Annotated in this window: 54 protein-coding genes, 1 rRNA gene and 1 other RNA gene (1 of these 56 cut by a window edge); 11 read left to right on the top strand and 45 right to left on the bottom strand. The window is 58.0% G+C overall.

The features are described from left to right. The 3 genes from VJ956_RS02200 to VJ956_RS02190 form a co-directional block, all read right to left on the bottom strand. On the bottom strand, positions 1-225 hold the start of the coding sequence (locus tag VJ956_RS02200) for an LON peptidase substrate-binding domain-containing protein (RefSeq protein WP_324081140.1). 357 nt of this gene lie to the left of the window's left edge; the window shows 225 of its 582 coding nt (coding positions 1-225); its start codon is at positions 223-225; its stop codon lies off the left edge, out of view. A gap of 55 nt (positions 226-280) precedes the next feature. Beyond that, positions 281-1537, bottom strand: coding sequence for an HDOD domain-containing protein (locus VJ956_RS02195; protein ID WP_324081138.1), 1257 nt, complete (start codon positions 1535-1537; stop codon positions 281-283). Positions 1538-1741: 204 nt separating this feature from the next. Beyond that, on the bottom strand, positions 1742-2857 hold the full coding sequence (locus VJ956_RS02190) for an AI-2E family transporter (RefSeq protein WP_324081136.1): 1116 nt from the start codon (positions 2855-2857) through the stop codon (positions 1742-1744). Positions 2858-3035: 178 nt separating this feature from the next. Between VJ956_RS02190 and VJ956_RS02185 the strand changes: the two genes are divergently transcribed. Together VJ956_RS02185 and VJ956_RS02180 are read left to right on the top strand one after the other, a co-directional pair. Beyond that, positions 3036-3380: a hypothetical protein gene (locus tag VJ956_RS02185; RefSeq protein ID WP_324081134.1), complete on the top strand. Its 345-nt coding sequence runs from the start codon at positions 3036-3038 to the stop codon at positions 3378-3380. Positions 3381-3501: 121 nt separating this feature from the next. Continuing rightward, a complete protein-coding gene (locus VJ956_RS02180; RefSeq protein WP_324081132.1) occupies positions 3502-4401 on the top strand; it encodes a haloalkane dehalogenase in 900 nt (299 codons plus the stop codon). A gap of 38 nt (positions 4402-4439) precedes the next feature. On the opposite strand, the gene VJ956_RS02175 is transcribed toward VJ956_RS02180, so the two are convergent. Beyond that, a complete protein-coding gene (locus VJ956_RS02175) occupies positions 4440-5228 on the bottom strand; it encodes a thioesterase family protein (RefSeq protein ID WP_324081130.1) in 789 nt (262 codons plus the stop codon). Positions 5229-5736: 508 nt separating this feature from the next. Here VJ956_RS02175 and VJ956_RS02170 point away from each other — a divergent pair. Beyond that, a complete protein-coding gene (locus tag VJ956_RS02170; RefSeq protein ID WP_324081129.1) occupies positions 5737-7245 on the top strand; it encodes a DEAD/DEAH box helicase in 1509 nt (502 codons plus the stop codon). Here the strand turns inward: VJ956_RS02170 and VJ956_RS02165 are convergent. From VJ956_RS02165 to VJ956_RS02150, 4 genes are all read right to left on the bottom strand, one after another. Next, entirely contained in the window at positions 7242-7751 is a 510-nt protein-coding gene (locus VJ956_RS02165) for a dihydrofolate reductase (RefSeq protein WP_324081127.1), read from the bottom strand. The genes VJ956_RS02170 and VJ956_RS02165 overlap by 4 nt on opposite strands. 443 nt (positions 7752-8194) lie before the next feature. Then, positions 8195-9034 (bottom strand): thymidylate synthase, encoded by an 840-nt coding sequence (locus VJ956_RS02160; protein WP_324081124.1) that lies wholly within the window; start codon positions 9032-9034, stop codon positions 8195-8197. After that, positions 9031-9819, bottom strand: a complete 789-nt coding sequence (gene lgt, locus VJ956_RS02155) for a prolipoprotein diacylglyceryl transferase (RefSeq protein ID WP_324081122.1) — start codon at positions 9817-9819, stop codon at positions 9031-9033. Before lgt ends, VJ956_RS02160 begins: the two co-directional genes overlap by 4 nt. Before the next feature lie 28 nt (positions 9820-9847). Then, a complete protein-coding gene (locus tag VJ956_RS02150; RefSeq protein ID WP_324081120.1) occupies positions 9848-10642 on the bottom strand; it encodes a sulfite exporter TauE/SafE family protein in 795 nt (264 codons plus the stop codon). A gap of 110 nt (positions 10643-10752) precedes the next feature. On the opposite strand from VJ956_RS02150, the gene VJ956_RS02145 reads away from it, so the two are divergent. The 4 genes from VJ956_RS02145 (at position 10753) to dxs (ending at position 14797) form a co-directional block, all read left to right on the top strand. Then, positions 10753-11538: an NRDE family protein gene (locus VJ956_RS02145; RefSeq protein WP_324081118.1), complete on the top strand. Its 786-nt coding sequence runs from the start codon at positions 10753-10755 to the stop codon at positions 11536-11538. Positions 11539-11585: 47 nt separating this feature from the next. Continuing rightward, positions 11586-11840: an exodeoxyribonuclease VII small subunit gene (locus VJ956_RS02140; protein ID WP_324081116.1), complete on the top strand. Its 255-nt coding sequence runs from the start codon at positions 11586-11588 to the stop codon at positions 11838-11840. Then, on the top strand, positions 11840-12727 hold the full coding sequence (gene ispA / locus VJ956_RS02135; RefSeq protein WP_324081114.1) for a (2E,6E)-farnesyl diphosphate synthase: 888 nt from the start codon (positions 11840-11842) through the stop codon (positions 12725-12727). Before VJ956_RS02140 ends, ispA begins: the two co-directional genes overlap by 1 nt. A gap of 135 nt (positions 12728-12862) precedes the next feature. Next, the gene (dxs, locus tag VJ956_RS02130) at positions 12863-14797 is read left to right on the top strand and encodes a 1-deoxy-D-xylulose-5-phosphate synthase (protein WP_324081112.1); all 1935 of its coding nucleotides are present in this window, start codon (positions 12863-12865) and stop codon (positions 14795-14797) included. A 42-nt stretch (positions 14798-14839) separates the two neighbouring features. Here dxs and ribA read toward each other — a convergent pair whose 3' ends face one another. From ribA to VJ956_RS02100, 6 genes are all read right to left on the bottom strand, one after another. Then, positions 14840-15454 carry a GTP cyclohydrolase II gene (gene ribA / locus VJ956_RS02125; protein WP_324081110.1) on the bottom strand — a complete coding sequence of 205 codons (615 nt, stop codon included), beginning with the start codon at positions 15452-15454 and terminating at the stop codon, positions 14840-14842. Between the two features lie 108 nt (positions 15455-15562). Continuing rightward, positions 15563-16051 (bottom strand): cyclic pyranopterin monophosphate synthase MoaC, encoded by a 489-nt coding sequence (moaC, locus tag VJ956_RS02120; RefSeq protein ID WP_324081108.1) that lies wholly within the window; start codon positions 16049-16051, stop codon positions 15563-15565. A 15-nt stretch (positions 16052-16066) separates the two neighbouring features. Continuing rightward, positions 16067-17041, bottom strand: coding sequence for a Nudix family hydrolase (locus VJ956_RS02115; RefSeq protein WP_324081106.1), 975 nt, complete (start codon positions 17039-17041; stop codon positions 16067-16069). Between the two features lie 2 nt (positions 17042-17043). Then, positions 17044-18261 carry a bifunctional glutamate N-acetyltransferase/amino-acid acetyltransferase ArgJ gene (gene argJ, locus VJ956_RS02110; RefSeq protein WP_324081104.1) on the bottom strand — a complete coding sequence of 406 codons (1218 nt, stop codon included), beginning with the start codon at positions 18259-18261 and terminating at the stop codon, positions 17044-17046. 122 nt (positions 18262-18383) lie between these two features. Next, positions 18384-21137, bottom strand: coding sequence for a preprotein translocase subunit SecA (secA, locus tag VJ956_RS02105; protein ID WP_324081102.1), 2754 nt, complete (start codon positions 21135-21137; stop codon positions 18384-18386). A 154-nt stretch (positions 21138-21291) separates the two neighbouring features. Continuing rightward, positions 21292-22227: a M23 family metallopeptidase gene (locus VJ956_RS02100; protein ID WP_324081100.1), complete on the bottom strand. Its 936-nt coding sequence runs from the start codon at positions 22225-22227 to the stop codon at positions 21292-21294. Positions 22228-22540: 313 nt separating this feature from the next. Here VJ956_RS02100 and VJ956_RS02095 point away from each other — a divergent pair, with 313 nt between their 5' ends. Then, the gene (locus tag VJ956_RS02095; RefSeq protein ID WP_324081098.1) at positions 22541-22987 is read left to right on the top strand and encodes a DciA family protein; all 447 of its coding nucleotides are present in this window, start codon (positions 22541-22543) and stop codon (positions 22985-22987) included. A gap of 11 nt (positions 22988-22998) precedes the next feature. Here the strand turns inward: VJ956_RS02095 and lpxC are convergent, their stop codons facing one another. The 18 genes from lpxC to rsmI form a co-directional block, all read right to left on the bottom strand. Beyond that, complete coding sequence (gene lpxC, locus VJ956_RS02090; RefSeq protein WP_324081096.1) at positions 22999-23913, bottom strand: UDP-3-O-acyl-N-acetylglucosamine deacetylase; 915 nt, start codon at positions 23911-23913, stop codon at positions 22999-23001. A 196-nt stretch (positions 23914-24109) separates the two neighbouring features. Then, entirely contained in the window at positions 24110-25267 is a 1158-nt protein-coding gene (gene ftsZ, locus VJ956_RS02085; RefSeq protein ID WP_324081094.1) for a cell division protein FtsZ, read from the bottom strand. Between the two features lie 98 nt (positions 25268-25365). Further along, entirely contained in the window at positions 25366-26601 is a 1236-nt protein-coding gene (gene ftsA, locus VJ956_RS02080) for a cell division protein FtsA (protein WP_324081092.1), read from the bottom strand. A 36-nt stretch (positions 26602-26637) separates the two neighbouring features. Then, positions 26638-27483: a cell division protein FtsQ/DivIB gene (locus VJ956_RS02075; RefSeq protein WP_324081090.1), complete on the bottom strand. Its 846-nt coding sequence runs from the start codon at positions 27481-27483 to the stop codon at positions 26638-26640. Continuing rightward, entirely contained in the window at positions 27476-28468 is a 993-nt protein-coding gene (locus VJ956_RS02070) for a D-alanine--D-alanine ligase (RefSeq protein ID WP_324081088.1), read from the bottom strand. Before VJ956_RS02070 ends, VJ956_RS02075 begins: the two co-directional genes overlap by 8 nt. Further along, positions 28461-29906 (bottom strand): UDP-N-acetylmuramate--L-alanine ligase, encoded by a 1446-nt coding sequence (gene murC / locus VJ956_RS02065; RefSeq protein ID WP_324081085.1) that lies wholly within the window; start codon positions 29904-29906, stop codon positions 28461-28463. The genes VJ956_RS02070 and murC overlap by 8 nt, the downstream gene beginning before the upstream one ends. Further along, positions 29899-30984, bottom strand: coding sequence for an undecaprenyldiphospho-muramoylpentapeptide beta-N-acetylglucosaminyltransferase (gene murG / locus VJ956_RS02060; protein WP_324081084.1), 1086 nt, complete (start codon positions 30982-30984; stop codon positions 29899-29901). The genes murC and murG overlap by 8 nt, the downstream gene beginning before the upstream one ends. Continuing rightward, entirely contained in the window at positions 30977-32179 is a 1203-nt protein-coding gene (gene ftsW, locus VJ956_RS02055; RefSeq protein ID WP_324081081.1) for a putative lipid II flippase FtsW, read from the bottom strand. The genes murG and ftsW overlap by 8 nt, the downstream gene beginning before the upstream one ends. Further along, positions 32176-33534 (bottom strand): UDP-N-acetylmuramoyl-L-alanine--D-glutamate ligase, encoded by a 1359-nt coding sequence (murD, locus tag VJ956_RS02050; protein ID WP_324081079.1) that lies wholly within the window; start codon positions 33532-33534, stop codon positions 32176-32178. Before murD ends, ftsW begins: the two co-directional genes overlap by 4 nt. Before the next feature lie 15 nt (positions 33535-33549). Then, positions 33550-34635, bottom strand: a complete 1086-nt coding sequence (gene mraY, locus VJ956_RS02045) for a phospho-N-acetylmuramoyl-pentapeptide-transferase (protein ID WP_324081077.1) — start codon at positions 34633-34635, stop codon at positions 33550-33552. Next, a complete protein-coding gene (locus VJ956_RS02040; protein WP_324081075.1) occupies positions 34620-36011 on the bottom strand; it encodes a UDP-N-acetylmuramoyl-tripeptide--D-alanyl-D-alanine ligase in 1392 nt (463 codons plus the stop codon). The genes mraY and VJ956_RS02040 overlap by 16 nt, the downstream gene beginning before the upstream one ends. Next, entirely contained in the window at positions 36008-37495 is a 1488-nt protein-coding gene (locus VJ956_RS02035; RefSeq protein WP_324081073.1) for a UDP-N-acetylmuramoyl-L-alanyl-D-glutamate--2,6-diaminopimelate ligase, read from the bottom strand. Before VJ956_RS02035 ends, VJ956_RS02040 begins: the two co-directional genes overlap by 4 nt. A gap of 4 nt (positions 37496-37499) precedes the next feature. Continuing rightward, positions 37500-39212, bottom strand: a complete 1713-nt coding sequence (locus VJ956_RS02030) for a penicillin-binding protein 2 (RefSeq protein ID WP_324081072.1) — start codon at positions 39210-39212, stop codon at positions 37500-37502. 52 nt (positions 39213-39264) lie between these two features. Continuing rightward, positions 39265-39678 carry a cell division protein FtsL gene (ftsL, locus tag VJ956_RS02025; protein WP_324081071.1) on the bottom strand — a complete coding sequence of 138 codons (414 nt, stop codon included), beginning with the start codon at positions 39676-39678 and terminating at the stop codon, positions 39265-39267. A 1-nt stretch (position 39679) separates the two neighbouring features. Next, positions 39680-40663, bottom strand: coding sequence for a 16S rRNA (cytosine(1402)-N(4))-methyltransferase RsmH (gene rsmH / locus VJ956_RS02020; RefSeq protein WP_324081070.1), 984 nt, complete (start codon positions 40661-40663; stop codon positions 39680-39682). Next, a complete protein-coding gene (gene mraZ, locus VJ956_RS02015; protein ID WP_324081069.1) occupies positions 40660-41112 on the bottom strand; it encodes a division/cell wall cluster transcriptional repressor MraZ in 453 nt (150 codons plus the stop codon). Before mraZ ends, rsmH begins: the two co-directional genes overlap by 4 nt. 302 nt (positions 41113-41414) lie before the next feature. Next, positions 41415-41776: RNase P RNA component class A (gene rnpB, locus VJ956_RS02010), an RNA gene on the bottom strand. A gap of 80 nt (positions 41777-41856) precedes the next feature. Beyond that, the gene (rsmI, locus tag VJ956_RS02005; protein WP_414674360.1) at positions 41857-42723 is read right to left on the bottom strand and encodes a 16S rRNA (cytidine(1402)-2'-O)-methyltransferase; all 867 of its coding nucleotides are present in this window, start codon (positions 42721-42723) and stop codon (positions 41857-41859) included. Between the two features lie 145 nt (positions 42724-42868). On the opposite strand from rsmI, the gene VJ956_RS02000 reads away from it, so the two are divergent. The 3 genes from VJ956_RS02000 (at position 42869) to VJ956_RS01990 (ending at position 45796) form a co-directional block, all read left to right on the top strand. Then, positions 42869-44749, top strand: a complete 1881-nt coding sequence (locus VJ956_RS02000; protein ID WP_324081067.1) for a penicillin-binding protein activator — start codon at positions 42869-42871, stop codon at positions 44747-44749. A gap of 14 nt (positions 44750-44763) precedes the next feature. Then, on the top strand, positions 44764-45138 hold the full coding sequence (locus VJ956_RS01995) for a YraN family protein (RefSeq protein WP_324081065.1): 375 nt from the start codon (positions 44764-44766) through the stop codon (positions 45136-45138). Between the two features lie 67 nt (positions 45139-45205). After that, positions 45206-45796: an SIS domain-containing protein gene (locus VJ956_RS01990; RefSeq protein ID WP_324081063.1), complete on the top strand. Its 591-nt coding sequence runs from the start codon at positions 45206-45208 to the stop codon at positions 45794-45796. A gap of 78 nt (positions 45797-45874) precedes the next feature. Here VJ956_RS01990 and VJ956_RS01985 read toward each other — a convergent pair whose 3' ends face one another. The 13 genes from VJ956_RS01985 to rrf all read right to left on the bottom strand — a co-directional run bounded on the left by VJ956_RS01985 (position 45875) and on the right by rrf (position 56897). Continuing rightward, on the bottom strand, positions 45875-46294 hold the full coding sequence (locus VJ956_RS01985) for a ClpXP protease specificity-enhancing factor (protein ID WP_324081176.1): 420 nt from the start codon (positions 46292-46294) through the stop codon (positions 45875-45877). Positions 46295-46348: 54 nt separating this feature from the next. Next, a complete protein-coding gene (locus VJ956_RS01980; RefSeq protein ID WP_324081061.1) occupies positions 46349-46978 on the bottom strand; it encodes a glutathione S-transferase N-terminal domain-containing protein in 630 nt (209 codons plus the stop codon). A gap of 107 nt (positions 46979-47085) precedes the next feature. Further along, positions 47086-47841 carry a cytochrome c1 gene (locus VJ956_RS01975; RefSeq protein WP_324081059.1) on the bottom strand — a complete coding sequence of 252 codons (756 nt, stop codon included), beginning with the start codon at positions 47839-47841 and terminating at the stop codon, positions 47086-47088. Continuing rightward, entirely contained in the window at positions 47841-49073 is a 1233-nt protein-coding gene (locus VJ956_RS01970) for a cytochrome bc complex cytochrome b subunit (RefSeq protein ID WP_324081057.1), read from the bottom strand. Before VJ956_RS01970 ends, VJ956_RS01975 begins: the two co-directional genes overlap by 1 nt. After that, a complete protein-coding gene (gene petA / locus VJ956_RS01965; RefSeq protein ID WP_324081055.1) occupies positions 49073-49669 on the bottom strand; it encodes a ubiquinol-cytochrome c reductase iron-sulfur subunit in 597 nt (198 codons plus the stop codon). The genes VJ956_RS01970 and petA overlap by 1 nt, the downstream gene beginning before the upstream one ends. 241 nt (positions 49670-49910) lie before the next feature. Continuing rightward, a complete protein-coding gene (rpsI, locus tag VJ956_RS01960; RefSeq protein ID WP_114613350.1) occupies positions 49911-50303 on the bottom strand; it encodes a 30S ribosomal protein S9 in 393 nt (130 codons plus the stop codon). 12 nt (positions 50304-50315) lie between these two features. After that, positions 50316-50744 (bottom strand): 50S ribosomal protein L13, encoded by a 429-nt coding sequence (rplM, locus tag VJ956_RS01955; protein WP_324081051.1) that lies wholly within the window; start codon positions 50742-50744, stop codon positions 50316-50318. Between the two features lie 240 nt (positions 50745-50984). After that, the gene (locus VJ956_RS01950) at positions 50985-51773 is read right to left on the bottom strand and encodes a TatD family hydrolase (RefSeq protein ID WP_324081049.1); all 789 of its coding nucleotides are present in this window, start codon (positions 51771-51773) and stop codon (positions 50985-50987) included. A 16-nt stretch (positions 51774-51789) separates the two neighbouring features. Then, positions 51790-53370, bottom strand: a complete 1581-nt coding sequence (prfC, locus tag VJ956_RS01945) for a peptide chain release factor 3 (RefSeq protein ID WP_324081047.1) — start codon at positions 53368-53370, stop codon at positions 51790-51792. A 111-nt stretch (positions 53371-53481) separates the two neighbouring features. Further along, positions 53482-53970 (bottom strand): ribosomal protein S18-alanine N-acetyltransferase, encoded by a 489-nt coding sequence (gene rimI / locus VJ956_RS01940; protein WP_324081045.1) that lies wholly within the window; start codon positions 53968-53970, stop codon positions 53482-53484. 6 nt (positions 53971-53976) lie between these two features. Further along, complete coding sequence (locus tag VJ956_RS01935) at positions 53977-54795, bottom strand: hypothetical protein (RefSeq protein ID WP_324081043.1); 819 nt, start codon at positions 54793-54795, stop codon at positions 53977-53979. Then, the gene (locus VJ956_RS01930; RefSeq protein WP_324081041.1) at positions 54795-56345 is read right to left on the bottom strand and encodes a 2-isopropylmalate synthase; all 1551 of its coding nucleotides are present in this window, start codon (positions 56343-56345) and stop codon (positions 54795-54797) included. The genes VJ956_RS01935 and VJ956_RS01930 overlap by 1 nt, the downstream gene beginning before the upstream one ends. Before the next feature lie 436 nt (positions 56346-56781). Further along, positions 56782-56897: ribosomal RNA gene (gene rrf, locus VJ956_RS01925) — 5S ribosomal RNA — on the bottom strand. Between the last annotated feature and the right edge of the window lie 23 nt (positions 56898-56920).

The following is a 56920-nucleotide window of genomic DNA, read 5'->3' as shown; positions in this document are numbered from 1 at the left end:
ATTGTCGAGCTGTTTGAAGTCAATGATGCGGACGTAGGTGCCAATATCGTAAAACGCCGCAACTTTACCGGTTTCCACGCCCTCGCGCAGAAGCACCACGACAAAGCCCCGATCGTCTTTCAGACACCGGGTCAACATGTCCAGATAACGGGGCTCAAAGAGCTGCAGGGGAATCCTGCCCCCGGGCAACACCACAGAGTTCAGCGGGAAAAGCGGTACATTCATGATCGGGCTTGTCATCGGGTATCAAATTGAGAAAGATCGGCCACCATGCACATCCTCAGTGAATTGACAGCAAACGGTGCACCTCGTCTACCCGGGCCCGTGCTTCCGTGAGCAACTGCAGACTTCTGGATGCATTGAGCTTGAGTTCACCCAGTTTGCGATAGGACGGAACCTGTTCAAACAGGGGCAGGTCCGCGCTCCTATTCGCCCCGATCATCGCGTGAAGCTGCGCCACAATGACCACATCCGCCAGCTGGGGGGAGGATTCAGGGCTATCCCAGGCCCAGTCTTCAGCGTGTCTTACTGCATCCAGAAACCGGGATGGGAATGCCCAGTTTTCAAGCACGGCGGCTCCCATATCACCACGCAATTCCTCAATGGCATGGTCAAGATTGGCCTGATTCGAAAACAGCTTTTCGTGATGTTCGGCCTGAACCAGAACCGGAACCACACCGATGTCGTGCAGCAAGCCAGCCAACAGAGCCTCTTCCGGGTCAAGAGAGGTAACACTGTCAGCCAGAACCCAACACAGTGCGGCCACCTCCCGTGAATGCTTCCACAAACGATCCATTTCTTTCTGGAGCGCGGGGCGGTTTGAGCGGAAAATTTCCCGCATGCAGAACACTGTAACCAGTTGCCGGGTGGTGCGCATGCCGAGCCGGATTACCGCTTCCCGCACATTGCGGACATCGGAAAATCCCCGATAAAGCGCACTGTTGCAGGCCCGGACCAGCTTTGCCGCCAACGCAGGGTCGGCCGCGACCGCACTGGCCACCTGTTCCGCCGCGGTATCCTCACGATCAACAAGCCGGCGCACTTTGCGGGCAACGTCAGGAACGCTGGGAAGCGCAAGCTGATTGGTGCGGAGCTCGGCATAGAACTCCATCAGCAACTGGTGCTCTTCGCTTTCTGGCTCGCCCGAGACCTCTCCGGACTGCATCTCGACCTGATGCACCGGCGCCGAACGCAGGAGCTGGGTCAACATGTCCTGCCGGATAACCAGGAATTCCGATGGTTTTACTGCAGTCACGGTATACATTCGCGGCTGAAGACGGGCGATGGGGTTCACCGCCTGGTCTGATCCCGCGTCAATCCGGAACTTGCGGCCATCACCGGATTCAAGCTCAACCTGACCTGAAACCAGGAAAAAGTCCATGCCGTCGCGGACACCGCGCTCAATGACACGCTGGCCCCGGCCATGAAGCCGCCGCTCAGCTCTGTTTGCCAACAGCACGAGTTGGTCATCCGATAACCGGCCAAGAGGTTGAAACTCTTTCAGGCGACGTAAAGACAGGCTTTCCTGGCCAACCATGACTCTCTCCAATGCAGTGAATTACGCAGCTTGCTGATCATTGTAAGCCGGGATTATCAAACCAACCATACAGAAATAATCTGATCCGGCTCACTATCATGGAGAAAGTGTAGTTAGCGCCCGGCTCTATTACGAACGGCGATGTCTGAAGCCGAACACGCCGCCGTCAGCTTCTTTAAGTTCTGGCTCTGGCTCTGGCACATCTCAGCCCGGGTCGGACCGCTCCGCCGGTGATGATTCTTTGACTGAATCGGGGGCCGCCGCCTCTGCGGTCTGCTGATCTTCGGCAAACTCCCTGATAAAGATGCCCCAGAAAGCCATAAAAAGTGCGGCTACCAATGGCCCCATCACGAAGCCGTTAATGCCGAACATAACGAGACCACCCAGCGTGGAGAGCAAAACGATGTAATCTGGCAATTTGGTATCGCGCCCCACCAGAATCGGACGCAACAGATTATCCGACAGGCCGATCACGATGGAACCAAACGCGGTCAGTATCGCGGCGGAAACAAACTCACCGGTTGCCGCCAGATAGACCGCCGCAGGAATCCACACCAGGGCAGCGCCTACAGCCGGCAACAGTGACACGATTGCCATGACCACACCCCAGAGCAGTGCCCCACTGATATTCAGAATCCAGAAAATGGAGCCCCCAAGTGCGCCCTGGATAACGGCGATCAGCAGGTTGCCCTTGACGGTCGCCCGCGTGACCTCGGCAAACTTGGCAAACAGCAAGCGCTCTCGTGCGTCCCCCAGAGGCAGGGCCCGGATCAACAGTTCAACCAGTGTACTGCCATCCCGCAACAGGAAAAAAGCAAGGTAAACCATCAGCGCCAGGCCCAGGAAAAACTGGAAGGTATTCTGACCAACGCCCAGAGCCTGCCGGGCAAGCAACTGACTGCCCCCGACAAATATACTCACCGCTCGGTCACGGACATCTCCGAAGTTGACGCCAAATTCTGCGAAAAAGGCTTCAATGGCGGGGAAAGAGTTCACAACCTGATCGATATATTCGCCCGGCCTGAGTTCGCCGCTCTGGATTTTCTGGTAAAGGGCCACGCCCTCTGCCACCAGAGAGAGGACCAGCGCGGTTACCGGAATAATAACGATAAACATGCACAGCATCAGGGTAAGTAATGCGATCAGGTTTGGCCGGTCACCCATGCGGCTGGTCAGTTTCTGTTGCACCGGATGGAAGATCAGAGCGATGGCAATTGCCCAGAAAATCGGGCCAAAAAACGGCTTCATCAACAGTATAAAAGCCACTGAAACGCCAACAAGCATGGCGAGGAAGGTCCGTGTCTGAAGCTTTTCGTACATATCAAGCGGTTCCGCAGCCCTGAATCATCGAAGTGGCGGAGACTAGTGTTCCGTCTGGTTCATTCGCAGTAGGCCAACGAATTAACCAGACGGGACACTAACACGCCCTCATGGCCAGTGTACCGGCTTTCAGGTTATAGTTTGAGGTTGTTGTTTATTTGTTGAACAGGTTCAAAGTTTGGCTAACGAAGCGTTTACCGTTGAAACTGCTCTTGAAGCAGCAACCGCCCTGCATCATGTGCTGGCTGCCCGGACCCATCGCCGCAAGGTGATGGGGCAGGAAGTTCTGATTCCCGGCCAACTGGGCGAAGCCTTGCACCTCCCGCAGATTATCCGTCACCTTCAGGCCAGACAGAACCGGCAACGTGAGCGCGGCCTGGAAAATTTCCAGGAGCTCTGGCAAACCCTCTCTCCCGCAACGCGCGACAAGGTTCTTGATCATATCGGCTGGTACGACCCCAAGGCCCTGGACTGGGAAGACAAGCGTTCCAATCGCCGCCCCGACCCTGACACCGACCGCTGATTCAATTGATCAACGGACTGTTACCGAAACCAAACACTAGAGATTTCAAACTGCTTTATGCTGGCTTTGAAGGTTAACGGGACGTTGACCACGCAACCAATCAGTCAGGACAGTCGATGGCATGCGTATTCTGAGAACCGATGAGGCCCGTTTCAGGGGCCTGGCGGACTACCCATTTACACCCAATTATGTTGAAGCCGGACCGGGTTTGAGAATGCACTACGCGGATGAAGGCCCTATCAGCGCAGAGCCCGTTGTCATGCTTCATGGCGAGCCATCCTGGTCGTATCTTTACCGCCATATGATTCCGCTTGTGGCATCGGCCGGGCATCGGGTGCTTGCGCCGGACCTGATCGGCTTTGGCAAGTCAGACAAACCCGCGGCCATCGAGGATTACAGCTATGACCGCCATATTACCTGGCTCTCCAACTGGCTCAGAACCCTGCAACTGAAAAACATTACCCTGGTGTGTCAGAACTGGGGCTCATTGCTGGGCCTGCGCCTTGCCGCCGAGCATCCGGATTTATTCCGGCGCATTATTGTGGGCAATGGCACCCTGCCCACCGGCGAGACCTCAGTGCCTGCAACATTCACGCTCTGGAAAGCCTTTGCTGGCCACAGCCCCTGGCTCCCGATCGGACGCCTGGTGCAGTTGGGCACAGAGCGCACACTCAGCAAGGCCGAGTTGGCCGCTTATGAAGCACCTTTTCCAAGCTCTGAACACAAGGCGGGAGTACGAGCATTCCCCAGGCTGGTGCCGATTTCCGAAGATCATCCGGCCAGCCACGCCAACAAGGCAGCCTGGCAGGTTCTGGAAAAATGGAAAAAACCGTTCATCACCTGCTTCAGCAGTGGCGACCCCATCACCCGTGGCGGCGATCGCCATATGCAGAGACGCATTCCGGGCGCCCACGGACAGCCCCACATAACACTTCAGGGCGGACATTTTCTGCAGGAGGACTCCCCCGAGGATTTCGCACGGATCATCATTGACGCCTGCAAGTCCGAGCTCGCAGCCTGATCAACCCTGCTGTCCAACCGATAACCCGACCCACTACCCTAGCCGAACACGGTGACGGTCTGGCGGCTGGTCGCCACCAGTTCGCCGCTCCGGGTCCAGATACCGGCCTGGGTGTGGCCATATCCGGCCCCTGCCTGATCAATAGTCGCGCGGTAAAGCAGCCATGCGCCGGGTTCAATCGTTGGGCGCGGGTGCATGATGTCCAGCGCCCAGCTCAGGGAACTCGCGGGCGCCGGTGATTTGAGGTGCGGCAGCAGCGCCGGGGGCCAGGCGTCAACCAGCGCCACTATGTGCGCGTCCGTCAGCACTTGTGGCGGCTCCCGGAACTGCATCCAGCCACCCATCTCACGGCCGCCCCTGCCACTGAACGGCATGTGACCAAAAGCCCAGCGCATCTCGATATGCCGGGTGAATTCGGGGGTCACACCCCTGATATATGGCAAAGGTCTGCAATCTTCCGGGGCAGCCGCCTCCGGCGCCGGCAGTTGCTCTACCCAGACCCCGGATTCGCGGCTACCGCCAAAACTGCCAAGCGCAACGAGCTGGGGCTGACCGTCCTGATCGATCCTGCCGGTTGCCTGGCTGACCGCTTTTCCTTCCCGGAGTATTCCGGCGCTGATAACGGCGGGCACTTCTGGCCTGACGGGGCCAACAAACGACACCTGCATCGATCGCATCGGCCTGCCCTCGGCAACCACCCTGGCCATACGGTTAAACACCAGTGCCGCCGTCAACCCGCCAAAAGTGGCGCGACCCTGGCCCCAACTCGCGGGAATAGTCACGCTGTCTGCAATTGCACTGTTATCCAGCAGTTCATCAAAGGTCATTCGCCGTCCTCATTAGCTTGCTACTCGAATGAGCGATGAGCTTGCCCAAACTTGGGCACCGGTGCAACTGTCTCAGGGCAGATACCAGGGTAGCTTGTTGTTCCGTATGACCCCGGTCTGGGACATGGCGACTATCAGGGCCTTTCTCACTGGTTTTTCCCTGTGGTTCGGAGTTGTTTTCTCAGCTCTCGAGTTTGGTGGCTGCAAAAGGGCGGGGATCGGTGTCCAAAAAACGCTACAAGCACATGGATGTGCTTGTAGCGTTTTTCGGGAAGCCCTTCCCATTGCCTTGCAGCCACCATTCTCTGAGCGCCGAGACTAGGATTCGAAGTTCTCAGGTTCATACTTAAAGATACTCGCAGGCCTGCACTGGTAGAGCTGGTGCTTTGGCATCTACCTACAGGATCTGTAGCGATTCGGATATAAAAGCAGCGACGGAACAGGTATACTGCCGCTCACTACACGCATTGCCCGACAATGCCCTACCCTCTGAATTCCGAGAACATGAATGTCTGATTTGACTTTTGCCGAACTCGGCCTCGATGCAGCAGTGCTTGAAGCCGTTGCGGTCGTCGGCTATGAAAAACCTTCCCCCATCCAGGCGCAGACCATCCCGGCGCTGATGGCTGGCAGAAATCTTCTGGGCGTGGCCCAGACCGGCACCGGTAAAACCGCCGCTTTTGCGCTGCCGCTGCTCAGCCGGATTGACGCAACGCTTGCCGAACCCCAGATTCTGGTGCTGGCGCCGACCCGGGAACTGGCCATCCAGGTTGCCGAAGCCTTCACCACCTACGCCAGCAAGTTCAACAATTTCCATGTACTGCCGATTTATGGTGGCCAGGATTTTCAGCCCCAGATCAAGGGCCTGAAGCGTGGAGCTCAGGTTATCGTAGGCACCCCGGGACGGATGCTGGATCACCTTCGCAAGGGCACTCTGAAGCTGGGGGCCCTGAAGGCACTGGTTCTGGACGAAGCCGATGAAATGCTTCGCATGGGCTTTATTGATGATGTCGAAGCGATCCTGGTCAAAACCCCACCGGACTGCCAGCGCGCGCTCTTCTCCGCGACCATGCCCGGGCAAATCAGGAAGGTTGCCCAGACCTACCTGAAAGATGCGGTAGAAGTAAAAATACAAAGCGAAACCCGCACGGTCGAAAGCATTTCGCAATATGTTCTGCCCGTTTATGCCGAACGCAAGCTGGATGCCCTTACCCGCATACTGGAAGTGGAAGCGATTGACGGGGCCATTATTTTTGTTCGCACCAAAGCCGAAACCATATTGCTGGCCGAGAAGCTGGCGGCCCGGGGTCATGCCGTGGCACCGCTGAATGGTGATCTGAACCAGCGTCAGCGCGAAATGACTGTGGAAGACCTCAAAAACGGCAAAAAGGATATTATCGTAGCCACGGATGTGGCAGCTCGCGGGCTTGACGTGCACCGGCTTTCTCACGTGATCAACTACGACGTGCCTTACGATACCGAAGCCTACATCCACCGTGTTGGCCGGACCGGCCGCGCCGGGCGGGAAGGCAAGGCCATTTTGCTGGTAACTCCCCGCGAGCGAAGCTGGCTACGCACTCTGGAGCGGGCCACCAACTCACCAATGAAGCCCTATGAGTTGCCGTCACCGGTTGAGCTCAAGAAACTGCGGGAGCAGCAGTTCGAGGCCCAACTGCTGGCATTTGCTGAGGACGGCAAGCTGGCCAAGGCCATGGGTCTGCTGGATGAAATTGCCGAGCGCAATGAAATGGATACTGCGATGGTCGCGGGAGCGCTGGCCTGCTGGATGGAAGCTGTCCAGCCCGGCACCCTGCCCCTGGAAAAACCGGAGGCGCTACCTGAAATCTCTGCCTCGGCGCCACCACGCCGGGACAACAAGGGTGGTCGCCCGGGCGGGCCTCGCAAGGGTAACTTCCGTAAAGGCCCTGGTGGCCCGGGTGGTTTCAAGGGCAAACCACCGGGTAAGGGCGGAAAAGGCGGCAAGCCATCTGGCAAGCGTCCTCCCCGCAGGGATTAAGGAGCCCGTTGATAGACGACAAAACTGTAGTCATAGGGATTGTTTTCGGACGCGGAGAAATCCTCCCGTCCGAGCTCTTCCCATTCTGACCAGTCTACTTCCGGAAAGAATGCATCACCCTCCACTTCTGCGTGAACCAGGGTGACATACATTCTGTCCACTATTGGCAAAGCTTCGGCATAGATTTGTCCGCCGCCAATAATCATCACTTCTTCACCGCCTTCGATTTCTGCCTGGGCTCCGGCTTTAACGAGTGCGTCGCCCAATGACTTTGCAGGCGTCGTTCCCGCGGGTGCTTGCCATTCAGGATCACGGGAGATCACCAAGTTCATCCGCCCCGGTAGCGGCCTGCCAATGGAATCCCAGGTTTTCCGCCCCATGATGATGGGTTTGCCCATGGTGGCCTGCTTGAAGTACTTCAGGTCTCCGGGCAGATACCAGGGCAGATTGTTGTTCCGGCCTATAACCCGGTTCTGGGACATGGCGACTATCAGGGCCTTTCTCACTGGTTTTTCCTTGTGGTTCGGAGTTGTTTTCTCAGCTCTCAAGCTTGGTGGCTGCAAAAGGGCGGGGATCGGTGTCCAAAAAACGCTGTAAATACGTCCCTGTACGCTTGGGCTCCGCCATCCCTGGCTCCGCACATTTTTGGACACCGATCCCCGCCCTTTCGCGGCTGACTTTGACGTTCGCTTATCCAAATACAGAGATAAAATGATTTACTGTCAAAGACCGAAGCGGAAATGGTCTCGTGCTGTATTAGTGAGAAACTCGATCTCCATAAGCTTGACCGCAGGTCAGTGGAAGGGGCTTTCCGAAAATGTGCGGAGCCAGGGATGGCGGAGCCCAAGCGCACAGGGATGTGCTTGTAGCGTTTTTCGGAAAGCCCCTTCCACTGGCCTGCAGCCTCCGAAACAAACGGACCGGAGCCCAAGCCCGCGGCTAACCAAGGCTATATAGCAATAGGCGCCTTAATTCCAGGATAAGGCTCATAGCCCTCAAACTCGAAATCCTCAAGCTCATACTCAAAAATACTCGCGGGCTTACGCTTGATGACCAGATTCGGCAATGGCCGGGGCTCACGTTTCAACTGCTCGAAGACAATCTCGTCGGTCAGGTGGTTCTGGTAGAGATGGCAATCACCGAAGGTATGAACAAATTCCCCGACGTCCAGATCGCATTGTTGGGCGATCATATGGGTAAGCAAGGCGTAGGAGGCAATGTTGAACGGTACGCCGAGGAACAGATCCGCGCTGCGCTGGTAGAGCTGACAGGATAGCCTGCCGTCGGCGACATAGAACTGGAACAGGCAGTGACAGGGAGCCAGGGCCATGCGGCCTTCGCGGACGTTGTCCCGGGGGCCGACGGATTCGTCCGGGAGTTCGGCCGGGTTCCAGGCGGAGACGATCAGGCGTCTTGAGTTCGGCTTGCTCCGGATCTGCTCTATCACCTGGCTGATCTGATCAATCGTCTCACCGTTCGGACACTGCCAGCTTCGCCACTGTTTGCCGTAGATCGGTCCGAGATCGCCGTTTTCCAATGCCCATTCGTTCCAGATGGAAACCTTGCGCTGTTTCAGCCAGTTGTTATCGGTCGAGCCGCGCAAAAACCACAGCAGTTCGAAGATGATACTCCGCAGGTGGATTTTCTTGGTGGTTACCAGCGGAAAGCCCTGCTGGAGATCAAACCGCAGTTGTCGGCCAAACACCGAGCGGGTGCCTACGCCGGTGCGGTCGCCTTTGTTGAAACCGTTGTCGACTACGTCCTGCATCAGGTCAAGATAGGCTTTCATTCGGCGTTTCTCCGATAGGCAATCAACATCAGCGCGGCGCCGGCCACGATCATCGGGAAGGATAACACCTGCCCCATGGTCAGCCAGTCAAAGGCAAGGTATCCAAGCTGTGCATCAGGCTGCCGGAAAAATTCCACCAGGAAGCGGAAGCTACCGTAGCCCAGCAGGAACAGACCGGACACGGCCATTCGGGGGCGCGGCTTTGCCGAGAACAGCCAGAGAATCACAAACAGTGCGACGCCTTCCAGGGCAAACTGATAGAGCTGGGATGGATGGCGGGCAAGGGAATCCGGTGCCGTGCGGAATACCATGCCCCAGGCTACATCCGTGGGCTTGCCCCAGAGTTCACCATTGATGAAGTTGCCAATCCGACCAGCACCCAGGCCGACCGGCACCAGCGGCGCAACGAAGTCGGCAAGCTGCCAGAAGCCACGCTCAATTTTTCGACCGTACCACCACATGGCGAAAATAACGCCCAGCAGGCCACCGTGGAACGCCATACCGCCTTCCCACACCCGGAACAGCCAGAGCGGGTCGGCAAGAAAGGCGTCAAAATTGTAAAACACCACGTAACCGAAGCGCCCACCCAGAATCACCCCCAGCGCCAGATAGAACAGCAGGTCGCCCATCTGAACTTCGGTAACCGGGGACCATGGCTTACGGGCCCTCAGCCTGCCCAGCCACCAGCCCGCCAGAAAACCCACCAGATAGGTCAACCCGTACCAGTGGATTTTCAGCGGCCCCAGGGATATGGCGACTGGATCAATCTGCGGGTGCTGCAACATCGATAACTCCAGAATCAGCAATAAAGAATCAGGTCAGAAAACGAATGCCCACGATAATCAGAAAAATGGCAAAAATCTTTTTCAGCAGACGGGCATCCAGCCGGTGTGCAAGATTCGCCCCGACCCGGGCAAAAAACACACTGGCGAGTACGATACCGGCAAATGCCGGCAGATAAACGAAGCCAACGCTCAGGTCTGGCAAATCGGGATGATTCCAGCCGGTGCCGATGTTGGTAAGCGCACCCGCCAGGGCAATGGGGAACCCGCAGGCGGCCGAAGTTCCTACCGCACTCTGCATCCGCAGGTTGCACCAGCTCAGAAAAGGCACAGTCAAGGTGCCACCGCCAATACCGAAAATGGCCGACGCCCCCCCGATGCCGGCACCGGCAGCAGTCAGTCCGGGCTTGCCAGGCACTTCGCGACCCGGTCTGGGATTGACCTCCAGCATCATTTTCAACGCCACCAGAATAACAAAAACGCCGATGAGCAGTTGCAGCGCGGCGCCGGAAAGCATTGACGCTGTGACAGCTCCGATCACCGCGCCGATTACAATGCCGACGACCATGGATCGCACAATATCCCAGCGAACCGCCTGGTGCAGGTGGTGTGAGCGGATCGAGCTGATGGAGGTGAATACAATGGTGGCCAGTGATGTTCCCACAGCCAGGTGGGCAGCAATCTCGGCACTGACGCCCTGAAGACCAAAACTGAAAATGAGCACCGGGACGATCACCAGCCCGCCACCGATACCAAAAAGACCGGCAATGGTTCCAGCGAAGGCGCCAAGGGCGAGGTAGAGCGCGACAAGGGGAATCAGCGTCATTTTTCAGGCCACACGCAGTCTATAACAGAGGCTGGTATGATACACACCGTTGCGCTTTTGTTCACTGGCCGGTTCAGTCAGCTTTTGACGGATCCTAGGAGCGGATTTTTATGTGCCTGATCGTTTTTTCTGTTAACCAGCACCCGCATTTTCCCCTGGTGGTGGCCGCCAACCGTGACGAATTTTTCCGGCGACCGACTGCAGCCATGGACTGGTGGCAAAGCGGGGTCGCCGGGGAGGAAGTTCTGGCCGGACGGGACCTGCTGTCTGGCGGCACCTGGCTGGCAGTCAGCGGTGATGGCGTGGTGTCTGCCGTGACCAATGTCAGAGAGAGCGGTGAGGCTGATGCCGCCAGATCGCGGGGAGAGCTGCCGTTACTGGCACAAAGACACCAACCTGAGGCACTGACCGGAATCCTGTTACCCGACCGTGACCATTACGCCGGCTTTAATCTGGTGCGCGTGGATTCCGGCGGCGGATGGTATTTCAGCAACCGCGATACCCACCCGGGCCGGCAGATTCACCGGGGTATTTTCGGCCTCAGCAATCATCTGCTGCAGACCCCCTGGCCCAAGTTGCTAAGGCTTCGTACTTCAGTCAGCGACCTGCTTCGCGACACGCCTGCCGGGCATGTGGACCAGTTGCACGAGACCCTGATCGGGCAGCTCCAGGACACCACGCCCGCCCCGGACCGGCAATTGCCAGACACCGGAGTCGGTATCGAAACCGAGCGCTTCCTGTCCTCCCCGTTTATCAACGGGGAAGAATACGGAACCCGGGCAACCACGATTGTCAGCGTAGGCCAGACCGGAGAAATTCTGGTCACCGAGCAGAGCTATGGCCCGAACGCCGAAAAATCGGAACGCCGGCAGTTTCGCTGGCAGCGAACCGGCTGAAGCTTTGATATAATTCGCCAAAATCCGCGAACAACCGGAGGCCCCGTATGGCCGCTGAAAAAAGTAGTTCGTCCCTTACCGACTTTGAAAAATCACTGGATGAACTGGAAAAGCTGGTCAATGATCTTGAACGGGGCGAGCTATCCCTTGAACAGTCTCTGACGGCCTTTGAGCGCGGCGTGAAACTGACCCGTGAGTGCCAGCAGGCTCTGAAAACCGCCGAGCAGCGGGTTGATCAACTGGTCGAAAACAGCGACGGAACACTGGAGACCAGGCCATTCACGCCTGACGACTCTGCCTGATGGATCCTGTTACCACCTTTCTTGAGCAATGCCGTACTGACGTTGATACCACGTTGGCCGCTCGTCTGGCGGTTTCGGAGGCTGGCTCGACCAGGCTTCTGGATGCCATGAAATACAGCGTTCTGGGCGGCGGCAAACGGGTTCGCCCGGCCCTGTGCCTAGCCGCCGCCGTAGCGGTGGGTCAGTCCGGGGAGGCGGCCATTGTGCCTGCCTGCGCCACCGAGCTGATCCACGCCTACTCGCTTATTCACGATGATCTGCCCGCCATGGATAACGACGAGTTGCGCCGCGGCAGACCGACGACCCACATTGCATTTGATGAAGCCACCGCGATTCTTGCCGGCGATGCACTGCAGACCCTGGCCTTTGACTGGCTTGCAGACGCGCCGATGGTGGACGACCAGACCCGGCTTGCCATGGTCCGGGAACTTGCAAAGGGCAGCGGGCATCTGGGCATGGTAGGCGGACAGGCCATCGATCTGGAATCGGTCGGCAAGCACCTGTCGATTGAGCACCTGGAATCCATGCACCGGCACAAAACCGGCGCGCTGATCGTGGCGGCGGTCCGGATCGGCGCCCTGACTGCGCCGGACCTGGATCCGGGGCAGATCAGCGCACTGACCGACTACGCCCGCACCCTGGGTCTGGCGTTTCAGGTGCAGGACGACCTGCTCGATATTGAGGGCGACACCACAGTCATCGGCAAACCCCAGGGATCGGATCAGGCGCGGGGCAAGCCCACCTACCCGTCATTGATGGGCGTTGAACAGGCCCGCCAGTATCTGGCCGGATTGCTCAGCAACGCCCTGACCAGCCTGGACTCCTTTGGCAGTGAGGCTGACACGCTGAGGGCAATGGCGGATTATGTGGTTGGCCGCACGTATTAAATTCGCGCCTTGATAGTCAGCCAGCCAGACGCGCACACTGTGAGGGACGGAAGATCGTCACGGGCATGAAATAATTACCCTCCATCCCTTATAATAGAAGTCAAATTCAGAAACATCCGACAAAGACACGAGTAGATGCACGAACCCTATACCTTCAAGGAAATCCCGTCCCGGCGGCCCAACACGCCTTTGCTGGACCGGATCGACACCCCGATCCAGCTCCGCGAGCTGCAAGCGGACCAGTTGACCCAACTGGCCCGGGAGTTGCGCGCGTACCTGCTCTGGACCGTCGGCCAGACCGGAGGTCATTTTGGCGCCGGGCTCGGTGTTCTGGAACTGACGGTGGCTCTGCACTATGTGTTCAATACGCCTGAAGACCGCCTGGTCTGGGACGTGGGCCATCAGGCCTATCCCCACAAGATTCTTACGGGTCGCCGCAACCGCATGGACAGCATCCGGCGCAAGGGTGGCCTGGCAGGCTTCCCCAAAAGAGCCGAAAGCGAATTCGACACCTTCGGCGTGGGTCATTCCAGCACCTCCATCAGCGCGGCACTGGGCATGGCGATTGCCTCCCGGATACAGAAAACCGGCCGTAAAAGCATTGCCGTGATTGGTGACGGCGCGATGACCGCCGGTATGGCGTTTGAGGCGCTTAATCATGCCGGACACCTGCACGCGGACATGCTGGTGATTCTCAATGACAACGATATGTCCATTTCCCGCAACGTGGGTGGCCTGAACAACTATTTTGCCAAACTGCTGGCCAGCCGCACCTACAACCAGGTCCGGGACAGCAGCAAGAAAGTGCTGCAGGGCACGCCCAACCTGATGGCGCTGGCGCGAAAAACCGAAGAACACTTCAAGGGCATGATCTCTCCGGGCACATTATTTGAAGAGCTGGGGTTTAACTACATCGGCCCCATTGACGGCCATGATTTGCCATTGCTGCTGGAAACCCTGGAGAACATCCGCGAACTGGACGGTCCCCAGTTCCTGCACGTGGTGACCACCAAAGGCAGGGGATTCGCCCCTGCAGAAGCGGACCCGATTGGTTACCATGCCATCAACAAGATTGAACCGGTGCCCCCTTCCCGGCCCGAGCCGGTCCAGCCGAAACCGTCAAAGCCCAAATATGCCAATGTTTTCGGGCAGTGGCTATGTGACGCAGCTGAAGCCGACGAGCGGGTTGTGGGCATCACTCCGGCCATGTGCGAAGGCTCGGACCTTCTGGCGTTCTCCCAGCGCTTCCCGGAGCGGTACTTCGACGTCGCCATTGCCGAGCAGCATTCGGTCACCCTGGCGGCCGGGCTGGCCTGCGATGGAGCCAAACCGGTTGTTGCGATCTACTCAACCTTTCTGCAGCGGGCCTACGATCAGCTGATCCACGATGTCGCAATCCAGAACCTGGATGTATTGTTTGCGATCGACCGGGCCGGACTGGTCGGTGAAGACGGCCCCACCCACGCAGGTGCTTTCGATATCACCTACCTGCGCTGCGTTCCCAATATGATCGTGATGACGCCCTCTGACGAGAACGAGACCCGGCAACTGCTTCACACCGGCATGCTGCATAGCGGCCCGGCTTCAGTCCGCTATCCCCGGGGGACTGGCCCGGGCGCAGAGATAAAGGCCGAACTGGCTGCTCTGCCCATTGGCAGGGGACGCCGGGTGAGAGAAGGCTCGGGCATTGCAATCCTGAATTTTGGTACACTGCTTGCGCCCGCATTGGAGGCGGCTGAAGCCCTGGGTGCAACGGTAACAGACATGCGCTTCGTCAAACCCCTGGATCAGGAGCTGATCCTCACGCTTGCCGAGGAACATGACCTTCTGGTCACGCTTGAAGAAAATGCAATAGCCGGCGGGGCTGGCAGTGCGGTTACCGAACTGCTCAATAGCCGGAACGTGTTGCAGCCCATACTGCAACTGGGCCTGCCTGATACCTTTGTTGACCACGGCAAGCACGCACAACTGCTGTCGGAGGTGGGCCTGGACGCGGAGGGCATTCTGCGGGCAATCGAAAAAAGGTGGGCGCTTACCAAGCCGACTGATCTTCTGGCTGCCGTAAAATAAGCCGCAGCCAGAGTGGCACCTGCGCCATCAGGACGCCGGACATCAGATAGTCAGGTCGTCGTCCTGATGGGTCTCGAACCAGTGCCCCAGCTTGCTCTGCTTGGTATTCAGATAATGCTCGTTGTGGGGGTTGCGCCCGACGTGCAGCGGCACTCGCTCCGCAATATCTATGCCCAGTGCTGTCAGGGCGTCCACCTTCCGCGGATTGTTGGTCATCAGCCTCAGACTGCTGATGCCCAGGTGGGACAACATGTCGCGGCACATCGCGTAATCCCGCAGATCTGCCGCAAAACCGAGTTGCTCGTTTGCCTCGACCGTATCTGCCCCCCGGTCCTGCAGGTTATAGGCGCGAATCTTGTTCAGCAGGCCTATACCACGTCCTTCCTGGCGCAGATACATCAGGATACCCCGACCCTCCCGGGCAATACTTCTCAACGCTTCCTCAAGCTGGTAGCCACAATCACAGCGCATACTGTAAAGCGCGTCGCCCGTCAGACATTCAGAGTGTGTCCGGGCCAGCATGGGTTCCGGGCTGTCAAGCTCACCCAGGGTCAGGGCAATATGCTCTTTGCCGGTATCCGGCTCTTCAAAGCCATGCATGTCAAAAACACCAAACGGCGTTGGAAGACGGCAGGTCTCGACATAACGAACAGCCACACTATTTCCTCGTGGTTCGGTCAAACGGGCCACGCATTCTATCACGGGGCCGTCTTGCTGGCGTAGTCTGGGCACTGACCTCTCCTGCTGAGTGGGTTACCGAGACAGTTACGCTGATCCTTCAGAAGCAGACCAGTGCCCACTGCGACCGCCTCTTTTCTCGAGCAGGCGAATACCATCAATGACCATGCCCCGATCAACCGCCTTGCACATATCGTAGAGCGTCAGTGCCGCCACGCTTACCGCCGTCAGCGCTTCCATTTCGACACCGGTCCGGCCGGAAAGCCGGCATCGGGACAGCACCGTGACACTCTGGCCGTCCGCCCCCGGGGTCAGCTCCACCTTTACCGACGAAAGATTGAGCGAATGGCAAAGCGGAATCAGATCGTGGGTCTTTTTGGCGGCCATAATGCCGGCAATCCTGGCGACAGCCAGCACATCACCCTTGGGGTGTTCACCCTCAATGATCATCGCCAGGGTCCGGGGTGCCATTCTTATCACGCCCTCGGCCCGGGCCTCGCGCTCGGTTACCGCTTTGTCGCCCACATCCACCATGCGGGCTTCGCCTTTGTCGTCCAGATGTGTCAGCTTACTCATGTCATTCTCCGAATTTCATTGTTTGGGCACGGCTGCAGGCCACCAGAAGCCGATACCCGCCACGCCCTGCGCCCCGGACGTTATCATGGCATGCTCGTCAGCCCTGCCCAGGCCGCCAAGGCCATAAACCACGACCGGGGCAGTGGAAACCAGAGCACGAAATCTGTCACACCCCAGTGGCGCCGCACCGGGATGCGAATCCGTCAATTTCACCGGGCCCAGGGTGATAAAATCGGCTTCGAGCCGGATCGCGTGCTGAATTTCCTCGGCATTGTGGCAGGAAACAGCCAGCAGATAGCGGCCATCAATCGGGCGACGGCTGTAACGCCTGGCCTCGCGCCAGGGCATGTGCAGACCGGCCGCCTGCGGAAATTCGTGCAGCCATTGCAACGCGCCGTGAAGCATCCACTGTACGCCGGCGTTCCAGTCCGCCGGTCTGATCGCACCGGCCACCAGTTCATGGTAAGACTCCTGATCCAGCTCCGGGGCGCGCAGAAGGCACAGACTCAGATTGCTACCGGGCAATGAACGTTTCAGTCTTTGCAGGTAATCCTCAGGCCCCGAGGCCTTGCCGGTGATAGCGTAAGATCGTGGCAGGCGCAGTGCCCGAATGATCGGCCGGTTGGCGGCGGGGAAATCTTCGTCTGCAAGTACCAGCGGATTGCGCCATTCGACCTGCTGCCCCTCTTTACCTTCAGGCTCATCATAACGGCTGACGCCCTCCCAGACATCGAGAAACACGCATTTATCACCATAATCATGCCGGATACCGATCAATGGCATAAGTTCCGACACCGGGACACTGAGGCCGGTTTCTTCCCGGATTTCCCGCACCAATGCGTTCTGTACAGTCTCACCCGGTTCGACTTTGCCGCCGGGGAACTCCAGCAGTCCACCCTGATGGACATGATCCGGGCGGCGGGCAATCAGCACCCGGTCGCCCCGGCGGATCACACCCACTGCAACATGGACAAGGGGCTTACCGGCCATGCTCAGGTGCGATATTCCGCGTTAATGGTTACGTAGTCATGGGAAAGGTCGCAGGTCCAGACCCGCTCTGACACCTCACCCCGCCCGAGATCAATATGAATGGTGATTTCCTCCTGGTTCATCATGGCCTGGCCACGTTCCTCACTGTAGTCGTCGGCGCGGCCTCCATTGCGTACCAGACAAACGTCGCCGAGGAAGATGGCCAGCGCCTGCAGGTCCAGTCCCTCGACACCCGCGCGCCCGACAGCGGCCAGGATGCGCCCCCAGTTAGGGTCAGAGGCGAAAAGGGCCGTCTTGACCAGGGGTGAATGGGCTACGGTAAAGGCAACATCCAGGGCTTCCTGAACGGATGCGGCCCGGCTGACCTCGATGGTGACAAACTTGGTAGCGCCCTCGCCGTCACGAACGATGGCGTGGGCCAGTTCCAGATACACCTCCTGCAATGCCGTTTTCAGGTCGTCGGCAAACGGGCTGTCTGCGTCAATTTCCGGCCCGCCATACTGGCCCGTTGCCATCAGCATACAGGCATCGTTGGTGGAGGTGTCACCGTCGATGGTGATGCGGTTGAAAGACCGCTCGCCAAGCTCGGCCGACCACCGGGATAACAGCTCCGGCGCCAGTTTTGCGTCAGTGGCGATGAAGCCGAGCATGGTGGCCATATTGGGACGGATCATGCCTGCACCTTTACTGATTCCGGAAATGTTCACCCGATGCTCGCCCAGATGCAGCTGCCTTGACGCCCCCTTGGCACGGGTATCGGTGGTCATGATGCCGGCGGCGGCGTCTGCCCAGCGGTCCTCGGCGGTGCCTGCCAGAAGCGCCGGCAAAGCGTCGATGATCCTGCCCGCGGGCAGCGGCTCGCCGATGACACCGGTGGAAAAAGGCAGTACGGCCTGTAGTTCGACCCCGGCGTTTTCGGCCAGCGCGGCACAGCAGGCGACAGCGTCTCTCATCCCGGGCTCGCCGGTCCCGGCGTTGGCATTTCCGGTATTGATCAGCAGGAAGCGGGGCTCCGCGGCCTGCAGGTGTCTGCGGCAGAGTTGCACAGGTGCCGCGCAGAACTGGTTCGTCGTAAAGATGCCGGCAACGCGGCTGCCGGGAGCCAGCTCGATAACCACCAGATCCTTGCGGCCCGGCTTTTTAATGCCGGCGCTGACAATGCCGGTTTTCACACCCTTGACCGGAAAAAACTGAGGTAAGGTTCCGGGGCCGACGGCCATGATCATTCTCCTGTACTTGTAAAACGGCACAAAATGAAAAACCCGCAGCCTGAAAAGATCAGATGCGGGCCATTGATTCAGTGTGTCCCAAGCTCATCCTGTGCGGTCAGCTCATCCCGGGGTCAGCTGACCTTGCCATGACACTGCTTGTATTTCTTTCCGGACCCACAGGGACAGGGCTCATTCCGCCCTATCTTGCGACCTTCCCGGACAAAGGTATCGGGCGTGCCCTGGGGCTGCGGCGCTGAGCCGTCCTGCCCGCTCTCTGCGGCTTTTTCAGCAGCGGCGCTGGTTTCATCATGGCGCAGCTTCGCCCGCGCCAGTTCGCGCTCCAGCTCTTCCTTGCGGCGACGCTCAACTTCTTCCATTTCTTCGCGGCTCTGCACCTTCACCCGGGAAATTACCCTTATCACGTCCCGCTTCATGGTATCGAGCATGGTCTCGAACAGGTTGAAAGCCTCGCGCTTGTACTCCTGCTTGGGGTTTTTCTGGGCATAGCCCCGCAGGTGGATACCCCGGCGCAGATGGTCCATGTTCGACAAATGCTCTTTCCAGAGAGTATCGAGAACCTGGAGGAAAACCTGCTTCTCGAACTTACGCATCGGCTCGGAACCGGCGAGTTCCTCCTTGGCCTCGTAGTCTGCGACAACCGCATCCAGAATCCGCTCACGCAGACTTTCCTCGTAGAGCTTTGAGTCTTCATCCAGCCATTGCTGGACTGGCAGATCAATCCCCAGCTCGGACTGAAGCTGGGCCTCCAGGCCCGGGACATCCCATTGCTCAGGCATACTCTGGGGCGGAATAAAGTCGCTGACAAGCTGGTCTACGACATCCTCGCGGATAGTTTTCACCATGTCGGAAATGTCTTCAGACCCCATGACTTCATTGCGCTGATCATAGATAACGGAGCGCTGGTCATTGGCCACATCGTCATATTCCAGCAGCGTTTTCCGCATATCAAAGTTGCGGCCTTCGACCTTACGCTGGGATTTTTCAATGGCGTTGGTCACCATCCGGTGCTCTATGGCCTCGCCCTGTTTCATGCCCATCGCCTGCATCAGGCTCTTGACGCGATCCGGCGCAAAGATCCGCATAAGATTATCTTCCAGCGACAGGAAGAATCTTGAGGAACCGGGATCACCCTGGCGACCCGCCCGTCCACGCAGCTGGTTATCGATGCGCCGCGATTCGTGGCGCTCGGTGCCGATAATATGCAGACCACCGGCCTCCAGAACCTGATTGTGGCGCTCGGTCCATTCAGCCTTGATGCGGGCAACCTCTTCTTCGGAGGGGTTCTCCATGGCCGCCACTTCAAATTCCCAGTTGCCGCCCAGCACAATATCGGTACCACGACCAGCCATATTGGTGGCGATCGTAACAGCACCGGGGCGACCAGCCTGGGCAATGATCTGGGCTTCGCTTTCGTGCTGTTTGGCGTTAAGAATCTTGTGTTCAATCCGGGCCTTTTTCAGCAGCATCGACAGCAGCTCAGACGCTTCGATGGACGCTGTACCGACGAGAATCGGGCGTCCTTCTGCCGTAACATCCTTGATCTCATCGATGATCGCGTGGAACTTTTCTTCCTGGGTCAGATAGATCAGGTCGTTGTAATCGATTCGCTGGATCGGCTTGTTGGGCGGGATGACAACCACGTCCAGACCGTAGATCTGGCGGAATTCAAAGGCCTCGGTATCGGCTGTACCGGTCATGCCGGCAAGCTTGTCATAAAGCCGGAAGTAATTCTGGAAGGTTGTGGATGCCAGAGTCTGGCTTTCGGCCTGAATGCGCACACCTTCTTTGGCCTCAATGGCCTGATGCAGACCTTCGCTCCAGCGCCGTCCCGGCATGGTTCGACCGGTGTGCTCGTCAACAATGACTATCTGGTCGCCCTGAATGATGTAGTCAACGTCTTTCTGGAACAGGTGATGGGCGCGAAGTGCCGAGTGCACATGATGCAGCAGACTGAGGTTGGCGGCCGAGTAAAGACTTTCATCCTCACGCAGCAGTTCCATCCCGCGCAGCAGCTCTTCCACGCGCTCGTGGCCCGCTTCCGTGAGCTCAACCTGACGGGTTTTCTCGTCGATCGTGAAATCGCCCTCCGGGTCGCCTTCGTCCTCCGCACTCACCTCGCCTTTTTTAAGCCTGGGCACCAGTTCGTTGATGGCCCGGTAAAGCTTGGAGCTGTCCTCCGCGGCGCCGGAAATGATCAGCGGTGTGCGCGCTTCGTCGATCAGGATGGAATCCACTTCGTCAACAATGGCGAAATGCAGGCTGCGCTGGACCTTGTCTTCCGTGCTGAACGCCATGTTGTCGCGCAGATAGTCAAAACCGAATTCGTTGTTGGTACCGTAGACAACGTCAGCCTGATAAGCGGTGCGTTTTTCTTCCTGCGGCTGACCTGCGACAACCACGCCTACCTGCAGTCCCAGAAACCTGTACAGCTTGCCCATCCACTCTGCGTCGCGACGGGCCAGATAGTCATTGACCGTGACCAGATGAACGCCTTTTCCGGTCAGCGCGTTGAGATAGACTGCGAGAGTGGCCACCAGGGTTTTACCCTCACCGGTTTTCATCTCGGCGATGCGCCCCTCATGCAGGGTAATGCCCCCGACCATCTGCACATCGTAGTGGCGCATGCCCATCACCCGGCGGCTGCCCTCTCTGGCGGTAGCAAACGCCTCCGGCAACAGCTGATCAAGCGTCTCTCCTTCCTCATAGCGACGGCGGAATTCAGCAGACTTTCCTTGCAGTTCGGTGTCGGACAGGTTCCCATAGTCTTCTTCAAGTTCATTAATGCGCAAGACCGTTTTGCGCATACGCTTGATTTCTCGGGCGTTCTTGCTGCCAAACATCTTTGTTGCAAGCTTCGTGAACATAGACCACTGCTTCTTTGATTAATCGGAGGAAGCGGCATTCTAACCTTATTTCACAGGAGTTCAAAAGATAGGACTCAAACAAGCCCTGATGGACCCAACGCTCTGAGAAAGGGGAATGCCGCGGGGCACTGTGGCCCCGGCAGAAATCGACGGATCAGCGGCTGGCGCGGCTGATGTAGGTTTCTGGATTCTTGGACTTGCCGTTTTGCAGTACTTCGAAATGCACGTGAGGTCCGGTCGAGCGACCGGTACTTCCCATGGCGGCAAGTACCTGACCTTTCTGTACCACCTCACCTACCTTTGTTTTCACCGTCTTGGCATGAGCATAGCGGGTAACAAGGCCGTCACCGTGCTCCACTTCGACCAGATTGCCATAACCGTAACGTTCGCCGGCAAAGGTCACCACTCCGGCGGCCACGGAAATAATGTCGCTGCCTTCCCTGCCGGCCAGATCAACGCCATTGTGCCAGGTACGTTTGCCCGTGAAAGGATCGGATCTGTAGCCATACTTTGATGACAGCCAACCCCAGGTGATGGGACGGCCTTCCACGTAACGCTCATGTTCAAGTTTCTTCTGGGACGACACGATATCCAGCATGCGCAGTTGGTGTTCGCGATCCTCGATGCGCTGGGCCAGGGAATCAATCATGTCAGTCAGCTGGGGCGCGGTGAACGAGTCACCATTCAAGTCGTCCTCGGGTCCGCCCACTGCCGCAGGCTGACTGAAGTCGAATTCATCACTGGCAACCACACCGGTCTCGACGAAACGCTGACCCAGTGCGTCGAGGCGCAGCAGGCGCCCCTGCATCTCTCCGAGGCGGAGGGTCAGGGCATCAACCTGCTGACGCACGTTCTGGCGGACCTGTGCAAGTTCCGCTTTCTGGTCGTCAAGCCTCGCCTGCCAGTGAGCGGCGAGCTCTGATTCCGAAGGCTCCTGTACCTGAACCTCACTCAGGGCCATCCGGTACCCTGACCAGACGGAAACTGCCAGCAGTCCGAGCACGAGAAATCCGAGACCTGCTGCCAGCGGCAGATTAAGGTGAAGTGTGCGGGATTTTCCGTGGTTCTTGCCAACCAGAATGATATTCATAGAACCGTCTGATGTCATTGGGAGCGCAACCTTTTCCTGCAGTGTTGCACCCTGAGTTATCTGACCGGCCCCGCCAGGGTATCCGGTACCGGATTGCGGAGATCCTCTCCGACGACTCGATCCCGGGCAGTTATGACCGTGTCCGAAATCGCGTGCGCCATCCTTTGCAACGACTGCATCAGATTGAAGTAGCAGCCGCCCGTAGACAGACCCACGCCGGACAATGTAGAACAAGTGTAATACAGGACACGCTGTTTCACCGTGACCGAGTGTAACCAATCGTAACCCCTGACGTCGAGCTTTACTGATTGATATGAAAAAGAAGAACGACCTGCAACTCACTCCCGACAGCTTCGGCCGGGCCTCGGCGCTGCGCCAGCTGATCGCAAAAGCGGACAAGCATGCGGAAGCAGAACAGCAGGTTATAGCCGCAATGCCGGACAGCCTGGCACAGGGAAGCCGGTTTGTAAGCTGCAATGAGGGCGAGCTCATAATTGCCACGGATACTGCTGCAAAAGCTACCCAGATCCGGTTCCGCCAGCACGATATTATGACAGCAGTCCGGGAATACGAGCTTTTCCGCTTTGTCTGGAAACTGAAAGTAAAGGTGCGGCCAGTGCGTCATGGCGAGCGGCCTTACCGGAGAACCACGCCCCTCAGCAATGAAAATGCCCGGCTCCTCAGAGAGGAAGCCGGGCATACGAAGGATCAGCAGCTACGCGAGATTCTCGAAAAACTCGCAAGCCACGTCAGGGACTAAAGCATCCGGCTTCAGCCCGCCGCCAGCACAGGTTTCATATAGGAAATAGGGGCTGCAGCCTCGTCGTCAAAGGTCACTACTTCCCACGCATCCTCTTCGGCCCTGAGCTTACGTAGCAGCTTGTTATTAAGGTCGTGGCCGGACTTGATGCCACGGAATTCGCCGATCAGACTGTTGCCCAACTGGTAGAGGTCGCCAATGGCGTCCAGTACCTTGTGCTTGACGAATTCATCCTCATAGCGAAGACCATCCTCATTGAGGATCTTGTAGTCGTCAACCACGATGGCGTTATCCACACTACCACCAAGCGCCAGGTTCATGGCGCGCAACTGTTCAATATCACGCATGAAACCGAAGGTGCGGGCCCGGCTGACCTCTTTCACGAAGGACGTACTTGAAAAGTCCACTGTTGCGGTCTGCGCGCGACCTTTGAAGACCGGATGGTCGAAATCAATGCCAAAGCTCACCTTGAAACCCTCGAAGGGCAACAGCGTAGCCACTTTGCCACCTTCTTCCACCGTGACTTCCCGCTTGATGCGGATAAACTTCTTGGCCGCCTCCTGCTCAGCGATACCCGCTGACTGGAGAAGGAACACAAACGGCCCTGCAGAGCCATCCATAATGGGCACTTCCGCGGCGCTCAGTTCCACGTAGCAGTTGTCAATTCCGAGACCAGCCATAGCGGACAACAAATGCTCCACTGTCGCCACCCGGACACCGTCTTTCAACAAGGTCGTTGAAAGCATGGTTTCACCCACGTTTTCCGCCCGCGCCTGGATCTCGACCACAGGGTCCAGATCAGTCCGGCGAAAGACAATTCCGGTCTCTGCGGGCGCGGGTTTCAGGGTCAAATAGACTTTCTCACCCGAGTGAAGGCCGACACCTGTCGCGCGGATGGTGTTTTTGAGTGTCCGTTGTCTGATCATTGATAAATTTTTCCGTCACAAATAAGTGATAAAATCTGGGGCAAAAATCTGCCCGGATAATATCAGAAAGCCAAACTGAATACCATTTAACCAATTTCTTGCACACTATTGGCGCAGGCACTTGCCCGCTGGCCGTTCGCTTGCATACGTCATGCAGGTCAACCGGATTCACTCTGTCTACGATTGCAAGAGTCTATCAATCGGCCTGGCGACGGAGGAATGCGGGAATATCGAGATAGTCGACTCCCTGCTCCTCATTGTCTTTACTGTGATCAATCGCAACATTACCGCGAGCGACGGCGCGACGGCGCAGCACTGCCGGGCGGTCCAGCTGGTTATAATCCGTTGTGCCATCCAGGGTGCGGGAGTTGTCCACCACTTTGGTCGGCTTCTCACGATCACCCCCAAGGCCAGTGGCAACAACCGTCACTTTCAGCTCATCGGTCATTTCCGGATCAATAACGGTTCCTACAACCACGGTGGCAGAGTCGGACGCAAATTCCCGCACAATGTCACCCACCTCGGAGAATTCGCCCAGGTTGAGATCCATGCCAGCGGTAATATTCACCAGAATACCCTTGGCGCCCTGCAGGTTGATATCTTCCAGCAGCGGGCTGCGAACAGCGGCTTCTGCGGCTTCCCGGGCGCGGTTTTCACCAGTGGCGCGGGCGGTACCCATCATGGCGTTGCCCATCTCGGACATCACGGTTTTCACGTCGGCAAAGTCGACGTTGATCATGCCGTTGCGGGTAATCAGATCAGCAATACCCTGAACGGCGCCGAGCAGGACGTCGTTGGCAGAGCCGAAAGCATCCAGCAGACTGGTCTTCTTGCCCATGACCGCAAGCAGCTTCTCGTTGGGAATGGTGATCAGCGAGTCGACGGTTTCCTCGAGTTCCCGCAGACCCGCTTCCGCCACGCTCATACGCTTGCCGCCTTCAAACATGAACGGCTTGGTAACCACGGCCACGGTCAGGATGCCCATTTCGCGCGCCACTTCGGCGACCACAGGCGCAGCACCGGTGCCGGTTCCGCCACCCATGCCAGCGGTTATGAACACCATGTCGGCACCCTTGAGCGCCTCTGCAATTCGGTCGCGATCTTCCAGGGCGGACTGGCGTCCCACTTCCGGATTGGCGCCAGCGCCAAGACCCTTGGTGATATTGCCACCAAGCTGAATGATCTGGCGGGCATCAAGGTCCGTCAACGCCTGGGCGTCGGTGTTGGCGCAGATAAAATCCACGCCCTCGATTTCGCTGTTGAGCATGTGGCGAACGGCATTGCCGCCGCCACCGCCAACTCCCACTACCTTAATGACAGCGCTCTGCTGGACATTATCGACGAGTTCAAACATTTCCCTGCTCCTTACATACTGTTTATCGACTTTGTTTAAAGCCGACATTCGAGATTTTGATTTTCGCGAACCTTCGTTTATTGCTTCATGGTCAACCGTCAGAAATGACCGGCAAACCAACTCTTCATGCGTTCAAACAATGAAGGCGCGTCCTCGCCTTTCATTGCCGGCGCCCTGCCATGATCCATCTGGCGGAAGCCATGGATCAGCAACCCGACGCCGGTAGCGTAAATCGGATTGTTGACCACTTCCGTCATACCGGAGACCGCCTGCGGACAGGCCAGTCTTACCGGCATATGGAAGATTTCCTCGGCCAGCTCCACCACACCTTCCATGGTGGAGGAACCGCCCGTAATCACGACGCCAGCCGGGATCAGATCTTCGAATCCCGAGCGGCGCAATTCTGACTGGACCAGCGTAAACAGTTCTTCGTAGCGGGGTTCGACCACCTCGGCCAGGGCCTGGCGGGAAAGATCCCGTGGTGCCCGGTCGCCGACGCTGGGCACCTTGATGGTTTCGTCTGCTCCGGCCAGTTGAGTCAGTGCGCAGGCGTACTTGATCTTGATCTCTTCAGCGTTCTGGGTCGGCGTGCGCAGCGCCATGGCAATGTCGTTGGTGACCTGATCACCGGCAATCGGTATCACCGCGGTATGGCGGATCGCGCCTCCGGTAAACACCGCAATGTCGGTGGTGCCACCGCCGATATCCACCACGCAGACGCCCAGCTCTTTTTCGTCTTCTGTCAGGATGGCGTGGCTGGAAGCCAGTTGCTCCAGAATGATGTCGTCCACTTCCAGGCCGCAGCGCCTGACACATTTCTCGATGTTCTGGGCGGCATTCACCGCACAGGTCACCAGGTGCACCTTGGCTTCCAGGCGCACACCGGACATGCCCATCGGCTCCTTGATGCCCTCCTGGCTATCAATGACGAACTCCTGGGGCAGAATATGCAGAATCTTCTGATCCGCCGGAATCGCGACGGCCTGGGCCGCATCAATGACCCGGTCGATGTCCGCCTGGGTGACTTCCCGGTCACGGATCGCGACTATGCCGTGAGAGTTCAGACTCTTGATATGGCTGCCGGCAATACCTGCGTATACCGAGTGGATCCGGCAACCCGCCATCAGCTCGGCCTCTTCCACCGCTCGCTGGATGGCCTGGACCGTGGTCTCGATATTCACCACGACACCGCGCTTGAGTCCGCGGGAAGGGTTCGAGCCGATACCCACCACTTCGATGGTCCCGTCCATTTTTCGTTTGCCGACAATCGCAACCACTTTTGAAGTTCCGATGTCGAGGCCGACAATCATGTTTTCCGTTTCACCCGATGACATGCGTACCACCAAACCGTAGGTCTGAATTTATCGTTTTCATGTGTTTTTCCCGGAATCCGCTACCGCTGCATCCGACTTCCATTTCACCGCCACACCATTGCTATAGCGGGCGTCCACACGTTTCACTTCACTTGCCCGCGATACCAGCCGCTGCTGGTACACGGTGACAAACCGCTCAAAGCGCTCGCTCACCTGATCCCGACCCAGCACCACTTCAATGCCGTTAGCCAGCGTCAGGGTCCAGGCACCGCGCTGTTCCAGGCTGAGCCCGGCAAAACCCAGACCATGCTCGGTCAGGGTCGCGGACATGCTGCGGGCCATCCGGATCACATCCATTACCCGGTCATCCGGCCCCGACAGCAGCGGCAGCCTGCCCGCAACTTCCGGATTCGGTGGCGCAAACACTTCGCCAGAGCGGCTGACCAGACGACCGTCGCTCCAGTAAGCCAGGGGCTTCTTCTCCCGGACCTCGATAGCCAGGCGGTCCGGCCAGACGCGTTTTACCGCCGCTGATTCAACCCAGGGGCGCTGCTCAAGTCCGGCTTTGACATCGGACAGATCGGTGGCGAAGAAACTGCGCCCGACCCATTGCCCGGCACTGCGTTCCAGCGCGACCCGGCTTTCACCGACCAGATCACCGGTAATATCTATCGCCATCACCTGACGGTCCATCGTGGCCAGTACCTGGCCCGTTCCCCAGGGCACCAGAGCCGCAAGCAACACAATGCCCGCACCGATGACCACCTGACCCCAGGGCACCGTGGCCAGGACCGCAACCAGCAGGCGGAAACGGCCCGGCTCCGTCTCCAGGGGGGTGGCATTCCGCCGTCCTGGCGGGTCCGACGGCACCGGTCGGCTCCGGATGAGTATCTGGTCAAACATCCTGTTGCTCCCGCAGATCTGCTTTGTCGAGAGTGTCTTCGAGAATCCGTACCACAAGTTCTTCAAAACTGATGCCCGCGGCTCTGGCCGCCATTGGCACCAAACTGTGATCGGTCATGCCGGGGACGGTGTTCACCTCCAGCAACCAGAACTCGCCGGCGCTGTCCTGCATGATGTCGACCCGGCCCCAGGTCCGGCAGCCCAGCACCCGGAACGCCTCAAGTGAGAGCTGCTGAAGGCGGAGCTCGGATTCCGGATCAAGGCCGCAGGGAATCTGATAGCGCGTGTCGTCCGTCAGGTACTTGGCTTCATAGTCGTAAAACACATGGTCGGTGCTGAGGCCGATAGCCGGCAGCGCTTCGTCCTGTAGCAGACTGACCGTAAATTCCGGACCTTCGATCCACTCTTCCACCAATACCAGTGGGTCCAGAGCAGCTGCCTGCTGATAAGCGAAGACGAGCTCATCACGGTCTTTGACTTTGCAGATGCCGATGCTTGAGCCTTCATGGGAAGGTTTGACACTCAGTGGCGGCCGCAAGGTCAGCAAGATCCGGTCAGCGTCCGCTTCGGCAGCCATTACGCTGAATCTGGGTGTCGGCAGGTTGCAGCCCTCCAGCACATACTTGGTGCGCAGTTTGTCCATGGCCAGGGCCGAGGCCATCATCTCGCTGCCGGTAAAGGGAATGCCCGCCTGGGAGAGGATTGCCTGAATGGTTCCGTCCTCGCCACCACGACCATGCAACGCGATAAACACGCGATCAAATTCCGGGGCGTCGACGGTTCTGAGCAGGCAGCCCCGGACATCAACGGCGTAGGCATCGACACCTGCAGCCAGCAGTGCCGACAGCACTGCCTGACCGCTTTTCAGGGACACCGCCCGCTCAGCCGAATTACCGCCCATAAACACAGCTACCCGCCCGAGGGCGCTGACCGTTGCCGGGTCGGCCTGATAAGCCGGAATATCGATGCGCAGGGAATCACTCATCTGAAATCACCCCCGCTGCGCCAAGCCTGGTGGCGACACCACCAATATCACCTGCGCCCTGGGTAATCAGCAGGTCACCGTCGTGCAGGACGTTGCCCAGCAGGTGCTCGATTTCGCTGTTGTCTTCAACGAAGATGGGCTCCAGATTACCGCGCTGACGGATACTGCGGCACAGAGCACGGCTGTCCGCGCCGGGAATGGCCGCCTCACCGGCCGCGTAGACCTCCATCAGAAGCAGAACATCCACTTCCGACAGCACCCGGACAAAGTCTTCATACAGATCCCGGGTCCTTGAGAAACGATGGGGCTGATACAGCATCACCAGCCGACGACCCGGCCAGGCATCCCGGGCGGCGCGGATAATGGCCTGGACTTCCGTGGGGTGATGGCCATAGTCGTCCACCAGGGTGATGGTGCCTTTACGGGTCTGGTAATCCCCATACACCTGAAACCGGCGGCCCACGCCGGCAAATCCGGCAAGACCCCGGCAAATGGCATCATCATCCACGCCCTCATCGGTGGCCACGGCGATTGCCGCCACGGCGTTCAGAACGTTGTGACGGCCGGGCATTTTGAGCTCGACTTTCAGATCGCTGCGATCGCCGGGACGACGGACCACAAACCGGGTACGCAAGCCGTCGGAAACAATGTCTTCAGCGCGGTAGTCGGCCTCCGGACTATCAATCCCGTAGGTGATGATGGCGCGGGATATCCGCGGAATGATTTCCCGCACATAGTCGTCATCCACACACATCACTGCCACGCCGTAAAAGGGCAGGTTGTGGAGGAAATCCAGAAACGTCTGCTTCAGGCGACCCACATCCCCACCGTAGGTATCCATGTGGTCGGCTTCGATATTGGTGACAACCGAAATGACGGGAGTCAGGTGCAGGAAGGAGGCGTCACTTTCATCGGCCTCTGCCACCAGATACCGGGAACCACCGAGCTGGGCATTGGTGCCCGCACTGTTGAGCTTGCCGCCAATAACAAAGGTGGGATCAAGGCCGGCCTCGCCAAGTATTGACGCGATCAGGCTGGTGGTTGTGGTTTTGCCATGGGTACCCGCAACCGCAATACCGTGGCGGTAACGCATGATTTCCGCCAGCATTTCCGCCCTGGGTACGATGGGCACCCGGCGGCTTCTGGCCGCCGACACTTCCGGGTTTTCGCTGCTGACCGCAGAGGACACCACGACCACGTCTGCTGTCGCACTGTTGTCTTCGCGATGCCCGATAAACACAGTTACACCCATGGCTTTGAGGCGGTCGGTGACCACGCCTTCGCGAATGTCCGAACCGGATACGTCGTAGCCCTGGTTTTTCAGTACTTCGGCAATACCACTCATGCCCGCGCCGCCGATGCCGACGAAATGAATATTCCGTATCCGGCGCATCTCTGGCACCTGGTACACCAGCGGTGGATTCGTGTGCTCAGTCATTGGCAGCCTCCAGACAGTAATTCACAACTCGCTCCGTCGCATCCGGGCGAGCCAGCGATTTCGCCGCTGTCGCCATTTCGAGAATCCGCTCCCGGTCCTGCGCCAGTTCCGCCAATGTCTGCGCCAGCGACTCTGCTGTCAGCCCCGGCTGGGGAACCAGAATGGCACCGCCAGCTTTCACCATCTGCCGGGCATTCGCAGTCTGATGGTCATCAACGGCATGGGGGAAGGGCACCAGAATCGCGCCCATACCCGCAACGCAAAGCTCTGATACCGTCAGCGCACCCGACCGGCACAGCACCAGGTCAGCCCACCCATAGGCCTCTGCCATATCCCTGATAAAGGGCTGCACACTGGCTTCGACCCGATGATCGCCATAAGCGGCCTGCGCAGCATCGAGGTGCTTTTCACCGCATTGATGCCGAACCTCCGGCCTGCGCTCTTCCGGCATCAGGGCCAGTGCTTCCGGGACAACCTCATTGAAAATCCGGGCGCCCAGACTGCCCCCGACTACCAGTAACCGCAGCGCGCCCGAGCGGCCTGCCAGCCGATCCTCCGGGGGTGGCAAAACGGTCAGATCCTGGCGCACCGGGTTGCCGGTACAGCGGGTCACCACGTTCTGGCCAAAACTGCCGGGGAATGCCTCCAGCACGGTATCGGCGAAACGCACGAGCAGGCGGTTGGTCATCCCGGCAACCGCGTTCTGCTCATGGATAACCAGCGGCGTTCTGGTCAGCCAGGCGGCAATGCCGCCAGGTCCGGTAACAAAGCCGCCCATGCCAACCACGCAATGGGGCCGGATCCGGCGCATTTCAGTGAACGCCTGTCCCAGCGCCCGCATCAGCCGGAAGGGTGCCAGCAGCAAGGCCAGTCTGCCCTTGCCCCGCAACCCGGAAACCTTGATAAGCGAGAGCGGTATATCGGTATCAGCGATCAGGCGCGCTTCCATGCCTCCGGCTGATCCCAGCCAGTAAATTTCGTGACCTTTGCCCTGCAGCAGGCGGGCAGTTGCCAGTGCCGGGAATACGTGGCCACCGGTTCCACCAGCCATCATCAGGAAGCGCCTGGCTTCATTCATAACAGGCACCTCCGCGTTTTTTCAGGGCGGATTCCGGCGATTTCGCGGTCCTTTCCCGGTCCGTCCGCTCCATGTCGACGCGGATGAGCACACCGATACTCACGGCGGTAATCAGCAGGCTGGAGCCGCCATAGCTCACCAGCGGCAGGGTCAGGCCCTTGGTTGGCAGCAGTCCGGTGCTGACCGACATATTGATGCTGGCCTGAAGCCCGATCAGCAGAGTGATACCGTAGGAAAAACAGGCAGCAAAGGGCATGTCCGCTTTTTCCGCCTTGCGGGCGATTACCAGACCGGAAACCACCAGTACCGTGAACAGGCCGAGCACAATAAGCGATCCCAGCAGACCGAATTCTTCAGCGATGATGGCAAAGATAAAGTCGGTGTGGGCTTCCGGCAGATAGAACAGTTTCTGAACGGAGTTACCGAGGCCGGTACCGGCCCAGTCACCGCGTCCGAACGCAATCAGGGACTGGGTCAGCTGATAGCCGGAATCGAACTGGTCTTTCCAGGGGTCGAGGTAGCTGACCACGCGCTTGAGTCGGTAGGGCTGGGTAAGAATCAGAACCGACCCCAACACGACCAGTATGCCAATCAGCGGCATAAAGCGGCTGAGGCGGACACCACTGAGAAAAATCATTCCGGCCGCGGCAGCCACCAATACTACCGTAGCGCCAAAATCAGGCTCGATAACCAGCAGCACCGAGGCCAGCCCAAGCACCACTACGGGTTTGAGAAATCCGAGCCAGGTATTGAGCAGTTCTTCCCGGCGGCGGACCACATATCCGGCGAGATAGGCAATCAGGCAAAGCTTGGCAATCTCGGACACCTGCACATTGAACAGGCCGAAAGGAATCCAGCGGGTAGAGCCGTTGACGGTATGGCCCAGGGGCGTCAGCACCAGCACCAGCGACAGCATGCCAATACCCAACAGCAGCCAGCCGCTGCGCTCCCACCATGAAATCGGCACATTCACCGCGACCAGCGCAAATACGCAACCGAGACCGGCAAAAATCAGCTGCCGGATCACATAATGGTAGCCATTACCCATGGTTTCGGCCGCAATATCCATGGACGCCGAAGAAATCATTACAATGCCCACCACCAGCAGGGCGGCCGAACTGATGATCAGTAACGGCAACGGCCGCAGGTCACTGAAACGGGTGTTGTGGTGGTTGAGGGTCATATCCGCACTCATACCAGTGCCCCCTCTTCCAGCTGCCCGACCAGGCTGCGGAACTGATCACCGCGATCCTTATAATCGCGGAACATGTCAAAACTTGCGCAGGCCGGAGATAGCAGAACGCGATCCCCTGCGACGGCGACGCTGGCGGCTTTTTTTACCGCATCGGCCAGCGAGTCTTCCAGGTGAACCACGCCTGAATCGCCCAGGACGTCGGCCAGGCGACCGGCATCCGTGCCAATCAGGATCACCGCGCGGCAATGCTCGGCCACCGGTGCTTTCAAGGGTGAGAAATCCGCGCCCTTGCCGTCGCCACCGGCGATCAACACAATCCTGCCACCGGCAGGCACCAGACTTTCGATGGCGGCCGCGGTAGCGCCCACATTGGTGCCCTTGGAATCATTGATGTAATCGACCTCAGCCACCCGGCGAACCCACTCGCAACGGTGGGGCAGCCCTTTAAAGTTCCGGGCCGTTTCCAGCATCAGGTCCATTGGCAGGCCGGCGGCGTGGCCGAGAGCGAGCGCTGCCATCACATTGCTGATGTTGTGGTGTCCCAGCAGGCCAAGTTCGTCTGCGAGAATCAGATTGTCGAATCCGAAGGTGATCCAGGTGCCATGCTCGTCGTCCCGGGTGCTGAATGTCTCCGGATTGACCCGATGGAAACCGAAACAAAGGAACCGGAGGGTATCCCGGGCCATGGGGGTACTCAGGGCATCGTCCAGGTTAACGATGGCGTTCTGACAACCGTTGAAAATCCGCTGTTTTGCCCGGAAATAATCCATCTTGGTGGCGTAGCGGTCCATATGGTCATCGGACAGATTCAGCACCGTTGCCGCCATTGCATTGAGTTCATGGGTCGTTTCAAGCTGGAAGCTGGAAAGTTCCAGGACATAGAGTTCTGCACCCTGGCCCAGCAGATCCAGCGCGGGCGTGCCGATATTGCCACCCACCGCAACTTTCAGGCCTGCGGCTTTTGCCATTTCCCCAACCAGCGTGGTCACCGTAGTTTTGCCATTGGATCCGGTGATGGCGATAATCGGCGCATCAGCCGCTTCGGCAAACAGATCAATATCACCGCGGATCAAGGCGCCTTTCTCAACCGCCCTGCGAATCGCGGGCTCGGCCACCGGGACGCCGGGGCTGACCACCAGTTCATTGAAACCGGCGAAGGTGTCCGGATCGAAGTCGCCAAGATAAACCGGCACTTGCGGATACTGCTCACGCAACTGTGCCAGCCCCGGTGGCTCTGGCCGGCTGTCTGCCACGGCCGGCTCACGGCCTTTTTCGCACAGATAGCGGACACATGAGAGCCCGGTATTACCGAGCCCCACTACCAGTGTCCGACGATCTGAAGCGATCACACCCATGGCGATTGCGTTCCCCTATCTGAGTTTCAGGCTGGCAAGACCGACCAGCACGAGCACAACGGTGATAACCCAGAAGCGCACGATCACGCGCGGTTCCGGCCATCCTTTCAGTTCAAAATGGTGATGCAGCGGTGCCATCCGGAAAATGCGCCGGCCGGTGAGCCGGAACGATGCCACCTGCAGGATCACGGAAACGGTTTCCATAACAAAAACACCACCCATGATAAACAGCACGATCTCCTGCCGGACAATGACCGCCACAATCCCCAGCGCTGCGCCAAGCGCCAGGGCGCCCACATCGCCCATGAAAACCTGGGCCGGGTAGGTGTTGAACCAGAGAAAGCCAAGCCCGGCGCCCACCAGCGCGCCACAGAACACGATCAGCTCGCCGGTTCCCGGTAAATGCGGGATCAGCAGATAGTTGGCAAACTCTGAGTGGCCGGACGCATAGGCAAAAATACCGAGGGCCGCCGCCACCATCACGGTTGGCATGATGGCCAGGCCATCCAGACCATCGGTCAGATTGACAGCATTGCTGCTGCCGACAATCACGAAGTAGCTGAGCAGAACAAACAGCACCGGGCCCAGAGTCAGCGATACCTCTTTAAAGAAAGGCACGTAAAGCGACGTCTCCTGTGGCAGCACCGAACTCGAGAACAGGGCGATGGCGGCCCCTGCACCGATCACCGATTGCCAGAAATACTTCCAGCGGGCCGGCAACCCGCGGGGGTTACGCTCCACCACTTTGCGATAGTCATCAACCCAGCCAATGGCACCAAACAACAGGGTCACCAGAATCGTTATCCACACATACCGGTTCGCCAGATCCGCCCACAAGAGTGTACTGACACCCACCGCCACCAGAATGAGCGCACCACCCATAGTGGGTGTACCGGCCTTGCTCAGGTGCGTCTGCGGGCCATCGTCACGAACCGACTGACCGATCTGGTACTGACTGAGTTTGCGAATCATTAACGGTCCGATCACAAGCGAGATCAACAGCGCCGTCAGTACCCCGAAAATGCCTCTCAGAGTCAGGTACTGAAAAACCGTCAGCGCCGAGAAATATTGTGATAGAACCTCTGTCAGCCAGAGCAGCATGTGTTATCCACCTTTTGTTTTATTCCCTCTACCACTCGGTCCATGGCAGCACTGCGCGAGCCTTTGACCAGCACCGTCTGGGAACCAGCACTGCTTTCAAACAGACGAGACACAGCCTCATCATGGCTGGAACACACCTCGGTGGCGGCGCCATACCCCTCCACGTAACCTTCACACCCACTGCCCACGACCAGCAGCCTGTCAACACCCCGGGCGCGGGCAAACCTGCCGATATCGCGGTGCATCTCTGTGTGATCTTCACCCAGTTCTGCCATCGCGCCCAGAACAGCCGAGCGAGTTCCCGGGTAGCCAGCAAGAACCTCAATGGCTGCTTTCATGGAGGCCGGATTGGCGTTGTAACTGTCATCAATCACCGTCCACCGGGAGGTCAGTTTCAGGGCCTGCAAACGACCCTTGAACGCCTGCAGGCCGGCAAGCCCCCGCGCAATTGCGTCATCGGTGGCACCAACGGTCTGGGCGGCAGCAATGGCCATCAGGGCATTGGTAATGTTGTGCTCACCCTGAAGTGACAAACGGATATCGCACTGCCAGCCGTTAGGCCCCTGCGCCGTAAAACGCATTTCCGGACCATCCACCTGAACGTCAGCAGACCGGTAGTCTGCGCCGCGCCGACCCTGACCACTGACGGATTTCACACTGCGTTGCCCGGCACGCTGGTGCCAGGCATCAAAGGCCGGGTCGTCCATGTTCAGGACCGCTACACCGTTGGCAGGGAGACCGTCGATAATCTCGCCCTTGGCCCGGATGATATTCTGGTAACTGCCAAACCCTTCAAGATGGGCCTGGCCGGCGTTAGTGAGAATGGCAACATCGGGCCTGACGATTGCCACTGTATGCGCAATCTCACCCAGAGCGCTGGCGCCAAGCTCTATCGCCGCGTATCTGTGCTCCGGAGCAAGGCGGAAAAGCGTAAGCGGCACGCCTATGTGGTTATTGAGATTGCCCTCGGTTGCAAGGGTATTACCCATCCGTCCGAGAATGGCCGCCACCATTTCCCGCACGGTGGTTTTCCCACTGCTTCCGGTGACCGCCACGACACGGGCCTTGCTGAGGTTACGGTTGGCGGCCGCGATGGCTGCCAGTGCCGCGATGGTGTCTGTTACCACCAACTGGGGCAGTTGAACGGTGTTATCGGCATGATCAACAACCGCCGCCACAGCGCCGGCCTGGCGGGCGGACTCAATAAACCGGTGGCCGTCAAAGTTGTCACCACGGATCGCCACAAACAGATCGCCCGGGCCAATATTCCGTGTATCGGTGGACACATTGGCAAACCGGATATCGTCCTGCCAGGCGCCGCAGGGCCGACCTTCAACCCACTCAAGAGCCTGCCTGAGAGTGAATGGAGACATCATGATGCGGCGCCTCCGTTCAGCGAAAGCAGATGAAGAACCTGCCCGGCATCACTGAATGGCAGGCGCTGGCCCGCTGTTTCCTGCCAGGATTCATGGCCCTTGCCGGCGATCAACACGATATCTCCGGGCTCCGCGGCCGCAATTGCCTGGCGAATTGCCTCAGCACGGTCGTGAATAACAGTCACCTTCTCCGGTGCCGCGAAACCTGCAAGAATCTGGTCGGTAATGGCTGCCGGGTCCTCGCTGCGCGGATTGTCATCAGTGACGAACACCAGGTCGGCGCCGCGCTCGGCTTCAGCGGCCATTGCCGGGCGCTTGCCGGTATCACGGTCACCGCCACAACCAAACACGCAGATCAACCGGCCGCTGACATGGGGCCGCAAAGCCGCCAGTGCGTTTTCGAGGGCGTCCGCGGTATGGGCGTAATCCACAATCACACGCACCCCGTTGCCACCGGTAAACGGCTCCAGCCTGCCGGGCGGCGGCACCAGACGTTTCACTGCCAGCTGAACCCTCTCAACAGGCACGCCCAGGCTCAGAACTGCCGCCATGGATGCCAGCAGATTGCTGACATTAAAGCTGCCCATAATCGAGGCAGAAATATCAAAAGCGCCCCACAGGCCATCCACCGATGCAGAGAACCCATCATTGGTCTGGCTGATCCCGGTCAGCCAGAGCTCGGTTTGTGCCTCGTGAAGGCTGAAACGCACCCGATCACACTTGCCGTCCAGCTGTTCATAAAGCTGGCGGCCAAAAGGGTCATCAAAATTGATGACCGCGAAGTGAAGCTCTTCACGCTCAAACAGTCGCGCCTTGGCGGCCCCGTAGGCTGCCATTGAGCCGTGGTAATCGAGATGGTCCCGGGTCAGATTGGTAAACACGGCACCGGTCATGTTCAGACCATCGACCCGCCCCTGGTCAAGAGCATGGGATGAAACTTCCATGGCCGCCGCGCGGCCGCCCTGGGCAATAATGTCCGACAACACGCGGTTGACCTGGACCACATCCGGGGTGGTGTGTGACGCCTCCTGCATGGCATCCGGCATGCCATAACCGAGAGTTCCGATGACGCCACAGGGAGTGCCGGTCTCCTGAAACAAGCTGGCGATATAGTGTGATACCGAGGTTTTGCCATTGGTGCCTGTGACGCCGATCAGCCGCAGCCGCTGGGACGGATGTTCGTAAAAACGATCAGCAATCATGCCCAGCCGGGCCTTCAGATTTTCCACCGGAACCAGCAGCGCGCCTGCCCTTTCGTAGCATTCACCGGCCTGGCCGGTTTCCAGCAGAATCGCGGCCGCACCAGCGGCGATTGCCTCGCCCACATACTGGTCTGCCGGGGTCCGGCTGCCCGCCAGCGCGAGGAAGGCATCACCGGCAGAGACCTTGCGACTGTCCGTGGCCAGGCCATGAATGGTCACATCAAACACTGAGGGCACGGCGGCCACGCCCTCGAGCAGACTCCGGAGTGATGACATGCACATGCCCCTAACCCCGCTCACTGGATACCGGTTCAGACGCTTTGGTCTGCCCCAGTTCCAGTTCCGGCTTGACGTTCAGCAACCTGAGCGCACCCCCCATCACCCGCGCAAATACCGGCGCGGCCACTTCACCGCCGTAGTATTCACCGGACTGGGGTGCGTCTACAGCCACCACGGTTACAATTCTTGGATCGTCTATCGGCGCCATGCCGGCAAAGATTGCCTTGTACTGGCTGTCTTCATAACCATCTTTGCCGACCAGATGCACCGTGCCGGTTTTCCCGCCGGCAGAATAGAAACCCGGCTGGGCTCGTTTGCCGGTACCGTTCTCGACCACTTCCCGCAACATCTGGCGAACATCGAATGTCACCTGCTCTGACAGCACACGCTGCCCCACCGGCTTTGCCTGCACTTTCAGGAGGCTCAACGGATAACGAATGCCACCATTGGCAAGCACCATATAGGCCTGCGCCAGTTGCAGAGCATTCACGCTCATACCATAACCGTAAGACAGCGTGGCCTCTTCGACCGGACGCCATTTCGGGGGAGCGGCAAGCACACCAACCGCCTCGCCCGGAAAGCCAATACCCGTAGGCTGGCCGAAACCGAGCCGGGCATAGAGATCCCGAATGACATCGCCACCAATGTCGGTCGCGATTTTGCTGATACCAACATTACTGGATTTGGCAATCACGTCCGTCAGACTGATGACACCGTAATTACGGTGGTCGCGAATGGTGAACCTCCCGAAACGCCGAAAACCGGGGTCGGTATCGATCGTGTTGGTCGCCTTGAACCTCCCCGACTCAAGAGCGGCGGCCATCGACAGCGGCTTCATGGTCGAGCCCGGTTCGAACAGGTCGGTAATCGCCTTGTTACGGAGGCGGTCGGGGCTCAACTGACTGCGGTCGTTGGGGTTATATGAGCCCTGATTCACCATCGCCAGAACCTCTCCGGAGTCGACATCCAGCATCACCAGCGTTCCGCCCCTGGCGTTGTGGGCGCTGACGACCGCTTTCAGTTCCCGATAGGCCAGATACTGCAGGCGAAGATCAATACTCAGTGCCAGGCTTTTCCCGGGCCGGGCATTGCGAATCAGCGTAAGGTCTTTGATGACCCGACCGCGGTTATCCTTCAGTACCCGCTTCTTGCCGCGCTCGCCGCTCAGCCAGTCGTTATACGCAAGCTCAATGCCTTCCTGGCCGAATTCATCAATGTTGGTAAAGCCCACCACATGGGAGGTCACCTCGCCGGCCGGATAGTAACGACGATACTCCTGGCGGCTGTAGATTCCCGGAGTGCCCAAAGCCATAACCTCCCGGGCCAGTTCCGGCTGGATCTTGCGGCGCAGATAGAGAAACTCCCTGCTTGCATATTTGCGCAACCGGGCCCGCAACTCGCCCTCGCGGAGCCCCAACTGTCTGGCAACCGCTGTCAGCCTGGGGTCACCTGCATCGGTTTCAGAAGGATTGATCCACAGCGTCTGTACCGGAGTACTGACTGCCAGCGATTCGCCGTAACGATCGGTGACCACACCGCGGTGAGCGTCAATCTGCTCCACCCGAATGGTCCGCACGTCGCCCTGCTGGCGGAGAAACTCCTGATCCACCACATGGAGATCAAGCAGGCGCCACGCCAGCGCCGCAACCACCATCAGGAACACGCCCAGAACTGTGCCGTATCGCCAGGCCTTGAGCCCCGCGACCAGTCTCTGGCCCATTGTTGCATTCCCGGAATCCGACACTGATCTCACCTTCGGGCTGATTGTTTTGCTATCTGGAAACGACAATCGGAGCCATTACCGGCACTAACACGACATCTTCTTTGCCTGGTACAGACATGCCGAATCGTTCAGAGGCCAACCGCTCTACCCGTCCGTGGGCGCTCAGCGCGCTCTGTTCCAGCAGCAACTGGCTCCATTCCCGCTGATATCCATCCCGCTCGGCCTGCAACTGAGACAGAGTGTTGAACAGCTCGCGGTTTTCGTGGGCACTGACCACCACGCCAAGCGACGAAATCAACAGCAGCGCCAACAACACGACCGAAATAACGGCCTGGGGCTGTCGCAGCGCAACAAACACCTGGCGGGACAAACGTACTGCCGTCGACAGGCCATCCCTGACCCGTTGCCTGTTCAGGCCGGATGCTTTGGTTCCGGTTCTCGGTTCTATTGCTACGGCGCCCATGCTAGTTGCTCCTCTGGCTTCCGTCTGAGTCGGAAACGCGCTCGAGTACCCGCATAACGGCACTCCGGGCTCGCACATTGTCATTCACTTCCTGCTCGTCCGCTTTCAGCGCCTTGCGCACAAGCCGAAACCCGGATGCCTCCTGTTCCGCAGTAACCGGTACACCTTTCGGCAACCGCGGACCACGGGCCAGGTCTCTCATAAAGCGCTTTACCAGCCGGTCTTCCAGGGAATGAAAGCTGATCACTACCAGCCGGCCGCCGGGCAGGAGTCGTTTGGCACCTGCTGCAAGCCCCGCCTCCAGATCTTCCAGTTCCCGGTTGATGAAGATCCGGACCGCCTGGAAAGTTCGTGTTGCGGGATGCTTGTGTTTTTCTTTTCTGGGAACGGCCCCTGCAACCAGCTCGGCAAGCTCAAAAGTCGTCTGCAGCGCTTTTTCTTTGCGGCGCTCCACGATCCGCCGGGCAATCCGGCGTGAAAACCGTTCGTCGCCGTAACGGAAAATCACATTGGCGATTTCCTGCTCGTCCGCTTCAGCCAGCCATTGCGCGGCACTGGGCGGCTGCTCCGGATTCATTCGCATATCCAGGGGGCCATTGCGCATAAAACTGAAACCCCGCTCTGCGTCATCCAGTTGCGGCGAGGACACGCCCAGGTCAAGCAATATCCCGTGGACCAGAGACCAGCCCTGCTGATCAATGGCCTGGCCGAGCTCGGCAAAAGAACCGTGAAAAACGCGAAAACGCCCGTCCTCTTCCGACAGACTTTGCGCCGACTCGATAGCCTGGGGATCCTTGTCAATGCCCAGCAGCGCGCCGGCCGAATCAAGATGGGCAAGAATCAGGCGGCTGTGGCCGCCGCGACCAAAAGTGCCATCGACGTAACGACCAGCGGAATCACTGACCAACAGCTCTACGGCGGAATCGAGCAGAACAGAGCGGTGGCGGTAATGTTCCGCCGAGCCCTCTCTGCGCTCGACCGTCATAGCGACAGGGCCTCCATCTCTGGTGGCATTTCGTCTTCGCTGTCCGTCTCATCCAGCCATGCAAACCACCGCTCCTCGCTCCAGAGCTCGAGCTTTTTGCCCTGACCGATCAGCATCAGCTTCTTCTCCAGCCGGGCATAACTGCGAAGCGTCGGCGGCACCAGAACACGCCCGGCGGAATCCAGCTCCAGGGGTGTGGCATGACCCAGCATCAAACGCTGCAGGCGCCGTGCTACCCTGTTCATGTTGGGCAGAGCTTCAATCTGTGGTCTCAGCGCCTCCCACTGGGGCTCGGGATAGACCAGCAAACAGCGCTCTTCATCGGCGTTGGCCGTCAATACAATGCGTCCACCACAGGTATGTGCGAGTTCTTCGCGCACCTTGGCGGGGATCGCCAGGCGACCTTTCGCATCCATATTGATGGCATGACTGCCAAGAAAATTACTCATTTGCTCTCATTCCGGAGGTCGGAAACCACAAAAAACCACTTGAAACCACTTTTTCCCACTAATGCACACTATAGAAACACGCAATCCACAATGCAAGCGGCAAAATCAGCGCGGGAGCAGGAAAAGTTTCTTTAATGACAGTGGGTTACAGTAAGAGATTAAGGAGCAGAGGCGGATATGTGACAAGAAAAACCGAAAAATCAAATACCTGCAGATAACTTTGCACATAACAAGTGAGGAACAAGATTATTTGGTTATAAAAAACTGCTTTTGATAGACGTGAAGTGTATAGCGAGGGTAGAAAAATGAGCTCGCCGATAAGCCGGGTTCTGTCTTGGACAGTCATTCATCTAGGGTCTGCGTTGCCACAGACCTCAAGCGACCTACCCGAATCCAGCGCGGGCCGCGCCATTGGATTCCTATTTGGTCTTGCTCCAGGTGGGGTTTACCATCGCCGTGAACTGTTACCAGTCACGCGGTGCGCTCTTACCGCACCGTTTCACCCTTACCGGTGCCCGCGAACGTGTCACGGCCACTTAGGCGGTCTGCTTTCTGCTGCACTTTCCGTCGGCTCACGCCGCCCAGGCGTTACCTGGCACCTTGCCCTGTGGAGCCCGGACTTTCCTCCCCCGGTAAAACCGACGGCGACTGTCTGGCGAGCTCGGGCGTGACAATACGCCAGAGCGCAGTCCCAGGCAAGGGAAACCGTCATCGCGTCTGCCGGATAAAGAGCCAGGACCAGCATCAGGCATCCTTTAAAGCAAGCGCCCTTTGATAAAGTTCATTCTTGGCCTTGCCGGTGATTTCAGAAACCAGTTTCGCGGCCTTCTTTACGGGCAATTCCATCAAAAGCAGTTTCAGTAGCCGGTCAGCTTCTTCCATTGCCGTATCGGCCGCTTCTTTCTGTGCCCCGTGGATCATGATAACGAATTCTCCGCGACTGCCATGGGGATCGTCCCGAAGCGTCTGTAGAACATCCGCTGCCGCACCCGCGTAAAATGTCTCAAAGCTTTTGGTCAACTCCCGGGCAATCACGATTTCCCGGCCAGGCCCCATCGTTGCCACGATATCCGCGACCGCATCGAGAATACGATGGGGTGATTCATAGCAAACCACCGTTGGCACTACTTCAGCAAGCCGCTCCAGCTTTGCCGCCCGGGCGCCCTTTTTGGCTGGCAGAAATCCCTCAAAGGCAAACCGGTCGGTCGGAAGTCCGGCCGCACAGAGCGCAGCAATAATGGCACAGGGCCCCGGCACCGGTGAAACCCTCAGTCCCCGTTCACGGGCAGCGCGTACCAGGATGAATCCCGGATCAGAGATCAACGGGGTGCCTGCGTCTGAAATCAGCGCAACGTCGCTGCCTTCCTCCAGTCGGTCAAGCACCTTCACCACACGGTCCCGCTCGTTATGATCATGCAGGGCCAGCATTGGGGTATCGACTGACATCGCCTGCAGGAGACGCCCACTATGGCGGGTATCCTCCGCTGCCACCAGCGAGACGGCTTTGAGCACGGCGACGGCCCTGGGGGAAAGATCCTCAAGGTGACCGATGGGTGTGGCAACAATATAAAGCGTACCACCGGCTTCAGATTTTGCAGATTCAGAACTCACAATTGCCTCGTAATCAATGGGCTTATGACATCGACGTCATGTGAAACAGCTCGGGAACTGGTAAACTTGCCCGGTGTCTTTTGGCATGATGCAGCCGATACCGCGGCACAACAAGCGTATTTATCCGAGTCTTTGCGAGCCATCCATGACCAGATTCAGTTTCAACTTCCGAACCTCAGCCGCTTTGATGGCCGTTATTCTGTTGCTATCCGGTTGTGCCAGCGTCAACCTGAATTCGTTCAGCGCTCCGAACGCCCGGGAGGCCCTGAGCGCGGCTGAAAGCGAATCCGATCGCGGCCTTGCCCACAATTACCTGTTACAGGAAGCCGACCGGTTTCTGGCAGGCCGGCAGGCCGAAGACGCCAGAACCATTCTTCAGAGCAACCAGCTTTCCAGCCTCAGTGCCGCCAACGCCAATCGGCAGCGCCTGCTTGCCATGGAGGCTGCGATTGCACTTGAGGACGCCGACTGGGCACAGCAGATTGCATCCGGGCTCAACCCGGAAGACCTGCTCGACTACGACAGAAACGAACTGGGCCGCGCGGGCAACCTCCAGGCCGAGCTTTACCAACTGGCAGACCGGCCGTTAATGGCTGCCATGACCCTGGTTCTGCTGGCGGAGTCCGATACCACAGCGGATGTGCAGTCGTTACACAACCGCATCTGGGAAAACCTGAAGAACACGCCTGACCGCACCCTGGCCAGCGCGACCGCAAGGTCCATCGGATACGAATCCCAGGGCTGGCTGGAACTGGCAAGCGTGCTGCGAGATAGCGGTCTGACCATTGAACAGCAGGGGCGCGCGATACGTCGCTGGCAGAACAACTGGCCGGGCCATCCCGGCGCCGATATTCTGCCTGATGACCTGCGCCTGATTGCCAGTCTGGCCGACAACCGACCTGAAAAAATCGCCATGGCACTACCCCTGGGAGGAGCATTGGCCAGCGCTGGCGCGGCTATCCGGGACGGATTCTTTGCTGCCTATCTGGAGGACGAAGCCAACGACCGCTCAAAGGTCAGTATCCGGGTGATCGATACTTCCGACCGCCCTTTTGCCGAAATCTACCAGGAACTGGTGGACGAGGAGTACGATCTGATTGTCGGCCCCCTGGAAAAAGAAGCCCTGGCCACCCTCGCCAGGATGGACAGTCTGCCGGTATCCGTTCTGGGTCTGAACTACCTGCCGGACGGCATCCAGGCCCCGGGCGGACTCTATCAGTATGGCCTGTCTGCAGAAGATGAGGCTCGACAGATCGCCGAGCGCATGATCGCCAACGACGTGGAACAGATCCTGGCTCTTATACCCATGGGCAACTGGGGCGACCGCCTGGAACAGGCTCTGCTGGAGCGGCTGAATGAACTGGGCGGAATTGCCCTGGACATTGAGCGCTACTTTCGCGAGGACAACCTCAGGGCCGTCACTGCCGACTTGCTGGGCGTCACTGTTTCCAGAAACCGCGCCATTGACGTTGAGCGCACCGCGGGAATCGATGTCGAGTTCGAGCCCAGGCGGCGTCAGGATGCCGACGGTATCCTGATGGTTGCGGAGCCAACTATTGCGCGGCAGTTCAAACCGCTTTTTGCCTTCTATTTCGGGGGTGACCTGCCGGTGTTTTCTCCCTCCATGATTTATGAAGGCAGTCCTGACCCCTCCCGTGACCGCGATCTGAACGGCGTCACCTTCACCGACACGCCCTGGATTCTCGACACCGACAACGAGTTCCGGGAAACCGTCCGCAGCGCCATGCCGGAGCTGAGAGGCCAGCTTGGACGCCTGTTTGCTATGGGCGCCGATGCCTGGACGCTCAGCACCCGGCTGTCCCTGCTCCGGTTTATGGACGGTGCCTATGTCGATGGTCAGACCGGCACACTCACCATGGACGATACCGGCAGCGTTCACCGTGAGCAGCTCTGGGCCCGGTTTGAAAACGGTGTACCTGATCTGCTGCCGTCCCAGCCCAGGTCCGGAAAAGAAGCGGAACAACCGTCCAGTGCTGAGCAGCTTCTGGAGAGCGTCGGACGGTAACCAGGCACTGCACTATGGAAGATAACAGGCCCACCCGAAAAGCCCTGGGTAACCAGGCTGAAGGCGTTGCTGCCCGGTACTTGGCCAGGCAGGGCGTTCAGGTACTGGAAAGGAATGTTTATAACCGGGGCGGTGAAATTGACCTGATCGGCCGGGACCACGACACCCTGGTATTTTTCGAGGTGCGCTATCGGGGCACTGGCAGTCTTGCCGGAGCCGCAGAATCCATTACGTCCGGCAAGCGGAAACGTCTGCTCAATGCGGTAAAATTCTATCTGCATCGCCACCGGCTGTGGGAGGCTGACTGCCGTATTGACGTGGTGGCAATTGCACCGGGTGAGAGCAAACAATATCGGATACAATGGATTAAAAATGCAATCCAGGCCTAGTGTCCCGTCTGGCTCCCGAAGGGCGCGACGCAGTAGGTCAACGAATTAGCCAGACGGGACACTTGCTATGAGTAACTCTGACCAGCATATCAACCAATGCTTCGCCAGCCATATGGAGCATGTTGCCCATGCCGCCAGCTCAACCGCCCGGAATATAGACAGAGCCGCCGATGCCCTTGTAAACACCTTGCTGGCGGATGGAAAAATACTGACCTGTGCCAATGGCAATGCCAATATACTGACGCAGTATTTCTGCACCGCCCTGCTTAACCGTTTTGATCAGGACAGACCAGCGTTGCCCGCGATAAATCTTGGCGCTGACGCCACAACCTACTCCGCGATCTGTCGGGACAACCGGTTTAACGATACTTTCTCGCGGCAGGTCAGAGCCATCGGCAAGCCTTCCGACCTTCTTCTTGTGGTTGTCGACGACGGCCACAAGGCAAATCTCATACAGGCAATACAGGTTGCCCACGACCGGGAAATGACGGTGGTGGTCCTGAGCGCAAAAGAGAAAACCGACATAACATCGCTATTACATCCGGAGGACCACGAGATCTCTCTGGACAATCTTTCTCCCGCCAACGCAACACCCATCTTTCTGGTGATCATCAACGCACTTTGCTCGCTGATCGACGACAAGATTTTTGGCAGCTGATAAAAAAGCCAGCGACCTTGTCAGTCAGTCACTGACTTTTCGGTCACTGGCTTTTAATATCCGGGGGGATTCAGGGGGTTATCTGACAACCTTCAGGGTCGGCTTGCCGGATGGCCGATCGCCACTGCCGCCATCACCCTTACCGGGTTCTTTTCCTTCGGGGCCGGACCCGTCCGGATCCGGAGAGCCAGGTTCGCTGCCAAACACCATGCCCTCACCGTTTTCCTTGGCATAAATTGCCATTACCGCCTGGAGGGGAATGAAAACCTGCATGGGGACACCACCGAACCGGGCACTGAACTCCAGCGCACCGTTGCCAACCACCAGACCACGCACGGCTCCGGGACTGACATTCAGCACAATCTGGCCGTTGGCCACATGTTCTGTGGGTACCTGCACACCCTGAACGCCTGCATCGACCACAATGTAGGGGGTGCAGTCGTTATCAAGAATCCATTCGTTAAAGGCCCGCACAAGGTAAGGACGACTGGATGTCATGGTAATCTTGCTATCAGGCACTGCCTTTCTCCCGAACCCCTTTCAGGCTCCGTTTCAGTTGCGAATGTCTTCTTCCAGGTCAGACAGGCTGGCTTTGAACCCCTCACGAGCAAACATGCTTTCCATGTACTTGAGCAGAGGTCTACCCTGCTTGTCGTTAAGTTCAATGCCCAGTGCAGGCAACCGCCACAGAATGGGAGCAATACAACAGTCCACGATGGTGAACTCTTCAGAAAGAAAGTACGGCATCTCGCCAAACAGCGGCGCCGTTGCCAGCAGACTCTCGCGAAGCTCTTTTCTCGCCACTTCCGAAGCCTTGGTACCCGGCTGGGCCAGAATCTGGTCAACCAGCCCGCACCAGTCTTTCTGGATACGGTGAATCATCAGCCGGCTGTTAGCCCGCGCTACCGGATAAACCGGCAGTAGCGGAGGATGGGGAAAACGCTCGTCAAGATATTCCATCATGATATTGGGTTCATAAAGAACAAGATCACGATCGACCAGGGTCGGCAGAGCATTGTATGGATTGAGGTCGGCGAGTTCCCCGGGCGGGTTGTCGGGATCAACATTGACAACATCAACGGTGACACCTTTTTCTGCCAGTACAATGCGGACTCTGTGGCTGTAATGACTGGCCGGGTCCGAAAAAAACGTCATTGATGACCGTTTGGTCACAACGCCCATAGAACTACCTCACGAATTGGCTAACCGAATTGTCCTGAAAAACGCAAAAGTCCAGCAGGCTGATAGCACCCGCTGGACTCCAGATTTTCTGCAGTATACCTGAAAACTCAGTGGACGTCCTTCCAGTACTCACGATTGAGCAGGTAAGCGAAGATAAAGAAGATCGCGACAAAGATCAGGACAAACATCCCCAGTCTGTGACGCTCCAGCTTCACCGGATCGCCCATGTATGACATGAAGTTGGTCAGGTCGTACATTGCACTGTTGAATTCCTGAGGCGTCATCGAGCCTTCAGATGCCCACTCGGAACAGACACCTCCGTTGCGGACATCACCACTGAGAGGGTCAACACTGGCATCCGTGCCAATCTCCGGCTCTACGGCACACAGGCCCTGCAAGTCTGCCAGCACATGGGGCATGCCCACGTTTTCGAAGACAACATTATTGACACCGAGGGGTCGGGAATCGTCCTTGTAGAAACCACGAAGATAGGAATAGACCCAGTCCTCACCACGCAGGCGGGTTTCCAGGGTCAGGTCCGGTGGCGGCGCACCAAACCAGTCAGCAGCCATATCCTTGTCCATGGAGATTTTCATCAGCTCACCGATTTTGGCGCCGGTGAAAATCAGGTTTTCCTCGTAGAGCTCCTGAGGGATGCCGAGGTCTTCGGACACACGCTTGTAACGCGCATACTCCATTGAGTGGCAACCCATGCAATAGTTTGTGAACAGCGCCGCACCGCGCTGGAGAGAAACCTTGTCTGCGTGATCAGGCTCCATGGTGTCCAGCGGAACGGAGCCCGCTGCTGCCAGCGTCAGGGCTGGCAGGATTGAGATGAAAAGACCAATAATCAGCTTTTTCATTATCCTGTCACCCTCTCTGGCACTGGCTTTGTTTTTTCCATGCGTGTGTAGAACGGCATGAGTATGAAAAAGGCAAAGTAAAGCGTTGTCAGAATCTGCGCAACGGTTGTACGGCCCTCTGTTGCCGGGACGATGCCCAGATATCCCAGGATGATAAAGCTCACCACAAAGATTGCCAGGGCGCTCCTGCTCAGCCAACCCTTGTAACGCATGGAGCGAACCGGGCTTTTATCCAGCCAGGGGACAACAAACAGTATCGCAATGGCACCACCCATGACCACGACGCCCCAGAACTTGGCGTCCAGGCCGAAGAGGTCAACTGTGACCGCCCGCAGCATCGCGTAGAACGGCGTGAAGTACCACACTGGTGCGATATGATCCGGCGTTTTGAGAGGGTTTGCCGGCTCGAAGTTCGGCTTTTCAAGGAACAGTCCTCCCATCTCCGGGAAGAAGAACACTACGATGAAGAAGATAAAGAAGAATACGCCAACCCCCATCAGGTCGTGCACGGTGTAATAGGGGTGGAATGGAATGCCGTCTTTGGGCACACCGTTTTCGTCCTTGTTCTTCTTGATATCGATACCGTCAGGGTTATTGGAACCCACTTCGTGCAGCGCAAGAATATGCAATACAACCAGACCGAGAAGAACGATCGGCAATGCTACGACATGCAAGGCAAAGAAGCGGTTCAGGGTGATACCGGAGATCAGGTAGTCACCGCGGATCCACAGTGACAGATCTTCACCGATCACCGGAATGGCACCGAACAGGTTAATGATAACCTGAGCACCCCAATAGGACATCTGCCCCCACGGCAGCAGGTAACCCATGAAGGCTTCTGCCATCAGCACCAGATAGATCAGCATGCCGAAGATCCAGATCAGTTCGCGGGGTTTTTGGTACGAGCCATACATCAAGCCGCGGAACATGTGGAGGTACACCACCACGAAAAACGCAGAGGCGCCGGTGGAATGCAGGTAACGCAGCAGCCAGCCCCACTGAACATCACGCATGATGTATTCCACCGACGCAAAGGCTCCCTCGCCAGACGGATTGTAGCTCATGGTCAGCCAGATACCCGTGATCAGCTGGTTGACCAGCACCAGCATGGCCAGCGAACCGAAGAAATACCACACGTTGAAGTTTTTGGGCGCGTAGTATTTGCCCAGATGCTTGTTCCAGGCATCGACAACTGGCAGGCGCTCATCGACCCAGTTAAGTAGCTTGTTCATTACGCAGCCCCCTCAGGATCCAGACCGACAGTCAAAGTATTGTCGTCGTCAAAGCGGTAGGGAGGCACCTCGAGATTCGTTGGTGCCGGCATACTCGGAAAGACACGGCCAGCGAGATCAAATCTTGAACCATGGCAAGCACAGTAAAACCCGCCAAGCCAGTTCTCGCCCAGATCAGCAGGGGCCACCTCGGGCCGGAAGGTCGGCGAGCAACCGAGATGCGTACAGATGCCGACAATCACAGCATACTCTTCCTTGATGGAACGCAGGGCGCCGTCAATGTAGGCAGGCTGCGACGCCTCCTCGGAAAGAGGATCCTTTACCCGATCACTCAACTCCCGGATGTTCTCGATCATTTCGTCGGTGCGACGGATGACCCACACCGGTTTGCCGCGCCACTCAACAACCATCTGCTGGCCCGGCTCAAGCTTACTTATGTTGACGGTGACCGGCGCACCCGCTGCTTCCGCTTTAGCACTGGGATTCCAGGATGCCACGAAAGGAACGGCTGCGCCGACGACGCCGACACCACCCACCACAGACGTAGCACCGATCAAGAACCGGCGCCTGCCTTGGCTAACGTCGCCATTATTCATTATGGTTTTCTCCCATCAGGCGATGTGCAGCTTGATTCGCTCAAAACTGCATATCGAAAAGGCCTTCACACCCAAGATTATAAGCGCTTAGATGGTAATGAAATTACCCTGCCCTTACAAGTCACAAAGGTTCAAGACTGGCCGACAAACTGTCGAAAAACCTCCGGCAAACCCGGTATCCAGACAACAAAAAACCCGGCACACAGCCGGGCTTTCAATCCATCCCAGGTTTCCAGCAACCTTAACGCTTGGAGAACTGCGGACGCTTGCGTGCCTTGCGAAGCCCGACTTTCTTACGCTCAACCTTGCGGGCGTCACGGGTCACGTAACCCTCCTTGCGCAAAGCAGGACGCAGAGTCTCGTCGTAATCCATCAGGGCGCGGGTCAGGCCGTGACGGATTGCACCCGCCTGGCCACTGCTGCCACCACCTTTAACGGTGATATTGATATCAAACCGATCAGTGGAGTCGGCAACCACGAGGGGCTGACGAACGATCATGCGCAACGTGTCGCGACCAAAAAACTGGTCAATGGATCGACCGTTGATAGAGATGTTACCGCTTCCCGGCTTGATAAAGACTCGAGCCGTGGATGTTTTGCGGCGACCAGTACCGTAATTTTGTGCTACAGACATATCCGCCTTCCGTTAAATGTCGAGTTCTTTGGGCTGCTGGGCTGCGTGAGGATGCTCAGCGCCGGCAAAAATTTTCAGCTTCTTGAACATGGCGCGACCAAGCGGGCCATTCGGAAGCATGCCTTTGACAGACTTCTGTATGATCTGCTCAGGAGCCTTGTCGATCAGCTTCTCGAAGTTGATGGATTTGATTCCACCCGGGAAGCCGGTGTGACTGTAGTACATCTTGGCCGATGCCTTTTTGCCGGTAACCCGCACTTTGCTGGCATTGATAACCACAATGTAATCGCCAGTATCGACATGGGGGGTATACTCAGGCTTATGCTTGCCCCGCAGACGACGGGCGATTTCTGTTGACAGACGACCCAGCGTCTTGCCGGCTGCGTCTACAACGTACCAGTCACGTGTTACTGTTTCTGGTTTCGCACTCAGAGTCTTCATTGATTCCGCCTTGAACGCTATATAAGAAACGTTAAAAACCACCAGCGGTGATGCCTTGCATCCGCAGGAGGTTTCTTACCTGTATGTGTGCGGCATTGAAGTCATTCGGGGCTGAGATAACATCATTGCCTTGAAAAGCCAGGGCGCGAAGTATATCCGAACAATATCAGAAAACCAACCCCATGCCGCGGTGTTTCGAAATTCACCTATCGGTGTTCAGCGCCAGGCTCGACCCCCGCGTTAACGCTCCGACGGGGCTGCTTCCTCCCAGCCATAAAACCGCTGTACATTGCATAGCAAGGCACGCCCGAGTTGATCGATATCGGCTCCGCGCACCTCTGCGAGCGCAGCCAGGATGCGAGTCAGATATACCGGAGAATTCTCACCCGGCTGAATACCCTGAGGTGACATATCCGGGGCATCGGTCTCCAGGATTAACGAATCCACCGGCAGCCGCGCCAGGGTGTCCCGGGTTTTCTTCGCCCGCTCCTGCGTCACCAGCCCGCCAACGCCAATAAAACAGCCAAGATCCACCAGTTTACAGGCCTGCTGATAACTTCCGGCAAAACCGTGAACCAGTACCCTGCCGGAAAATCTTTTGCGCTTGAGCGCTTCGGCAACTTCGTCGTGGGTTCTGACGGAATGAACCACCAGGGGCAGATGGTTACGAGCGGCAATTTCTATCTGGGCCTCGAACCAGGGTGTCTGGTCCGCGAGACTGCCATGAAGCCGGTCAAGCCCGCACTCACCAAGCGCGACGCAATGATCAGGACGGTTCTGGAAAGCCTGTTCCAGTGCGGTGAGATCGCTCTGGGCATGCCCGTCAACATACCAGGGATGTATGCCAAGGCAGTAGTAAAGCCCCTCATACTCGGATGCGACGCGGCTCACGCGGTCCCAGTCGTCCCGGCGAACACCGGGAATCACCAGATGCGACAGCCCCAGTCTTCGGGCTTCCTCAAGAACCGACTCTCTCCGATGGTCAAAGCAGGGAAAGTCAAAATGGCAGTGTGCATCAATAAACCGCATGCCGCCCTCCGGGCAATCAGTGCTCTCGGGTTTTATGGAACCGGATATCGGGATACCGTTCCTGGGCCAACTGCAGGTTTACCATGGTCGGAGCAATGTATGCCAGTCGGTCGCTGCCGTCCAGGGCCAGATTATCGTTGGCCTTGCGCTCGAACTCGTCCAGTTTACGCTCGTTATCGCTGGTAACCCAGCGGGCCGTCGCCACGTTGATGGGCTCATACATGGCATCGACCTTGTATTCGCTTTTCAGGCGACTGACCACCACATCAAACTGCAGAACGCCAACAGCCCCGACAATCAGGTCATTGCTTGCAAGCGGGCGGAATACCTGGACCGCGCCCTCTTCCGCCAACTGGATCAGGCCTTTCTGCAGTTGTTTGGCTTTCAGCGGATCCTTGAGTCGAATGCGACGGAACAGTTCAGGTGCAAAGTTCGGAATGCCCTTGAACTTCATGTCTTCACCCGCCGTGAACGTGTCGCCCAGTTGAATGGTGCCGTGATTATGCAGGCCGATAATATCGCCGGCATAGGCATCACCTGCAGCCTCCCGGTCGCCTGCCATAAAGGTCAGCGCATCAGAGAACCGCACTTCCTTGGCAATGCGCACATGACGGGCCTTCATACCCTGAGTGTACTTCCCGGAAACGATGCGTAAGAAGGCCACGCGATCACGGTGCTGGGGGTCCATATTTGCCTGAATCTTGAAAACAAAACCGGAAAAGCCTTCTTCTGCAGGCTCCACCAGGCGCTTATCCGTCTCCCGTGGCTGAGGCGTGGGCGCCCATTCCACCAGGCCGTCAAGCATGTGATCCACACCGAAGTTGCCAAGCGCGGTGCCGAAAAACACCGGGGTCAACTCACCGGCGAGGAAGGCTTGCTGATCAAAATCGTGGGATGCACCTTTCACCAGCTCGATCTCGTCACGGAGCTCGGAAGCCCAGGTTCCGATGACGTCTTCAAGCTCCGGGTTATTCAGCCCCCTGATGACGCGCTCCTGCTGAATGGTGTGGCCCTGACCCGATTGGTACAGAACAATTTCATCCCGCATCAGGTGATACACCCCTTTGAAATTCTTGCCATTTCCGATGGGCCAGGTGATCGGCGCACAGGCAATGTTCAGAACGTCCTCAACCTCGTCCATCAACTCGACCGGGTCACGGGTATCGCGGTCCAGTTTGTTCATGAAAGTAATGATCGGTGTATCCCGAAGCCGGGTGACTTCCATCAGTTTGATGGTTCTTTCCTCAACACCTTTGGCGCTGTCAATAACCATCAGACACGAATCAACGGCCGTCAGTGTGCGATAGGTATCCTCGGAAAAATCTTCGTGGCCCGGGGTGTCGAGCAGATTTACCAGTCGCCCACCATACGGAAACTGCATGACTGAGGTAGTCACCGAAATACCGCGTTCTTTTTCCATGTCCATCCAGTCAGACTTGGCATGCTGACCGGACTTTTTCCCCTTGACCGTACCTGCCTTCTGAAGCGCCTGACCAAACAGCAGAACCTTTTCGGTAATGGTGGTCTTGCCGGCATCAGGGTGAGAGATGATGGCAAACGTCCGACGGTTATCGACTTGGCTGGAAAAACTGGTCATAAGTGGCAAGAACCCGACTGGAGCATAGTGTGAAAAAACACGCCATTATAAAGATATTGGCGCACTGACGCGAACCGGTGCCGCTCCGGGATCAGCCTGCATGCGACCCGTTCAAACACCGCAACCGGCAAGCTGCAGGGACAGTACCCGCGCATCTTCGCGCCCGGAAGAGGAGGGATAGTATCCGGGACGGAGGCCAATCTCGACAAAACCCTCTGCCAGATAAAGACCGGTGGCCGAACAGTTACTGACCCGGACCTCAAGAAGTATCCGGGTCATCCCGTCCCTGGCGGCTTCACCCACCAGATGCCGCAGCAGATGGCGCGCCAGTCCCGACCGACGACAGCCAGTGGCTACACAGAGATTCAACAGATGAGCCTCATCCGCCATATAAGCGACTACTGCGTAACCGGCAAGACCAGTCGAGATCTGAATTCCCCAGAGCCGGTAATCCGGCCGGAAACAATCCCGGAACACGCCCTCGGTCCACGGAAAAGAATAACCTCTGCGCTCGATCTCCAGTACCTCGGGCAAATCTTCGCCCCTGAGTGCACGCACACGGCGGTTCAGGGATTCGACCGCGCGGTAAGAAGCAGACACGACCGACTAGGCCTGATAACGGGATTTGAGCGCAGCCCACAGTTCCCGCTTATGGTGAGGTGTTGAAGACAGTTCTGCCAGCGGGTACGGGAAATCCACACCAACCCGCTCCAGAACCGGCCTCAGACAATGCTGTCTTCGTTCTTCCTGTTCGCCGCATAGTACACCCAGCAGAATGATCGATTGAGCCTGGTACGAAGACAGTAACCGCGACAGGACTTCCCGCAAATCATCCGGTGAATTGCCCGGTATGTCTGGATTCCGGAACACCGGCCAGTTCAGCGTCTGGCGGTCTCCGACGTCAGCCTGGCGCAGGGCACTGAGCAGATTTCTCGCCAGCGAATCCTGCAGGCGCTCGCCGGCCTCATCCGACCACTGGCTTATCAGCAAATAACTTTCGCTGGGCCAGATACCGAGATGCGCGGCAATGGTGTCTTGCATAGCTGACTCGCCGACAGAGTCCGGCACCTCCGCCACAGGTTCCGCCCGGGGTTCCGCAATCGGGGGCGGAGCCTCGGGTACCGCCGCAGGGTCAGGTCTGGCAGGCAATGGCACTTCTGGTTTTCTGACCTCCGCAGTTGGGGCCATGAGTGCCTGAAGATCGACCGTTCGATGAACCCCGGAGCCACTGTCTTCTTTCGGCCGCGATTGCTCTGGCAGGCCAGCTCCGGCATCACCACTGGCGGCGGGTTGCTGCCACGCTGTATCGTCTAGAGACTGATACTCGGGGCTGGGAGCCGCCCCGGGCAAAGGACGCCTGGCGTACCACATCCGGATACCCGCGGTGTTCAGATAGAATTGCCGGTGAGTTTCCGAGCCGGTCATTACACGTCAGCACCTTGCGGATGCCGGCGCTCAGCGCCACGGCTGATCAGATTCAGGGCTTCAATGTAAGCCTTGGCCGAGGCAATGATGATATCGGTATCAGCCCCGATACCGTTGACGATCCGCCCGCCGCGTTCAAGGCGGACCGTGACCTCGCCCTGGGCGTCAGTGCCGCTGGTAATGTTGTTTACCGAGTACAGCTGCAGGTTGCAACCGGAGTCGACAAGCGACTCGATGGCCTTGAAGGTTGCATCCACCGGACCGCTGCCTTCACCCTCCACCTTGTGTTCCTCACCATCCATCGTAAGGGTCAGAAGCGCGCGGGGTACAACACCGGTTTCCGAACAGACCTGCATGCAGACAAGCCCGAAGCGACCTTCTTCTTCTTTCTGCCGGGTATCACTGGCAATCGCCTGCAGGTCCTCGTCAAAGATTTCATGCTTGAGGTCGGCCATGGCCTTGAAACGGGTAAAGGCCTCATTGAGCTCGGTATCTGTATCGAACTGAATACCCAGTTCCAGCAGCCTGGAGCGGAAGGCGTTACGGCCCGAGTGCTTGCCCAGAACCAGACTATTGGTGTGCCAGCCAACATCCTGAGCCCGCATGATTTCATAGGTTTCGCGATGCTTCAGCACCCCGTCCTGATGAATGCCGGACTCATGGGCGAACGCGTTGGCGCCGACGATCGCTTTGTTGGGCTGGACCGGGAACCCGGTAATTGTGGATACCAGACGGGAAGCGGGGACAATATGCCGGGTGTCAATGCGGGTATCGATGGTATACAGATCCTGGCGGGTGCGAACCGCCATCACGATCTCTTCCAATGCAGCATTACCGGCGCGCTCACCCAGGCCATTGATGGTACATTCCACCTGGCGCGCACCGTGGCTGACAGCGGCGAGCGAATTGGCCACAGCAAGACCGAGATCGTTGTGGCAGTGCACCGAAAAGACGGCCTTATCCGCATTCGGAATGCGGTTCAGAAGCTGTCTGATGGTCTCACCAAACTGTTCCGGAATCGCATACCCGACGGTATCCGGAATATTGATGGTACTGGCTCCGGCATCTATCGCCGCCTCGATAACCCGGCACAGAAAATCCAGCTCCGAGCGGCCAGCGTCTTCGCAGGAAAACTCCACGTCGTCGACGTGACTGCGGGCACGTTTGATTGAACGGACCGCCTGTTCAACGACTTCATCAGGCTGCATCTGCAGCTTGTGCTTCATGTGAATGGGCGATGTCGCTATAAAGGTATGGATGCGTGACCGGGCTGCCGGCCTGACCGCCTCGGCCGCACGGTCAATATCCTTGTCCATGGCGCGGGCAAGACTGCATACAGTGGAGTCTTTGATATTTTCGGCGATAGACTTCACTGCCTCGAAGTCACCCTGGCTGGCAATCGCAAAGCCGGCCTCAATTACATCAACGCGGAGCTTTTCCAGAATACGGGCGATACGGAGTTTTTCGCCCTTGGTCATGGTTGCGCCGGGGCTCTGTTCGCCGTCACGAAGGGTGGTATCGAAGATGATAAGGTGGTCGGTTGAGGGCATGGGTGCTCCGGGAGTAAATTGTTGAGCTTATGGCAAACAGTATATCAGGTAGTGGGAAGATAGCCCTGGTGTGCTTGGCAGTGCAACACTGACCGAATAAAGGCATTGGCCCCGGCCGGCGCTGCGCGCCGGGATGACCTACTTTGCTCGCGCTGTCGCGCTCGGCCCTTCGGGCCCGCCGTCGCTGCGCTCCCGCGTCCTGCGGCGTGCGTGGCACGCCTTGTCACAGGGGGTCTTGGAGTTGCCTGCTGCCGGCAGCGCTTCGCACTGCAACGATAACCCGGAGCGGACCCGGGACGGTCCGCTCGTCCTTCCCTGAGCGAGCCGTGCTCGCTCTGCCTGCGGCACCGGGGCGGACACTCCCGTAGGTCATCTCTTTTCTGGTGCAAAACAAAAAAGCCCCAACATCACAGATGCTGGGGCTTGTTTATTAGGAGCCTGACGATGACCTACTCTCACATGGGCAGAAGCCACACTACCATCGGCGCTGGTCTGTTTCACGGCTGAGTTCGGGATGGGATCAGGTGGTTCCAGACCGCTATGGTCGTCAGGCAAAACGGTTGATCACTGGGGGA

Origin of the sequence: Marinobacter sp. (genome assembly GCF_035268745.1) — a bacterium.
Classification (GTDB): Bacteria; Pseudomonadota; Gammaproteobacteria; order Pseudomonadales; family Oleiphilaceae; genus Marinobacter.
The sequence above is the reverse complement of the archived record's forward strand: the minus strand, read 5'-3'. Positions and strand labels throughout refer to the sequence as shown.

Excerpts from the sequence above, each read along its gene's own strand:
- ftsZ (WP_324081094.1), bottom strand. The coding sequence starts at position 25,267 with ATGTTTGAACTCGTCGATAATGTCCAGCAGAGCGCTGTCATTAAGGTA.
- VJ956_RS02035 (WP_324081073.1), bottom strand. The coding sequence starts at position 37,495 with ATGTGCATGTCATCACTCCGGAGTCTGCTCGAGGGCGTGGCCGCCGTG.
- VJ956_RS02145 (WP_324081118.1), top strand. The coding sequence starts at position 10,753 with ATGTGCCTGATCGTTTTTTCTGTTAACCAGCACCCGCATTTTCCCCTG.
- ftsA (WP_324081092.1), bottom strand. The coding sequence starts at position 26,601 with ATGTCATCGGGTGAAACGGAAAACATGATTGTCGGCCTCGACATCGGA.
- mraY (WP_324081077.1), bottom strand. The coding sequence starts at position 34,635 with ATGCTGCTCTGGCTGACAGAGGTTCTATCACAATATTTCTCGGCGCTG.
- VJ956_RS01990 (WP_324081063.1), top strand. The coding sequence starts at position 45,206 with ATGAGTAACTCTGACCAGCATATCAACCAATGCTTCGCCAGCCATATG.
- mraZ (WP_324081069.1), bottom strand. The coding sequence starts at position 41,112 with ATGAGTAATTTTCTTGGCAGTCATGCCATCAATATGGATGCGAAAGGT.
- lpxC (WP_324081096.1), bottom strand. The coding sequence starts at position 23,913 with ATGATCAGACAACGGACACTCAAAAACACCATCCGCGCGACAGGTGTC.
- VJ956_RS02160 (WP_324081124.1), bottom strand. The coding sequence starts at position 9,034 with ATGAAAGCCTATCTTGACCTGATGCAGGACGTAGTCGACAACGGTTTC.
- VJ956_RS01975 (WP_324081059.1), bottom strand. The coding sequence starts at position 47,841 with ATGAAAAAGCTGATTATTGGTCTTTTCATCTCAATCCTGCCAGCCCTG.
- VJ956_RS02000 (WP_324081067.1), top strand. The coding sequence starts at position 42,869 with ATGACCAGATTCAGTTTCAACTTCCGAACCTCAGCCGCTTTGATGGCC.
- VJ956_RS01995 (WP_324081065.1), top strand. The coding sequence starts at position 44,764 with ATGGAAGATAACAGGCCCACCCGAAAAGCCCTGGGTAACCAGGCTGAA.
- VJ956_RS01930 (WP_324081041.1), bottom strand. The coding sequence starts at position 56,345 with ATGCCCTCAACCGACCACCTTATCATCTTCGATACCACCCTTCGTGAC.
- VJ956_RS01970 (WP_324081057.1), bottom strand. The coding sequence starts at position 49,073 with ATGAACAAGCTACTTAACTGGGTCGATGAGCGCCTGCCAGTTGTCGAT.
- VJ956_RS02190 (WP_324081136.1), bottom strand. The coding sequence starts at position 2,857 with ATGTACGAAAAGCTTCAGACACGGACCTTCCTCGCCATGCTTGTTGGC.
- moaC (WP_324081108.1), bottom strand. The coding sequence starts at position 16,051 with ATGAGTAAGCTGACACATCTGGACGACAAAGGCGAAGCCCGCATGGTG.
- rplM (WP_324081051.1), bottom strand. The coding sequence starts at position 50,744 with ATGAAGACTCTGAGTGCGAAACCAGAAACAGTAACACGTGACTGGTAC.
- VJ956_RS02170 (WP_324081129.1), top strand. The coding sequence starts at position 5,737 with ATGTCTGATTTGACTTTTGCCGAACTCGGCCTCGATGCAGCAGTGCTT.
- secA (WP_324081102.1), bottom strand. The coding sequence starts at position 21,137 with ATGTTCACGAAGCTTGCAACAAAGATGTTTGGCAGCAAGAACGCCCGA.
- VJ956_RS02140 (WP_324081116.1), top strand. The coding sequence starts at position 11,586 with ATGGCCGCTGAAAAAAGTAGTTCGTCCCTTACCGACTTTGAAAAATCA.
- VJ956_RS02150 (WP_324081120.1), bottom strand. The coding sequence starts at position 10,642 with ATGACGCTGATTCCCCTTGTCGCGCTCTACCTCGCCCTTGGCGCCTTC.
- VJ956_RS02075 (WP_324081090.1), bottom strand. The coding sequence starts at position 27,483 with ATGTTTGACCAGATACTCATCCGGAGCCGACCGGTGCCGTCGGACCCG.
- dxs (WP_324081112.1), top strand. The coding sequence starts at position 12,863 with ATGCACGAACCCTATACCTTCAAGGAAATCCCGTCCCGGCGGCCCAAC.
- VJ956_RS02180 (WP_324081132.1), top strand. The coding sequence starts at position 3,502 with ATGCGTATTCTGAGAACCGATGAGGCCCGTTTCAGGGGCCTGGCGGAC.
- VJ956_RS01980 (WP_324081061.1), bottom strand. The coding sequence starts at position 46,978 with ATGGGCGTTGTGACCAAACGGTCATCAATGACGTTTTTTTCGGACCCG.
- ftsL (WP_324081071.1), bottom strand. The coding sequence starts at position 39,678 with ATGGGCGCCGTAGCAATAGAACCGAGAACCGGAACCAAAGCATCCGGC.
- VJ956_RS02115 (WP_324081106.1), bottom strand. The coding sequence starts at position 17,041 with ATGGCCGGTAAGCCCCTTGTCCATGTTGCAGTGGGTGTGATCCGCCGG.
- murD (WP_324081079.1), bottom strand. The coding sequence starts at position 33,534 with ATGGGTGTGATCGCTTCAGATCGTCGGACACTGGTAGTGGGGCTCGGT.
- VJ956_RS02175 (WP_324081130.1), bottom strand. The coding sequence starts at position 5,228 with ATGACCTTTGATGAACTGCTGGATAACAGTGCAATTGCAGACAGCGTG.
- VJ956_RS02030 (WP_324081072.1), bottom strand. The coding sequence starts at position 39,212 with ATGGGCCAGAGACTGGTCGCGGGGCTCAAGGCCTGGCGATACGGCACA.
- prfC (WP_324081047.1), bottom strand. The coding sequence starts at position 53,370 with ATGACCAGTTTTTCCAGCCAAGTCGATAACCGTCGGACGTTTGCCATC.
- petA (WP_324081055.1), bottom strand. The coding sequence starts at position 49,669 with ATGAATAATGGCGACGTTAGCCAAGGCAGGCGCCGGTTCTTGATCGGT.
- ftsW (WP_324081081.1), bottom strand. The coding sequence starts at position 32,179 with ATGAGTGCGGATATGACCCTCAACCACCACAACACCCGTTTCAGTGAC.
- VJ956_RS02095 (WP_324081098.1), top strand. The coding sequence starts at position 22,541 with ATGAAAAAGAAGAACGACCTGCAACTCACTCCCGACAGCTTCGGCCGG.
- VJ956_RS02100 (WP_324081100.1), bottom strand. The coding sequence starts at position 22,227 with ATGAATATCATTCTGGTTGGCAAGAACCACGGAAAATCCCGCACACTT.
- VJ956_RS02195 (WP_324081138.1), bottom strand. The coding sequence starts at position 1,537 with ATGGTTGGCCAGGAAAGCCTGTCTTTACGTCGCCTGAAAGAGTTTCAA.
- VJ956_RS01985 (WP_324081176.1), bottom strand. The coding sequence starts at position 46,294 with ATGACATCCAGTCGTCCTTACCTTGTGCGGGCCTTTAACGAATGGATT.
- VJ956_RS01935 (WP_324081043.1), bottom strand. The coding sequence starts at position 54,795 with ATGACCGGCTCGGAAACTCACCGGCAATTCTATCTGAACACCGCGGGT.
- ispA (WP_324081114.1), top strand. The coding sequence starts at position 11,840 with ATGGATCCTGTTACCACCTTTCTTGAGCAATGCCGTACTGACGTTGAT.
- murC (WP_324081085.1), bottom strand. The coding sequence starts at position 29,906 with ATGACTGAGCACACGAATCCACCGCTGGTGTACCAGGTGCCAGAGATG.
- rpsI (WP_114613350.1), bottom strand. The coding sequence starts at position 50,303 with ATGTCTGTAGCACAAAATTACGGTACTGGTCGCCGCAAAACATCCACG.
- VJ956_RS01950 (WP_324081049.1), bottom strand. The coding sequence starts at position 51,773 with ATGCGGTTTATTGATGCACACTGCCATTTTGACTTTCCCTGCTTTGAC.
- VJ956_RS02070 (WP_324081088.1), bottom strand. The coding sequence starts at position 28,468 with ATGAGTGATTCCCTGCGCATCGATATTCCGGCTTATCAGGCCGACCCG.
- VJ956_RS02040 (WP_324081075.1), bottom strand. The coding sequence starts at position 36,011 with ATGATGTCTCCATTCACTCTCAGGCAGGCTCTTGAGTGGGTTGAAGGT.
- rsmH (WP_324081070.1), bottom strand. The coding sequence starts at position 40,663 with ATGACGGTCGAGCGCAGAGAGGGCTCGGCGGAACATTACCGCCACCGC.
- argJ (WP_324081104.1), bottom strand. The coding sequence starts at position 18,261 with ATGGCCGTCGGCCCCGGAACCTTACCTCAGTTTTTTCCGGTCAAGGGT.
- murG (WP_324081084.1), bottom strand. The coding sequence starts at position 30,984 with ATGAATGAAGCCAGGCGCTTCCTGATGATGGCTGGTGGAACCGGTGGC.
- lgt (WP_324081122.1), bottom strand. The coding sequence starts at position 9,819 with ATGTTGCAGCACCCGCAGATTGATCCAGTCGCCATATCCCTGGGGCCG.